We start from the raw sequence: 54,574 nt of genomic DNA on the forward strand, positions 1-54,574 counted from the left end.
CACGCCGTAGACCGACACCGCGCCCATGGCCAGCATGAACAGCACCGCCACCGGCAGGTCGACCAGCTGCAGCGGCGTCTGCACGCCGAACAGGTTGACCACCGGCCCGAACGGCACGATGGAGAAGGCCAGGAACGCCGGCACGACCATGATGACCGGCGCCAGCAGGTAGAGCACCTTGTCCACGGTCCGCGGGAAGATGTCCTCCTTCAGGCCCATCTTCAGACCGTCGGCCACGGACTGCAGCAGACCGAACTTGCCGGCCCGGTTGGGGCCGTAGCGGTGCTGCATCCGCGAGATCAGCTTGCGCTCGAACCAGACGCCGAACAGGATGCCCAGCATCAGGAAAGCGAACAGCATCACGGCCTTGATGATCGTGATCCACAGAGGGTCCTTGCCGAAGTCGGCGAGGGTGGGATCGGCCGCGAGAACGTGGATCATGAGGCGCTCCCGATGGTGACGATGTCGCCGGCCACCGCGCGCAGGTCACGCGTGACCGAGCAGCCGCCGGAGTTCGCCGGCACCCAGACCACGCGGTCGGGCAGGTCGGCGATGCGCACCGGCAGGGTCACGGAGCCGTTGGCGGAGTCGCCGACGACGAGCTTGTCGCCGTCGGCGATACCGAGCTCGGCGGCCGTGGGGCCCGAGACCAGTGCTTCGGCGGTGCGGGCGGTGCCCGCGAGGTACGGCTCGCCGTCCTGCAGCCTGCCCTCGTCGAGCAGCAGGTGCCAGGTGGCCAGCAGGGCCTGGCCCTGCTCCGGCACCTCCTGCGGACGGGTCAGGGCGTTGGGCGGGCTGACCCGGCTGCCGCGCCAGGAGCCGAGCCCGGACAGCTCGCGCCGGACGGCCTTGGCGTCGGGCAGGCCCAGGTGCACGTCCATCCGGTCGGCGAGGTTGCCGATGACGGCCATGTCGGACTGCAGGCCCGGCACCTTGAGCGGCGCGTCGAACGAGCGGCCCCTGCCCTCCCAGTTGACGAACGTGCCGCCCTTCTCCTGGACGGCGGCGACGGGCAGGACCACGTCCGCGCGGTCGGTGACGGCGCTGGCGCGGATCTCCAGGCTGACGATGAACGGCGTGCGCTCAAGAGCGTCGAGCGCGGCCGCCGGGTCGGCCAGGTCGTAAGGGTCGACGCCGGCGACGACCAGCGCGTCGAGCTCGCCGTCGCGGGCGGCGGCGAGGATGCCGGAGGTGTCGCGGCCGGGCGTGGCGGGCAGCGAGGCCACGTTCCAGGCCCGGGCGACCTCGGCCCTGGCGGTCTCGTCGTCCACCGGGCGGCCGATCGGCAGCAGGTTGGGCAGCGCACCGGCCTCGACCGCGCCGCGCTCGCCCGCCCTGCGCGGGATCCAGGCGATGCGGGCGTCGGAGGCGGCGGCGAGCCGGACCAGCGCGGACAGCGCGCCCGGCACGGTGGCCAGGCGCTCACCGGCCAGCACGATCGTGCCCTCGGCCAGGGTGCCGACCAGGTCGCCGATCGCGTCGGCCTCGGCGCCCGGCGCGGTGCGGATGAGCGTGCCGCCCATCTTCGCCAGGCCGGGAGAGGCGAACGGCGCGATCGAGGAGACCTTGAGCCCCTTCTTCATCCACGCCTTGCGCAGGCGCAGGAAGACGATCGGCGACTCCTCCTCGGGCTCGAACCCGACGAGCAGCACGTGGGGCGCGTTCTCGAGGTCGGCGTAGCTGATCTCGATGCCCCTGCCGGCCACCGCGTGGGCGAGGAACTGCGCCTCCTCGGCCGAGTGCGGCCTGGCGCGGAAGTCCACGTCGTTGGAGGCGAGCGCGACCCGGGCGAACTTCGCGTACGCGTAGGCGTCCTCGACCGTGACCCGGCCGCCGACCAGCACGCCGGCCTTGCCGCGGGCGGCGGCCAGGCCCCGGGCGGCGACTTCGAGCGCCTCAGGCCACGAGGTGGGCACCAGCACGCCCTCCTCGTTGCGGACCAGCGGCTGCTTGAGCCGGTCGGGCTGCTGCGCGTAGGTGAACGCCCAGCGGCCCTTGTCGCAGTTCCACTCCTCGTTGACCTGCGGGTCGTTGCCCGCCAGGCGGCGGGTCACCCGGCCGCGCCGGTGGTCGGTGCGCAGGCTGCAGCCGGAGGCGCAGTGCTCGCACGCGCTCGGCGTGGACACCAGGTCGAACGGGCGGGCCCTGAACCGGTAGGCGGCGCCGGTGAGCGCGCCGACCGGGCAGATCTGCACGGTGTTGCCCGAGAAGTAGGAGTTGAACGGCTGGCCGTCGGCCACCCGCACCTGCTCCTTGGCCCCGCGCTCGAAGAACTCGATGAGCGGGTCACCGGCGATCTGGTCGGAGAAGCGGATGCAGCGCGCGCACTGCACGCAGCGCTCGCGGTCGAGCAGCACCTGCGTGGACAGCGCCAGCGGCTTGGGGAAGGTCCGCTTCTGCTCCTGGAAGCGCGACTCGCCCTGCCCGTTGGACATGGCCTGGTTCTGCAGGGGGCACTCGCCGCCCTTGTCGCAGACCGGGCAGTCGAGCGGGTGGTTCATCAGCAGCAGCTCCATCGCCGCGCGCTGCGCCTTCTCGGCGACCGGCGAGGTGAGCTGGGTCTGCACCACCATGCCTTCGGCGACCTCGATCGCGCACGACGGCTGCGGCTTGGGGAAGCCGCGGCCGTTGCCCGCGTCGGGGATGTCGACCAGGCACTGACGGCAGTTGGCCGCCGGGTCGAGCAGCGGATGGTCGCAGAACCTGGGGATCTGGATGCCCAGCAGCTCGGCGGCCCTGATGATCAACGTGCCCTTGGGAACACTGACCTGGAACCCGTCGATCGTCAGGGTCACCAGGTTCGTCTGGGTCTCTACGACTGTCACTGCTCACCCCAGAGAGTGGACTTCTTCGGGTCGAACGGGCAGCCGCCGATCTCGAAGTGCTTGAGGTACTCATCGCGGAAGTACTTCACCGAGGAGTGGATCGGGCTGGTCGCGCCATCGCCGAGCGCGCAGAACGAGCGGCCCAGGATGTTGTCGGCGATGTCGGTGATCGTGGCCAGGTCGTCCTCGGTGCCCTGGCCCGCCTCCAGGCGCTTGAGCACCTGCTTGAGCCAGTACGTGCCCTCGCGGCACGGCGTGCACTTACCGCACGACTCGTGGGCGTAGAACTCGGTCCAGCGCAGCACCGTACGGACCACGCAGGTGGTGTCGTCGAAGATCTGCAGGGCCCGGGTGCCGAGCATGGAGCCCTTGGCGCCGACCCCCTCGAAGTCGAGCGGCACGTCGAGGTGCTCGTCGGTGAAGATCGGCGTGGACGAGCCGCCCGGGGTCCAGAACTTGATCTGGTGCCCCTCGCGGACGCCGCCCGCCATGTCGAGCAGCTCGCGCAGCGTGATGCCGAGCGGCGCCTCGTACTGGCCCGGCCTGGTGACGTGGCCGCTCAGCGAGAAGATGCCGAAGCCCTTGGACTTCTCGGTGCCCATGCCGGCGAACCAGTCGGCGCCGTTCGCGATGATCGAGGGAACACTCGCGATCGACTCGACGTTGTTCACCACAGTCGGCGAGGCGTAGAGGCCCGCCACGGCGGGGAACGGGGGCTTGAGCCGGGGTTGACCTCTGTAGCCTTCGAGCGAGTCCAGCAGCGCCGTCTCCTCGCCGCAGATGTAGGCGCCCGCGCCGCTGTGCACGACCAGCTCCAGGTCATAGCCGGAGCCGAAGATGTCGGTGCCGAGGAAGCCCTTCTCGTACGCCTCCCGCACGGCCGCGTGCAGCCGCCTGATCACGTGCAGCACCTCACCGCGCACGTAGATGAAGGCGTGGTTGGCGCGGATCGCGTAGGAGGTGATGATGATGCCCTCGACCAGCGCGTGCGGGTTGGCCATCATCAGCGGGATGTCCTTGCAGGTGCCCGGCTCCGACTCGTCGGCGTTGACGACGAGATAGTGCGGCTTGCCGTCGCCCTGCGGGATGAAGCCCCACTTCATGCCGGTCGGGAAGCCGGCGCCGCCACGACCGCGCAGACCGGAGTCCTTGACGGCCTGGATGACGGCGTCGGGGTCCATGCCGAGCGCCTTCTTCGCCGCCTCGTACGCACCGTAGACGTCGAGGGTGAAGGAGTTGGGCTGGTCCCAATTGGCGGTCAGGACCGGTGTCAAAGTCGTCGTCATGCTTCGGGGGCCTTCCATCCCTTGGCCTTGGCCACCTTGAGGCCCTCGAGCGAGGGTCCCGCGGCCGACGGGCCGTCGCCCGCGAGGTCGTCGGGCAGCCCGGCGAGCACCCGCGAGGCCTCCTTGAAGGTGCACAGCCGCTTGGGGCCGCGCGTGGGCCGCACGTCCTTGCCGTCGCGCAGGTCGTCGACGAGCTGCTTGGCCGACTCGGGCGTCTGGTTGTCGAAGAACTCCCAGTTGACCATCATGACCGGCGCGAAGTCGCAGGCCGCGTTGCACTCGAGGCGCTCCAGCGAGATCTTCCCGTCGGGAGTCGCCTCGTCGTGACCGACGCCGACGTGCTCCGACAGCTGCTCCCAGATCTCGTCGCCGCCCATCACCGCGCACAGCGCGTTGATGCACACGCCGACGTGATAGTCGCCGGCCGGCTTGCGCTTGTACATCGTGTAGAAGGTCGCGACGCCGGTGACCTCGGCCTTGCTGATGCCGAGCATCTCGGCACAGAACTCCTGCCCGTCGTCGGAGACGTAGCCGTCTTCGGACTGCACGAGGTGGAGCAGCGGCAGCAGGGCGGAGCGGGTCTTGGGGTAGCGCCCGATGATCTCCTTGGCGTCCCGCTCCAGACGCTCACGGACTTCCGGTGAATAAGTCACCGGTCCACACCTCCCATGACGGGGTCGATAGAAGCGACCGCGGCGATCACGTCCGCGACCTGGCCGCCCTCCGCCATGGCGGGGAAGCTCTGCAGGTTGCAGAAGGACGGCTCGCGGAAGTGCACACGGTAGGGCCTGGTGCCGCCGTCGCTGACCACGTGCGCGCCGAGCTCGCCCTTGGGCGACTCGATGCTGGCGTACGCCTGCCCGGCCGGCACCCTGAAGCCCTCGGTCACCAGCTTGAAGTGGTGGATGAGGGCCTCCATCGAGGTGCCCATGATGTGGGCGATGTGGTCGGGCGAGTTGCCGAACCCGTCGGGGCCGAGCGCCAGCTGCGCGGGCCAGCCGATCTTCTTGTCCTCGATCATCACCGGGTCGCCCTTGAGCGGCCCCGCGATGCGATCCAGAGCCTGCTCGACGATCTTGAGCGACTCCTCCATCTCCTTCATGCGGACGAGGTAGCGCGAGTAGACGTCGCAGCCGCGCTCGGTGGCGACGTCGAACTCGTAGGTCTCGTAGCCGCAGTAGGGCTGCGACTTGCGCAGGTCCCACGGCAGGCCCGCGGCCCGCAGGATCGGGCCGGTGACGCCGAGCGCCATGCAGCCGGTCAGGTCGAGGTAGGCGACGTCCTGGGTGCGGCGCACGTAGACCGGGTTCTCGTCGAGGAGCTTGCGGATGTCCTTGATCCGCTTGGGCATCTCCTTGAGGAACTCGCCGACCTTGTCGACCGCGCCGGCCGGCAGGTCGACGCTCACGCCGCCCGGCCTGATGTAGGCGTGGTTCATGCGCAGGCCGGTGATGTACTCGAACAGGTCCATGATCATTTCACGATCGCGGTACCCGAAGAGGAACGGCGTCGTCGCGCCCAGCTCCATGCCGAACGTGCCCATCGCCACCAGGTGCGAGGCGATGCGGTTGAGCTCCATCATCATCACGCGGATCGCCTGCGCCCTGTCAGGGATGCGGTCCTCGATGCCGAGCAGCTTCTCCACCCCGAGGCAGTAGGCGGTCTCGTTGAAGATCGGCGAGAGATAGTCCATGCGGGTCACGAACGTGGTCCCCTGGGTCCACGTCCGATATTCCATGTTCTTCTCGATGCCGGTGTGCAGGTAGCCGATGACGCCACGGGCCTCGGTCACCGTCTCGCCGTCGAGCGTCAGCACCAGCCGGAGCACGCCGTGCGTGGACGGGTGCTGCGGGCCCATGTTGACGACCAGGCGCTCTTCTTCCGACTCGCGTACGCCGGAGACGACCTGGTCCCAGTCGGCCCCGTTGACCGAATAGACCTTGCCCTCGGTCGCCTCGTCATAAGCGGTGCTCATGAGTAGCTCCTCCTCTGGTCGGGCGACGGGATGGTGGCGCCGCGGTATTCGACCGGGATGCCGCCGAGCGGGTAGTCCTTGCGCTGGGGGTGACCGTCCCAGTCGTCGGGCATCATGATCCTGGTGAGCCCGGGGTGACCGTCGAAGACGATCCCGAAGAAGTCGTACGTCTCGCGCTCATGCCAGTCGTGACCAGGGTAAACGCTGACCGTCGATGGGATGTGCGGGTCGCTGTCGGGGCAGCTGGCCTCCACCCGCACCCGCCGGTTGTGGGTGATCGAGCACAGGTGGATGACCGAGTGCAGCTCCTCGCCCTCAAGGTGCGGGTAGTGCACGCCCGAGACGCCGAGCGAGAGCTCGAAGCGCAGGGCGGGGTCGTCGCGCAGCTTCTGGCAGACCTCGACCAGCCGCTCCCGCTTGACGTGCAGGGTCAGCTCGCCGCGGTCGACGACCACGCGCTCGATGGCGTCGTCGAGTGCCAGCGTGTCGACGACCTCGTCGAAGTAGCTCCCGTACGGGCGCGGCGTCGAGATCTGCGGCGGCCGGCGGACGACGAGGCCGCCGTAGCCGGAGGTGTCACCCGAGTCCTGGGCGCCGAACATGCCCCGGCGGGCGATCGGCGTCTCCTGCGCCTCCGGCGTCTCGGGGACCTGTGCGTCCGGGACCTCGGGGAGGTTGTCGGGCGAGGTCACTTCGAGGCTCCCTGGTCGATCAGCGGCAGCGTGCGCAGCGCCTGCAGCTCGAGCTCCTCGATCTGCTTGGCGCGGTGAGCGCCGAACTTCATGTTCTGGATCTTGTCGTGCAGCTTGACGATGGCGTCGATGAGCATCTCGGGCCGCGGCGGGCAGCCGGGCAGGTAGATGTCGACCGGCACGACGTGGTCGACGCCCTGCACGATGGCGTAGTTGTTGAACATGCCGCCGCTGGAGGCGCACACGCCCATGGAGATGACCCACTTCGGCTCGGCCATCTGGTCGTAGATCTGGCGCAGCACGGGCGCCATCTTCTGCGACACGCGGCCGGCCACGATCATGAGGTCGGCCTGGCGGGGAGACGCCGAAGCGCGCTCCATACCGAAGCGCGCCAGGTCGTAGTGGGGGCCACCGGTGGCCATCAGCTCGATGGCGCAACAGGCGAGACCGAACGTGGCCGGCCATACGGAGTTCTTACGCGCCCATCCGGCGGCCGCTTCGACCGTGCTGAGGATGAACCCGCTGGGGAGTTTCTCTTCAAGTCCCATTTTCAGTCCCAGTCCAGACCCTTGCGGCGCCACACGTACGCGTAGGCGACGAGCACGGTGACGATGAACAGCAGCATCTCGACGAGCGCGAACAGGCCGAGTCCCGAGGTGGCCACGCGGCCGAGGTCGTCCGTCTGCGGAGCGAACGAGACGGCCCACGGGTATAGGAAGATGATCTCGATGTCGAAGACGATGAAGAGCATCGCCGTGACCATGTACTTGAGCGGGAACCGCCCGCCGCCGACCGGCTGGGGCGTCGGCTCGATGCCGCATTCGTAGGCGTCGAGCTTGGCGCGGTTCCAGCGCTTGGGACCGGTGAAGGGAGCGATGGCGACCGAGAAGATCGCGAAGCCCCCCGCGATTACGGCGAGCACCAGGATGGGCACGTAAAGGTCCATCGCTACGCCTCCTCTGGAGTCGCCGCGCGCGCGGGCGCGCAGCGGGATCTGGTGATTCTGAGATTCATGCTGGTGGCGCGACCTTCGAGAGTGCGTTGATGATCATGTCCGACGCATCGCCTCGCCGGTCGGTGAGATTACCAAGGAGTTTGAGCGCGAAGCGCATCAGCCTCGGGTGAGGCAGCCCGTGCCTGGTGCCGAAGCTCATCACACCGGGCTTGCCGATGGCTTCGACGAACCATCTGCCGAGCGTGAAGTAACCTCCGTAGGCGTCCTTCAGCACCCGAGGATAGGTCCGCAGGGTCCGCTCCCGCTGGGCGGGGGTGGTCTCCCTGAGGGCCTTCGCGATGATCTCGGCGGCGATCTCGCCGGTCTCCATGGCGTAGGCGATGCCCTCGCCGTTGAACGGGTTGATCGACCCGCCCGAGTCTCCCACGAGCATCAGGCCGCGGGTGTAGTGGGGCTGGCGGTTGAACGCCATCGGGAGCGCGGCGCCGCGGATCGGGCCCGTCATGTTCTCCTCGGTGAAGCCCCACTCCTGCGGCATCGACCGGCACCAGCGGCGCAGCAGGTCGCGGTAGTCGATGTTCTTGAACTGGGCGCTGGTGTTGAGCAGCCCGAGCCCGACGTTGGAGGTGCCGTCGCCGACGCCGAACACCCAGCCGTAGCCGGGCAGCAGCGTGTCGCCGTCCCAGAGCTCCAGCCAGGTCTCGAGGTAGTCGTCGTCGTGGCGCGGGCTCTCGAAGTAGGTGCGCACGGCCACGCCCATCGGGCGGTCCTCGCGCTTGTGCAGGCCCATGCCGAGGGCCAGGCGGGTGCTGTTGCCGTCGGCGGCGACGACCACCGGGCTGCGGAACTCGCGGCCGTCCTTGGTGGTGACGCCGACGATGTGGCCGCTGCGGTCGTCGAGGACCGGGCCTGTGACGGTGACGCCCTCCATCAGGCGTACGCCGTTCTTGACCGCGTTGGCGGCGACGATCTGGTCGAAGTCCTGCCGGGTGCGGACGAGCCCGAAGTCGGGGAAGCGCTCAAGCTGCGGCCAGTCGAGCTCGAAGCGCAGGCCGCCGCCGACGACGCGCAGGCCCTTGTTCCTGATCCAGCCGGGCGCGTCGATGTCGACGCCCATGTTCTGGAGCTGCTTGACGGCGCGCGGGGTCAGGCCGTCGCCGCAGACCTTCTCGCGGGGGAACCTGGTCTTCTCCAGGAGCAGCACGTCGAGACCGGTCTGCGCGAGGTACCAGGCGGTGGCGGAGCCGGCGGGGCCGGCGCCGACGACGATGACATCGGCATCGCTCATGATCGCGCCCGCTTCACCGCTCGATGATTGCGCGCACTCGCGGCGAGCTCCTGCGCTCGGTGGGTGGCTGTTGGCACGGTCACTGGACTGTCCTGTCCCTACACACGCTCGAAGGCCTCGGGGTGGCGCGCCTTCGTTCCTTTGTGAACCCCTTCACAAGCTTACCGGCCCGCAGTCTACTGCTTTTCGTGTACATAGTGGCAGTCGGGGGGCTGTTCTGTGATCGAAGGGGACGGCGTGTCGCCTGGGGCAGCGCAGTCATGATCGTCACGCTAGCAGTCAAGCCCCCGGCGGCCCCGGGGCGGCCCGTGAGCGATGCCGTCCTGAGACTCTCGCCCAGCGCCCGCCACTCCTGGAGGGCCGAAATCTCATTCCTTAATCGCGCCGGAAATGCCGCTGGGCCGCACCGGGAACATCCACGGGTGCGGCCCAGGCGAGCAAAACGGCCGGGACGGAAATGAGGTTTTCGCCGGACGCGAGCCGACGGCGAAAATGATTGCCGCGACGGGCGAGTCAGGCGGGCTTGAATCCCCGGTGCATCGCCACGATGCCCATGGAGAGGTTGCGCCAGGCCACCCGCTCCCAGCCGGCGTCCTGGATCATGCCGGCCAGCGTGCGCTGGTCGGGCCAGTCGCGGATCGACTCGGCGAGGTATTCGTAGGAGTCGTCGTTGGAGCCGAAGACCTTGGCCACCTTGGGCAGCAGCCGCATCAGATATTCGCGGTAGACCAGGTCGAAGCCGCTCACCGTGACGTGGGAGAACTCGAGGATCACCAGCCGGCCGCCCGGCCTGGTCACCCGCAGCATCTCGCGCAGCGCCCGCCCGGTGTCGTGCACGTTGCGCAGCGCCACCGAGATCGTCACCGCGTCGAAGGCGTCGTCGGCGAACGGCAGCCGCAGCGCGTCACCCGCGATGAAGGGCACCCCAGGACCCGACAGCGCGTTGCCGCCGTGCCGCCGCACGCCGGTGCTCAGCATGCCGAGCGAGAAGTCGGAGGCGATCGCCCGCGCGCCCAGCGTGGTGAACGCGTCGGTCGACGTGCCCGTGCCGGCGCCGAGGTCGAGCACCAGCTCACCGGGGCCGGCGTCGACCGCGGCGGCCACCGCCTTGCGCCAGGCCCTGACCTGCCCCAAGGAGATCACGTCATTCACCAGGTCGTAACGCCGGGCGGTGCGATCGAACATCGCGGCGACCTCGTCCGGCCTCTTGTCCAACTGAGCGCGCGTCATGCCCACACCCTATGGCCATCAGGATATTCAACGGAAAGTAGCAACTCGATTACCGTAAGTCTGCTAGATATTGGCGAATGTTTGCCCGTGTCGCCCTTGCGGCGATCATCACCTCGTCCCCCGTCGCGCAGACGCGCGTCGTGTCGGCCGACCCGATCGACACCACTCCCCATGTGCTCGACGGCATCGTCAACGCGATCACGGTCGTGGGGCGCACCGTCGTGGTCGGCGGCTCGTTCAGCGAAGTGAGCGACGCCGGCCGCAGCACGGTGCTCCCGCGCGACAACCTGTTCGCGTACGACCTGCGCACCGGCCGCATTCTGCGGGACTTCGCGCCCAGCGTGGCGGGCCCCGTGTACGGCCTCGCGCCCGGCGACGGCGGCACCGTCTACGTCGGCGGCGAGTTCCACGGCGTCGACCACCAGCGCGCCCGCGGCCTGGCGAAGCTGCGGGTCGCCGACGGCGCCCTGGTGCCCGGCTTCGAGCCGCGCATCGGCGGCGGCATGGTGAGCACGCTGGCCAGGCAGGGCTCCCAGCTCTACGTGGGCGGTGACTTCGTCAGCCCGCGCACCGCCCTGGCCAGGCTCGACGCCGCCACGGGCGCGGCCGACCCGGGCTTCGCGATCAAGCCGGACAACCCGCTGACGGCGCGGGTGAAGGTGCAGGCGCTGGCCGTCACCCGCGACAGGTTGCTGGTGGACGGCACGTTCACCACGCTCGACGGCCATGCGCGGCCTCAGGTCGGGCTGGTCGACATCAGCCGCCCCGCCGCGCGGGTCGCCGCCTGGCGCACCGACACGTACGCGCGCCGCTGCGCCACCGCCTTTCCCTCGTATGTACGGGGTCTCGACTTCTCCCCCGACGGCCGCTATTTCGTGATCGTCACCACAGGCGGGCCAAAGGGCGGGATATGTGACACAGCAGCGCGCTTCGAGACGTACGCGAAGGGCTCGGCCGTCAAGCCCACCTGGGTCAACGCCACGGGCGGCGATTCGCTGTACTCGGTCGCGGTGACCGGCGCCGCCGTCTATGTGGGCGGGCACCAGCGCTGGCTGGACAATCCGCGGGGCCGCGACTCGGCCGGCCCTGGAGCGGTGTCACGGCCGGGGATCGGGGCCATTCATCCGCGTACCGGAAAGGCCCTGAGTTGGAATCCCACGCGGGAGCGCGGCATCGGTGTGAAGGCGTTTTACGCCCACAGCGCCGGACTACTTGTCGGTAGCGACACAACGAGACTCGGACGGGAGTACCATGCCCGGATTGGCATGTTCCCCCTGCCCTAGTCGTCCTGCGGCTTCGGGCGGTCGATCCTTGCGCTGAGGCGTTCGCTCATGGCATCGCGCTGCTTCGACAGCAGCACGTAGCTCGCTATGCCGCTGATCACGAATGAGGCGATGATCAGCGCGAGCGGGTTTGTCAGGCCGAGCAGCCAGAGCACAAGCGAGGTCACGGCAAACAGGCCGATCCGCGACGCGGTGTAAACGAGAACGGGATGCACGGCTTCGAGGTTACTCGGACCTGTGCGGCGCTCGCTCTTCGCACGGGACGCGAGCACTGCTACTGTTCCCAGTTAGGGAGTTTCGTAAAGAAACACCCACGAGAGCCCCAAAGAGGCTCTATCATATAACAATCGGGCAGTCAGCTGATAACAACCCGTGATCTTTGTAGAAAACCACGGATAAATCAGGCTTCGCTCGACACACTGGTTACCTGTCCGCCCGCTGGCAGGAAGCGGGATGCGAGGGGGAGAGATTGGTGGAGAGTAGCAGCGAGCGTCTGCTGACCCCAGGAGAGGTTGCCGCCCTCTTCCGGGTAGACCCAAAGACGGTTACACGCTGGGCAGCGGCAGGCCGCATCAGCAGTATCCGCACCCCCGGAGGGCACCGGCGCTTCCGCGAGTCGGAAGTCCACGCCCTTCTTCGAGGCGAGGACGTTCTCACGGCCGACAGGCCAGCAGGTGAGTCCCCGCGCGTCTGACGTTCCGTCAAGTCGGTGATCCTGCATGATGGACCGCTACACAAGTGGTCCATGCCAGGATCACCGCTGGCGGAACCCACTGTTCGCGTGCTTTCCTGCCGACACTTCCGTTCGGGGAAGCACTGGGGCGGCGCCAACCGCCGACCGTGGCTGGCGCCTTTCCGTACCCCCGCGGGCGCCCCTTCGCCGCGGTGTGCTCAGGCGTCCTCCTGCCGCGCCTTGAAGGCCAGGAACTCGCGCTCCAGGTCGTCGTTCTCCTCCTCCCAGCGCCGGCGGCGCAGCTCCGCCTCCTCCTCGGTCAGCGACTCCGGCAGCCACTGCTCGTAGTCGGGATCACCGGGCTGGACCTCCACGTACGCGTTGCCGATCAGACGCCCGTCAGGACTGGTCAGGCTCTGCGGTACGCGCAACGTCCCGTCCGCGAGCCGGATGACGTACATCGCCGATCACCTAGATTCCGTAGCGCCGGTTGAAGAACAGCATGATGTCGAGCGCCATCCGCGTGTCGCCACCGAGCATGTCCACGAGGGCGGGACGCTGGCGGGAGGCGATGGCGGCGAAGGCGTCGGCGAAGAACTCCTTACGGCCGAGCCCGCCTCCCTGCCGGTGGAAGGTCGAGGTCAGCAGCGGCGACGCGGCCTCGTAGAGCCGGACGAACTCCGCCGAGTCGGAGACCCATTCGCCGTACGCGGAGTCCACGTCGTCGATCGCGTGGCCCACCTCGTGCATCATCACGTCGGGAGTGGGCGAGGGCCGGTCACCGACGACGATCTTCTTGTCGCCGTACGCGCCCGCGCAGATGTCCCAGGTCGCGCGCCCCGACGGCAGCGGGGCGCCGCGTAAGTAGCCCATGTCGTCGAGGTCGGGGACGCCGCCCGGCCCGACGTAGATGCCCTCCAGGCCCTCGGCGAGCAGCTCCTTGAGCCGGTCGGGCAGTCTGGCCAGGCTCTCGACCGCGCGGATCACCTCGGCCGGCGGCGGGCCGTACCTGGAGTCCCACTGGCGGTGCAGGATCTTCTCCAGCGCGCCGCAGTGCCGCAGGCCGTCGCCCAGTGAGGGCTGGTCGGGGCGGTTGGGGCGGGCTCTGAGCGGCTGGTCGGGCAGCTCGAAGTCGTACCAGGTGTAGCGGGGGCGATCGACGACGACGGCCGCGGGCAGTTGCTCGCCGTGTTCGCGTACCGCGAAGGCGTCCCAGGCGGCCGTGCTGTGCGGGGCGTCGGCGCCCGGCCAGGACGGCCGCTCGGTTCTCGGCCCGCCGTCACGGGCCTCGCGGCCGCGCTCGGCGCCCTTCAGCTCCTTGCGCCGCGCGCGCCTGTCCTGGGCCCGCTCGCGGGCGTTACGCCAGATCGACCGGTCGGCGTCGGGAGGCGCCTCGCTGCGCCGGGAGAACAGATAGGACCCGCGCCGCCACCATCGTCCACGCCGATGCCGGCCTCGGTCGCCGGGACTCTTGTCGTGAGAAAAGGCCATCGCACCTCTCATCAACGCCCCTCGGAGCCCCGTGGACACCGCCGCATCGGCTTCCACGGTACGACGCGGATCTTCCGCTAGTCACCCGAAATGGGACATCAGGCAGCACGATCACGTCTCAACATGGCTTACAGTTCGGGGCATGGCAGGTGTTGTTATCGGCCTGGCGCTGCTGGCCTTCTGGCTCTTCTCACTGTTCGACGTCGTCACCACGCCGGAAGACGAGGTTAGGAACGTACCAAAAGCACTTTGGATCCTCGTCGTGGTGCTCATCCCGCTGCTCGGCGGGCTGGTGTGGATGGCGCGCGGCCGTCCGCGCGCGCCGCGCGCGGCCCGTCCCGTCACCCCCGGCCCGGGCGCGCCGAAGGGGCCCGACGACGACCCCGAGTTCCTGCGCGACCTCGAACGACGGATGCGCGGCGACGACGTGGCCTGATCGGCGAGCCCCCTTCCGAAGGCTTGGGGTCACTCCACGTCGGCGTAGCTGTGCAGCCCGTCGATGAAGATGTTGACCCCGATCAGGTTGAACAGCAGGCAGCCGAACGCCACGAGCTGCACGATCATCGCTGCCCTGCCCCGCCAGCCGGCCGTTGCCTTGGCGTGCAGGTAGGCGGCGTAGGCCACCCACGTGATGAACGACCAGACCTCCTTGGGGTCCCAGCCCCAATAGCGGCCCCACGCCCGGTCCGCCCACAGGGCGCCCGCGATGACGGCGAACGTCCACACCGGGAAGGCGAAGATGATCGCCCGGTGCGCCGCCTTCTCCAGCACCTCGCGCGAGGGCAGGCGCGACAGCCCGTCGCCGCGCAGCAGGTAGAGCACGCCCGAGACCCCGGCCAGCGTGAACAGGCCGCTCGCGATGATGGCGGCCGTGACGTGGATCGCGATCCAGTACGAGTCGAGCGCCGGCACCACGGGACCGGCCGCGGTGTAGAACACCTTGACCGCGAGCCCGAGCCCGAGCGCGGCGGTGACCATGACGAACGCGCCCAGGAAGCGCACGTTGTGGCGGACCTGGGTGGCGAGGAACGCGGTCACGGCGGCGAAGCAGATGGCCACCACGAACTCGTACATGTTGCCCCACGGCCACCGGTCGACGGCCAGGCCGCGGGTGACGATGGCGGCGAAGTTGGCGGCCCACCCGATCCAGGCGAGCACGAGCGCCACCGTCCCGGCACGGGCGGCGACCGGCGAGGCCGGTACGGGTGCCGCGGCGCCCGCCGTCGCGCCCGCAGCGGACGTCTCAGCGCCGGGAACGGCCGCCTCGGCGTCGCTCTCGACGGTCTCGGAGACCGCACCGCCCGCGATGGTCTCGGACGCCATCGAACCGGCGCCGCTCCCCATGGCCTCGGAGATCGAGCCGGCGGCGCCCGCCCCCACGGCGACCGGCTGCCTGGCCTCGGCCTGCCGCCGCTCGGCGGCCTTCCCGCCCCGCGCCCGCCCGAAGGCCAGCTCGATGGCGAAGCCGAGCATGGCGACGACGTAGAGCAGCACGGCTGCGACGACGAAAAGGTCGCTCAGCTCGGCGAGTTGCTCAGCGGACATCTTTCTCTCCTGCTGATAGAACCTTCACGATGTCGGCGAACTCCTCGGCGAAGCCCGCCGCGGAGCCCTCTGTGCGGGTCAGCCCGCCCACCTCGACCCGCCCCTGCGCGACGCGGACGAACACCCGGCGGCGGCGGATCATGAGCGAGAGCGCGATGGCGACCACCGCCGTGGCGGCGGCCAGCAGCGCGGGGAAGCGCCCTGGGTCGTACGCCATCTGCAGCGTGATCCACTGCTTGACGCCGGTGAACTCGATCTTGCCGAGCCCGCCGGGCAGATCGACCGACTGGCCCACGGCCAGCGGCTTGGGCGCGTCGGTGCCCATGAGCACCGGCTTGAGCTTGCGCATCACCTCGGGCTCTGCCAGCTCGTAGACCGACTGCGGCTTACCGGAGCGCAGGCCGAGGTCGCCGGAGAAGGCGCCGAGTATCTGCACCTCGGGGTTGAGCTCGCCGGGGAAGGCCGAGGCGTGGGTGCCGTCGGTCAGCGGCACGCTGGTCGGCAGGAAGCGCAGCAGGAACCCCAGCTGGGACGGCTGCGCGTCGGGCGCCTTGACCACGCAGCCCGAGGTCATGGACGCCTTGTCCTCGATCAGGCAGGGCACGGGCCCTTCGAACGCCACCTGGCCCTTGCCGTCGGTGACCCTGAAGACGGGGGCGTAGCCGTTGCCGATGAGGTAGGTCTGCGTGCCGTCGATCTCCAGCGGCTCGTTGACCTTGAGCTCGTAGTCGCGGGCCGGCGCCGCCGGCGACTCGTTGACCTTGAGGTGCGCGGAGTAGTCGAGCGCCTGGCCGCGCTTGTCACCGGTGACCTGGTAGGCCACGTTGAAGTCGGTGAGCTGGAAGCTGAACGGCTCGAGCGACTCGGCGGAGACCCTGCTGCCGGGGATGAACCGGTCGTAGGCGGCCACGGTGTTGGCGAACCCGTCGCCCTCGACGACCAGCACGTTGCCGCGGTAGCCGTACAGCGATCCCGCGCCGATGGCGAGCAGGATGCCGACCAGCGCGATGTGGAAGAACAGGTTGCCCGTCTCGCGCAGGTAGCCCTTCTCCGCCGACACCCAGCCGTCGCCGGTGACCACGCGGAAGCGCTGCTTGCGCAGCCGGGCCGCGGCCCGCTCGACGCCCAGGTCGCTCTCGAAGGCGGCGTGATGCGGCAGGCGGGACAGGTTCTTCGGCGCGGCGGGCGGCTTGCGGCGCAGCTCGCGCAGGTAGACCGTGGTGCGCGGGATGATGCAGCCGATCAGCGAGGTGAACAGCAGCAGGTAGATGGCCGCGAACCAGGTGGAGGTGAAGACCTCGAAGAGCTGGAACCTGTCGTACCACTCGGCGAGCGTGGGGCTCTGCTCGTACAGTCTGGCGACCTTGTCGGGCTCGACGCCGCGCTGCGGCACCAGCGAGCCGGGCACCGAGCCGAGCGCGAGCAGGAAGAGCAGGATCAGCGCCGTCCGCATCGAGGTGAGCGTGCGCCACGCCCAGCGCAGCCAGGCCACCAGCCCGAACGACGCCTGCTCGGGCGCCTGCTCCTTCTCCAGCTCCTTGACGCTCATCAGATCACCGGCTCGAATGCGCCGATCAGTCCTTGCATGGCCGCGATCATCTCTCCCCAGAGCCCGGTCACGAGCAGCACGCCGACGGCCACCATCATGCCGCCGCCGACCCGGGTGATCAGGCGCGAGTGCTTGCGGACGGCGCGGAACGTGCGCAGCGCGCGGCTGTAGGCCAGCGCGGCGCCGATGAAGGGCAGGCCGAGGCCGAGCGCGTAGGCGACGGCCAGCAGCGCGCCACGCCCCGCGCTGCCCTCGTTGAGCCCGAGCGTGAGCACGACGGCCAGCGTGGGCCCGATGCACGGGGTCCAGCCCAGCCCGAACACCACGCCGAGCAGCGGCGCGCCGGCGAGCCCCGCGGCCGGCATGCGGTGGATGCGCACGTCGCGCATGAGGCCGGGCAGCAGGCCGAGGAAGGCCAGCCCGAGCACGATGGTGAGCACGCCGAGCACCCGCGTGATGATCTCGGCGTTGCCCAGCACGACCGAGCCGATGCCGCCGAACAGCGCCCCGCCGAGCACGAACACCAGCCCGAACCCGGCCACGAACAGCGCGGTGCCGAGCACCAGCCGCCCCCGCTTGGGGTCGGCGCTCATGCCCGTCACGTAGGACAGGTAGCCGGGCACCAGCGGCAGCACGCACGGCGACAGGAACGACACCACCCCCGCCAGCACCGCGATCGGCACGGCCAGCAGCAGCGAGCCCGAGGCGACGACGTCACTCATCGCGCACCTTGGTCACCGTGTTCATCAGGTCGGTGTACTTGACAGCGCCGAGCGCCCTGGCCGCGATGCGGCCCTGCTTGTCGATGACCAGCGTGGACGGGATGGCGGCGGGCGGCACGGTGCCCTGGAAGGCCAGCGCGACCTTGCCCGGCTGGTCGAAGATGTGCGGGTAGCCGGTCTGCTCGGTGCGCTCGAACGCCTTGGCGTCGGCCTGGCGGTCCTTGAAGTCGACGCCGAGGAACTGCACGCCGGAGTCCTTGGTCTTGGCCCAGACCTCCTTGAGCACGGGCGCCTCGGCCCGGCAGGGGCCGCACCACGAGGCCCAGAAGTTGAGCACGACGACCTTGCCCTTGTGCGCGGCCAGGGACGCGGTGGCACCGTCGAGGGTCGGGCCTTCGACGGCCGGCGCGGGTTTGCGCTCACCCGCCTCGAACACCTGCATCTTCCCGTCCCCCGCGACGAAACGGGTGTCGCCGGCCTGCGGCTGGCCGCCCTGGTTGCCGGCGCAGCCCGCGACCAGCGCGACCAGGAGAAGGAGGGAGATGGAGTTGGCGCGCACGGAGGAAGATCTCCTTGTACTACAACCGGTAGAGCTTGCAACTCTACCGGGGTGCCCGTGCGGCCCGGACATCAGGCCCCGGGGATCGACGGCCCCGTCTGCAGCGACCCGGCGGGCTCGCTGTAGCCGATGCTGACGAGCCGATCGCCGTCGAAGGTGAGGGTGGTGAGGCTGGCCAGCGCGCACTGGCGGCGGCGCGGGTCGTGCCAGAGCCTGCGGCCCTCGGCGGCCGAGCGGATGGCCCAGATCGGCAGCTGGTGGCTGACCAGCACCGCCTCATGGCCCCGCGCCGCCGCCCTGGCGTCGTCGATGATCGACTTCATCCGCTTGACGATGACCGGGTAGGGCTCGCCCCAGGACGGCCGCAGCGGGTTCCAGAAATAGCGGTAGTTGCGCGGGTTGCGCAGCACGCCGAGGCCCTGCCCGATCATGCGGCCCTCCAGCAGGTTGCCCGCCTCGATCAGGCGCTCGTCCTGGACGATCTCCAGGCCCAGCTTGTCGGCCAGCGGGGTCGCCGTCTCGATGGCGCGCTCCAGCGGCGAGCTGTAGAGGGCGACGATGTCGCGGCCGCCGACGGCCTTGGCGACCGTCTCGGCCATGAGCCGGCCCGTCTCCGACAGGTGGTAGCCGGGCAGCCTGCCGTAGAGCACGCCTTGGGGGTTGTGCACCTCACCGTGGCGCAGCAGGTGGACGACGGTGGTTTCAGCCATGGTGGGCCCAGCCTATCCGCTCGTCCGCGAAGCCCAGGCGAGGGCCCGCTGCGACACGGCCCCCGCTGGATCACTGCACGGCCCAGGCGTTCTCCTGGGTCTTGCTCGTCTCCGTCAGCGCGTCCACCATGGCCCTGATCGCGGGACGGCGGGCGGCGTCGGCGCGCCAGATCGCGTAGATGCGCCGCGACTGGCGCGGGAGCAGCGGCACCAGCCGTACGCTGTCCGGCACGCAGTCGCGCCCGAGCCTGGGCACGATCGCGCAGCCGAGCCCCGCGGCCACGAGCGCGAGCTGGGTCGGGTATTCGTCGGCCCAGCACGCGATCACCGGCTCCAGCGAGGCGCTGCGCAGCGTGAACACCAGCCAGTCGTGGCAGACCGTGCCGGGCGACCCGCTGATCCACTGCTCGCCGTGCAGCGCGGCCAGTTCGATCTCGCGCTCGCCGGCCAGCGGATGGCCGGCGGGCACGGCCACGTCGGCCACGTCGTCGAGCAGCGTGGCCTTGGACAGGCCGTCGGGCAGCGCCATCGGGCGGGTCAGCCAGTCCTGGACGACGCCGAGGTCCAGCTCGCCCCGCGCCACCTCGCGGGCCACCCGTTCCGGCTCGCGCTCGCTGAGCTGCACCCACAGGTCGGGGTGGCGGCCCTTGAGCGAGACCAGCGCGTGGGGCATGAGGCCGCGGGCGGCGGTGGGGAAGGCGCCGACGTTGAGCCGGCCGACGACCTCGCCGCGCAGCGCCTCGAAGTCGGCCTCCGCGGTCTCGACCAGGGCGAGGATGCGCTCCGCGTGCTCGGCGAGCAGCCCCGCCGCGTCCGTGAGCCGCACGCCGCGGCCGTAGCGCTCCACGAGCCTGGCGCCGGTCTCGCGCTCCAGCTTGGCGATCTGCTGGCTGACCGCCGACGGGGTGACCATGAGGGCTTCGGCCGCCGCCCCCACCGAACCGTAGACGTGGACGGCGTGAAGGGCTTTGAGCCGGTTCAGGTCCAACATGTAAGCCACTCTAAACCGTTTAGCGTAGAAAGTCTCGCTTGTGGTTCATTGTGTAGCGGATGAAAATAGTTGCATGAGAATCCTGAAGCAGAAGAAGCAGCAGACCGGCTCCGTCTCGTACCTCAAGGTGCTCGCCGAGCAGGCCCGCGACCAGCGCATCCGCTACCAGAAGCCGAGCCGCTGAGCCCGCGCGTGACGAGGGGCGGCCACCCGGACCGCCCCACTCGCTCCTGCTCCCCCGATCACAGCACCGCGGCGGCCGCCTTCGCGGCCGCTGGGAGCGCCTCCGTGACGCGGCCCAGCGCCTCGTCGTCGTGGGACGCCGACAGGAACCACGCCTCGTACGCCGAAGGCGGCAGGTAGACCCCCTGGTCGAGCATGCTGTGGAAGAACGCCGTGTACGCGGCGGTGTTCTGCCCCCGCGCCTCGTCGAAGTTCGTCACCTCGGCGTCGGTGAAGAAGATCGAGAACAGGTTGCCCGCCCGCTGCAGCCGGTGCGGCACCCCCGCCACGCGCAGCGCCTCCGAGGCGGCGTCGCCCACCAGAGTGGCCGCGGCGTCCAGCCGGCGGTACGCCTCGTCGTCCAGACTCCGCAGCGTGGCCAGGCCCGCGGCGCAGGCCAGCGGGTTACCCGACAGCGTGCCCGCCTGGTAGACGGGCCCCTCGGGCGCCAGGTGAGCCATGACGCCGGCCCGGCCGCCGAACGCCGCCGCCGGCAGGCCGCCGCCCATGACCTTGCCGAACGTCATCAGGTCGGCGTCGACCTGCTCGATGCCGTACCAGCCGGCGCGTGAGACGCGGAAGCCGGTCAGCACCTCGTCCACGATGAGCAGCGCGCCGTTGGCCGTGCACAGCTCGCGCAGGCGCGCGTTGAAGCCGTCGCGCGGCGGGACGACCCCCATGTTCGCCGGGCACGCCTCGGTGATCACACACGCGATCTCGGCCGCCGCGAACGCCGCCTCGACGGCCTCGACGTCGTTGTACGGCAGCACGATCGTGTCGGCCGCCGACGCCCCCGTCACGCCCGGCGTGTCGGGCAGCCCGAACGTCGCCACCCCCGACCCCGCCGACGCCAGCAGCGCGTCCACATGGCCGTGGTAACAGCCGGCGAACTTGATCACCTTGGACCGGCCGGTGAAGCCCCTGGCCAGGCGTACGGCGCTCATCGTCGCCTCGGTGCCCGAGCTGACCAGGCGGACCTTCTGGACCGGCGCGATGCGCGCCACGATCTCCTCGGCCAGCTCGACCTCGCCCGGCGTGGCCGTGCCGTAGGAGAAGCCGCCCGCCACCGCGCCGGAGACGGCCTCGACCACGGCCGGGTGGCGGTGGCCCAGGATCATCGGCCCCCAGGAGCAGATGAGGTCGACGTAGCGGTTGCCGTCGGCGTCGGTGATGTAGGGGCCCTGCCCCGAGACCATGAAGCGCGGGGTGCCACCCACCGCTCCGAACGCGCGCACCGGGGAGTTGACGCCTCCCGGGACGACGTCGCGGGCGCGGGCGAACAGGTCTTCGGAGTTACGTGTACGGCTCACCCGACCCAGGTTAGCCGCAGGTGCGGCCGGTTCTCCGAGCGGGCACGCGGCTCAGTCGGCGAGCCACTCCAGGATGCGCAGCGGGTCGGGCAGCGGCCTGCCGTCGGGCGGGCGCAGCCAGGAGACGGACTGACCGCCCGGCATCGCCGAGGGCGGCGCGAGGACGTAGCTGTCGCGGCAGTGCCAGCGCAGCCCCGGCGTGTCCTCGATGGTGGCCGGGTCGCAGTCGAGGTGGCAGGACCACCACTCGTCCTCGTCCTCGGGGTTGCCGCGAGTGGCGACATAAAACAAGACCCGGTCGCCGTTGGCGGCGACCGGGCCCGGGTGTGCCCCGGCGGCGTCGATGCGGGTGAGCGCGGACAGGCCGGCGGCGAGCGGTACGTCGAAGACGTCGAACACGCGGCCCGTGGGCAGGATCACATTGGCCTCGGGCTCGGCCTGCCACCAGCGCGTGAGCTGGGCCGCGTCGGTCGTGGCCTGCATGTGCCAGGCGGGCGAGAGCGGATGGGCGCCGGGGTCGGGACAGCCGAGCCGGTCACAGGAGCACGCACGCGGCCCCTGACGCAGCGGGAAGGCGCCGGGCACCACGGGCCAGCCCAGGGCGGCGTATTCGAGCACGGTCTCGATGCGCGTCGGCCGGGACCGCTTTTTGGTACGCCGAGCCAGTGGTACCCCCACCATGGTGTCTCCCGTCGAGTCACAGCGCCTGAGGAGGTCCCGGATCCGGGTGGTGGGCGGGCCGCTGTCGGCGGCCTCCCCCGCAGGGCAGCAAGGGACTTGCGCCTGCATCACACGCGGGACACACCAGCACTTTCATGCAACTCTAACCCACAGGCCCCAGCAGTTGACGGGAAACCCCTTGGTTAGAGCGTGCGCGCCACTTCCGTCGCCCAGTACGTGAGGATCATGTCGGCCCCCGCGCGCTTGATCGCGACCAGCGACTCGTTGATCGTCCGCTCGCGGTCGATCCAGCCGTTGGCCGCGGCGGCCTCGATCATCGCGTATTCGCCGCTGACCTGGTAGGCGGCCACCGGCACGTCCACCTCGGCGCGGACGCGGCCGATGACGTCGAGGTAGGCCCCCGCGGGCTTGACCATGACGGCGTCGGCCCCCTCGGCCAGGTCGAGCCTGACCTCGCGCAGCGCCTCCTCCAGCGGCCCCGCCGGGTCCTGCTGGTGGGTGCTGCGGTCGCCGAACTGCGGCGCGCACTCGGCGGCGTCGCGGAACGGGCCGTAGAAGGCGGAGGCGTATTTGACGGAGTAGGACAGGATCGGCACGCCGGCGTGGCCCGCCAGGTCGAGCGCGCTCCTGATGGCGCCCACCTGGCCGTCCATCATGCCGCTCGGCGCCACCATCTGGGAGCCGGCCTCGACCTGGGCGAGCGCGACGGAGGCGTACCGCTCAAGGGTGGCGTCGTTGTCGACCTCGCCCGACGGCGTGAGGATGCCGCAGTGGCCGTGGTCGGTGAACTCGTCGAGACAGGTGTCGGCCATCACCACGAGCGCGTCGCCGACCTCCGACACCACGTCACGCAGCGCCACCTGAAGCACGCCGTGGGGGTCGTCGGCGGCCGAGCCGCGCGCGTCCTTCACCGCCGGGATGCCGAACAGGATGACGCCGCCCACACCGGCCTCGGCGGCCTCGCGGGCGGCCTTGCGCAGCGAGTCGCGGGTGTGCTGGTAGACGCCCGGCATCGAGGCCACCGGCTGCGGCTCCGAGATGCCCTCCTTGGCGAACATCGGCAGGATCAGCTCCGCCGGGTCGAGCCTGGTGCCCGACACCATCCGGCGCATCGCCGCGCTGTTGCGGAGCCTGCGCGGGCGGGCGACGGGGAACTGCGCGCTCATCTGGCTCTCCTCCTCGCGCCACGGCGGTTCTGTGAGGGACGGCGCGGCGTGTCGCCGGCCGCCAGCGCCGCCTGGCGCTGCTTGGCCCCGAACTCGGCCACCGCGGCGGCCAAGGCGGAGGCGGATGGCTTGTCGGCCATGACGTCGACCCGGAGCCCGAACTCCTCGGCCGTCTTGGCCGTCTGCGGCCCGATGACCGCGATCACGGTGACGTTGTGGGGCTTGCCGGCGATGCCGACGAGGTTGCGCACGGTCGAGGACGAGGTGAAGAGCACGGCGTCGAAGCCGCCGCCCTTGATGGCCTCGCGGATCGGCGCGGGCGGCGGCGCGGCGCGCACCGTGCGGTAGGCGGTGACGTCGTCGCACTCCCAGCCCAGCTCGGTGAGCCCGGCCACCAGCGTGTCGGTGGAGATGTCGGCCCTGGGCAGCAGCACCCGGTTGATCGGGTCGAGCATGGAGTCGTACGGCGGCCACTCGGCCACCAGCCCCTCCGACGACTGCTCGCCGGACGGCAGCAGGTCGGGCTTGACCCCGAACTCGATCAGCGCCCGCGAGGTCGCCTCACCCACCGCCGCGACCTTGAGGCCGGCGAAGGCGCGGGCGTCGAGTCCGTACTCCTCGAACTTCTCGCGGACCGCCTTGACGGCGTTGGCGCTGGTGAAGGCCACCCATTCGTAACGGCCCGTGACCAGGCCCTTGATCGCGCGGTCCATCTGCTGCGGGGTGCGCGGCGGCTCGACCGAGATGGTCGGCACCTCCTCGGGCACCGCGCCGTAGGACACGAGCTGCTCGGACAGGCTGCGCGACTGCTCCTTCGTCCGCGGGACGAGCACCCGCCAGCCGAACAGCGGCTTGGTCTCGAACCACGACAGCTTGTCGCGCTGCGCGACGGCCTCGCCGACCACGATCAGCGCGGGCTCGGTGATCCCGGCGTGCTTGAGGTCGGCCTGCAGCCGGCCCAGCGTGGACACCACGGTGTACTGCTCGGTGGTGGTACCGCCGCTGCTGACCGCGACGGGCGTGGTGTCGAGCTTGCCGCCGGAGATCAGCGCCTTGCCGATGGGCACCGCGTCGGCGACGCCGTTGTAGATGACCAGCGTGCCCTTGCAGCCGGCGTGCACGGACCAGTCCTGCTCCTGGGCGGCGTCGACGACCCTGAACTCGGGCACGGCGCTCGCCGGCGGGATGCCGGCGTAGGTGAGCACGGCGGTCGCGGGCGGCACGCCCGGCACGATCTCGAAGTCCACCTCCGCGGCGACGCAGGCCGCGACCTCCTCGCTGATCGAGGAGAACAGCATGGGGTCGCCCGCGCACAGGCGCACCACGAGCTGGCCGCGCGCGGCGCGCTGCACGAAGTCGCCCTCGGCGACCTCGACGCCCTCGCGGCAGTGGTGCAGCAGCGGGGTCTGGGTCTCGGCGTCGAGCACCACCGCGTCGGCCTTGCCGAGCAGCTCGGCGGCGCGGAGCGTGAGCAGGTTGGGATCGCCGGGACCCGCTCCCACGAACGCGACGAAACCGGAGGTTGGACTATCGGAGCTCAATGGGAATGCTCCCCCATCAATCTGTCGGCCCCTTCGGCGATCATCTCGGCCGCGAGGAGGCGGCCCAGGTTCGCTGCCTCCGAAGGAGAGCCGGCGGCGGACTTGCGGACCGCTTCGCGGCCGTCTATCGAGACGACAACAGCGGTCAGGTTCAGAGTGTGCCCGTCATCGAACGCGAAAGCACCCACCGGAGCCGAGCATCCGGCTTCGAGTGCGTTGAGCACGGCGCGTTCGGCGGTCACGGCCGAGCGGGTGGCGGGGTCGTCGAGCACGGACAGGGCCTCGACGATGTCGGTCCTGTCGGTGCGGCACTCCACGGCCAGCGCGCCCTGGCCCGGGGCCGGCAGCAGCTCGTCGGTCTCGAAGATCTGCGCGATCTCAGCGTCCCTGCCGATCCTGCCGAGCCCGGCGGCGGCGAGCACGACCGCGTCGAGCTCGCCCGAGGTGACCTTGCCGATGCGCGTGTCGGCGTTGCCGCGGATCGGCACGTATTCGAGGTCGGGACGCAGGGCGCTGAGCATGGCGACGCGGCGCGGCGAGCCGGTGCCGACCCTGGCGCCGGGCGCGAGGTCGGCGAACTTGTGCAGGCCGACGAGCGCGTCGCGGTGGTCGTGGCGGGCCGGCAGCGCGGCCAGCGTGAAGCGCGGGTCCTGGGTGGTCGGCAGGTCCTTCAGCGAGTGGACGGCGAAGTCGATCTCCCCGTCGAGCAGCTCGTCGCGCAGCGCGCTGACGAACACGCCGGTGCCGCCGAGCTGCGCCAGATGAGCCTTGGTGACGTCGCCGTACGTGGTGATGCCGACCAGCTCGACGGGCCCTCCGGTGCGCGCGGTGTAGGCGTCGGCCACCATCTGGGACTGCGTGGTCGCGAGAAGGCTGCGCCGGGTGCCGAGCCGCAGAGCGGGCCTCGTCACAGTTCCACCTCCCTCACGGCCTCGGGCATCTTCGGATCCAGGTTGAACAACTCGCGCAGCGCTTCCGCATAATGATCGCCTCCTGGGCAGGTGGCGAGCTGCTTGACACGCACAGTCGGCTCGTGGAGCAGTTTGTCCACCACCCGCTGGACGGTCATGGCGACCTCGTCGCGCGCCCGCTCGTCGAGGTCGGGCACCCGCATCAGCAGGCGGCCCAGCTCCGACTCGACGACGCCGGCCGCCTTGCTGCGCAGCGCCACCACGGTCGGCGTGACCCTGGCGGCCCGCTCGGCGTCGAGGTAGGCGCGCAGTTCCTCGGCCACCAGACGGCGCACGGTGGGCACCGCGTCGCCCTCGCGGGAGCCGATGCCGGACTCCTGGATGGTCTCCAGGTCGACCAGCGTGACACCCGGCACCCCGCGCACGGCCGGGTCGATGTCGTGCGGCAGCGCCAGGTCCAGCAGGAACACCGGTTTGCCCAGCATATCCGGCGTGATGATGTGCCGGCCCGCGCCGGTGCAGGTGATCACGATGTCGGCCGCGGCCACCTCGTCCGGCACGGCGGCGAACCCGACCGCCCGGCCGCCGACGGTGGCGGCGAGCCTGGCGCCCCGCTCGTACGTGCGGTTGGCCACGACGATGTCGGTCACCCCGGCGCGAGACAGCGTCGCGGCGGCCAGCGAGCTCATGGAGCCGGCGCCGATCACCAGCGCCCGCCGCCCCGGCAGCTCGCCCGCCAGCGCGAGCCCGGCGGTGACGAGGGAGGCGCCGTGCTTGTCGATGCCGGTGTCGTGGTGGGCGCGCTTGCCCACCCGCAGCGCCTGCTGCACCAGGTCGTTGAGCGTGGCGCCGACCGTGCCCTGGCGCTGGGCCAGCTTGAGCGCCTGGCGGACCTGCCCGAGTATCTGCTGCTCGCCGACGACCATGGAGTCGAGGCCGCACACCACGGAGAACAGGTGCTCGACCGCCCGCTCCTCATAGTGGACGTAGAGGTGCGGGATGAGCTCGTCCACCGGGACGCCCGAGTGCACGCCGAGCAGCTCGCTGATCGACGTGACGGCCGCGTGGAAGCGGTCGACCGTGACGTAGACCTCGACCCTGTTGCAGGTCGAGACCACCATGGCCTCCGCCACGCACGGGTCGTGCTGAACGTCGTGCAGGAGCTTGACGAGGGCGTCGCCGGTGACGGAGACGCGCTCGAGCAGGCCCACCGGTGCGGTCCGGTGGCTGAGCCCGACAGCCAGAACACTCATTGACCGTCCACCGCCATGAGTGGCCCCCCAGCCTTGCGTTGCTCGTGGAACGCGAGAATCTGCAGTTCGATTGATAGGTCGACTTTACGGACATCGACGCTTTCCGGCACCGAGAGTACGACCGGCGCGAAATTGAGGATGCTGGTCACGCCCACGGCGACCACGCGATCGCACACTTGCTGCGCCGCTGCCGCCGGTATCGCCAGTACCACGATCGAGACTCCACGCCGTTTGATCACGGCTTCCAGTTCGTCGATGTGTTCAACATTCAACCCCGCGATGGTGTCGCCCACGATTTCGGGGTCGGCGTCGATGAGCGCCGCGACCCGGAAGCCCCGGGAGACGAAACCGCCGTAGTTGGCGAGCGCGCGGCCGAGGTTGCCGACTCCGACGATCGCGACGGCCCAGTCTTGGGTCAGACCGAGCTCACGGGAGATCTGATAGACGAGGTATTCGACCTCATAGCCTACGCCGCGGGTGCCGTAGGAGCCGAGGTGCGAGAGGTCCTTGCGGAGCTTGGCGGAGTTGACCCCTGCCGCGCCCGCCAGGTCTTCCGAGCTGACGGTGGCGATGCCCCGCTCGGCCATCCCGTGCAGCGCCCTGAGGTAAAGCGGGAGCCTGGCGACCGTCGCCTCGGGAATGCCGCGGTCACGGGGCTGGGACGGGCTCTTCACGTGCCGGTGCTCCAGGGAACGGGCGGCTTGGGGACCGCGTGATCGGAATGGGACCGTCTTTCAGGTTAATCCCTTTGTGAACCGATGCACAAAGTCAGCAGGGGTACGGTTGCGTCATGCACCGCATCACCTTGCTCGGCAAACCCGGCTGTCACCTCTGTGACGACGCGCGCGAGATCATCGCCAGGGTCGCGGGCGAGCTCGGCGTCCCGTGGGAGGAGGTCAGCATCGACTCCTCCGACGAGCTCAAGGAGAAATACTGGGAGATGATCCCGGTCACGCTGATCGACGGCGTGCAGCACGACTTCTGGCGGGTCGACGAGGCGAGGCTGCGCGCGGCGCTCAGTACGTGACGGCTCAGTACGTGACGGCTCAGTACGTGACGGCTCAGAACATGACGGCTCAGAACATGACGGTGGGCAGCGGCACCACCTTGGCGGCGTTGACGTCGAGCTCGATCACGTTGGTGGCCAGCACCATCGCCTGACGGTCGTTGACGAACCGCTCGACGTGCGGCTGGCGCAGGTGGTCGCGGTAGGCCACCTCGTCGCGGTAGAGCTCGTAGACGATGCGCTGCAGCGGGGCCGACTTCACGGAGTGGCAGGCGTAGACGAGCGTGTCGGGCTCGCCCCTGCGCACGGCCTCGACCGTGGCCTCGGCCAGCCGGTCGAAGGCCTCGCCCGCGCCGTCCATGAGCGTGAAGACGGTGAGCATGCCGTAGATCGTCGGCGAGAGCTTGCCCGAGCCGCCCTGCTGCTGGGCGGGCGAGAACAGGTCGGCCCCGGGGAAGACCGCGCCGGTGGCGGGCGCCGGTGGCGCCAGGTTGTAGTCGGGGCGCTGGGGCGGTGCGCCGTTCATGATGTAGCCGGTGGAGGGGCCGTCGTCGGGCGGCGGCGGCGCCATGCGGGAGGCGTAGTCGACCTCGCGGTCGCCCGCACGATATTCGGCCACCAGGTCGCCGAGCCCCGACGACCTGCGCGGCGGCTGCGGCGGCAGGTCGGCGGCCGGCACCGGCTCCGGCATGCCGTGCTGCCCCGGCACCTCGTCGCGGAACATCGGGCGCTCGTCAGGACCGTCCTCGCCGGCCAGCGCGCGATCGGCGCGGCGCGCGGCGAACTCCTCACGGCGCTGGGCCCGCTCGTCGCGGCGCGGCGCGCGGTCGTCGCGGTCGTCGTGGTCGTCGAAGTCGTCCTCGTCGTCCTCGTACGGCGCCAGCGGCCGCAGCACGGTGTACCACACCGCCGCCCCCGCGACGGCGAGCAGCGCGGTGGTGAACAGGGCCGGCACGGAGAACCGCATCGCGCCCACCAGCGCCAGCCCCGACGGCACGATGACCACGGTGGCGTGGAGGTTGTCGGTGTCGTACTCGTCGCCGTTGCGCCATCGCAGCCCGGCCACGACCAGCATCGCCAGCATGATCAGCACGGCGACGGCGTGCACGCCGGTGAGCAGGTAGCCGGGGACGATGTTCCAGTGGGTCGCGGCGGTGGGCAGCGACTTGCCCATGTCGTCGGTCTTCAGCGGGTCCCAGACCATGATGACCGTGGCCACGACGGTCAGGGCGATGCCGAGCAGCCACGCGAGGAACCTCGGCGGCACCTTCTCGGCCAGCAGCTGCACGAGCCCGACGGCCAGCCACAGGGGCGCCAGCATCGATCCCGTCACCTGGTAGATCCGGAACGTGACGGAGCCGAAGCCCATGAAGGACCCGAGTGCGATCACGGCGAGTGACAGGCAGAGCCCGGCGACTGCAACGGTCCAGGCGACCAACCACCCCTCAGGCTCGTCGCGCAGGCGTTGGATCAGGGCGGCCGCGGCGATCGCGGACAGGATCGCACCGGCGAGAGCTATGACAGCAACGAGGATCTCCATGGTGACTCCAATGCTGCCGGACGATGCCTCCCAGCCGGTAGCCGAAGAGGGAACGGGTCGGTCCACCACGGTATAGGCCGATTACGCCTAGTCATGCATGACTTCCGTGGATTGTGGATTTTCCGGTTGATTTCTAGAGTGTTCGAGCACGCCGCACCCCTTACCCCTAGGGATACCGGATGCCTGACTCGTCGCCGTTCGCCGGGCTGCTGGCGCCAGCTGTGGCCGGCCCTGCCCGGACGGGCGAGCTCGCCGTGCGCGAAGACGTGCCCGACGACCTCCGTACGCTGGTGATGCACGCCAAGAACGGATGCACGCAATCCTTTGGCACGCTCTACGACCGTTACGTCGACCTGGTCTACCGCTACATCTACTTCCGGGTGGGCTCGCACCCGTTGGCGGAGGACCTCACCAGCGAGACCTTCCTGCGCGCGCTGCGCAGGATCGGCGACTTCACCTGGCAGGGGCGCGACTTCGGAGCCTGGCTCGTGACCATCGCGAGAAACCTGGTGACCGACCATTTCAAGTCAGGGCGCTACCGGCTGGAGATCCCCACGGGCGAGGTGATCGACGTTCCGCTCGACGGCTCCCACATTCCCGAGAACGCCGTGGTCACGGCCATCATCAACGATCGGGTGCTGCGTGCCGTACGAGATCTCAATCCCGAACAACAGGAATGCGTCGTCCTGCGCTTCCTGCACGGCCTCTCGCTCGCGGAAACCGCGCTGATCATGGGGAAGAAGAGTGGAGCGATCAAAGCGCTGCAGTTCCGTGCCGTCCGCGCGCTGGCCAGGGCTCTCAAGCACGACCTCGCGTAACCTCCGGCATCGGCCCCTCGTTGAACCAGGTGTCATGACCGTGCCGGTGGGAGAGCCGTCATGAGGGGCGCGCGCGAGCGGCGGGTACGCGTGCTCGTGCACCTCACCGAGCTGAGCGAGCTGCCGCTCGGCGGCCTGCCCGAGCCCGCGTTCAAGGAACGGCTGCGCGCCGAGCTGATGTCGGGCGCCCTGGCCACGGCCGAACCCGACGCGCCCGAGGAACGGCCCGCCACGAAGCCGCAGCCGCTCCTGGGCGGGCTCCTGCGCGGGCGCGGACGCCGCCGCCGCTCCAGAGGCCGCCCCCTGCTGTCCCAGCTCGCCACCGTGGGCCTGGTGGCCGCGCTCATGGTGTCCTCCTTCGCCACCTACCGCGCGGTGCCCGGTGACTCGCTCTACCCGCTCAAGCGCGCCGCGGAGACCACGCTCGTCCGCCTCACGTCCGACGACGCGGAACGCGCCGCGCGTGAGCTCGACTCGGCCAAGGCCCGCGCCAAGGAGGTCGCCACCCTCCTCGGCTCGTCGGCCGACGGCCCGCTCGTGGACGAGACGCTCAAGGACATGGAGGAGTCCACCCGCGCGGGCATCAGCCGGCTCGAACGCGCGGAGCCGCGCTCGCCGAAGATCAAGAAATTCGCGCGGGACCAGAAGGAGGCCGTCAAGCCGATGCTTCAGCAGCTCGACGAGGATCAACTGGCCCAGGCGGAGGGGTACCTCAGCTACATCGAAGGTCTGGCCGCCCCCGAGTAGGTAGCTAAGCTGAAGCCCATGTGGCGGCTCATGCGACGACGACAGGAAGTGCAGCCGGAGGTCGCAGGCGAGGCGGCCGCACAGGCGGCGGTGACCGTCGCGCCTGCCCAGCCCGATCTCGAGTCCGCGGCCTTCTTCGACGTCGACAACACCATGATGCGCGGCGCGTCGATCTACCACTTCGCCCGCGGGCTGGCCACGCGCGGTCTGTTCACCACCTCCGACCTGGTCAAGTTCGCCGTCGGGCAGGCCGTCTTCCGGCTGCGCGGCAACGAGAACCCCGAGCACATCGCGGTGGCCAGGGAGACGGCGCTGGCGTTCGTCGCGGGCGCCAAGGTCGACGACGTCGTACGCCTCGGCGAGGAGATCTACGACGAGGTCATGGCCGACCGCATCTGGGGCGGCACCCGCGCGCTCGCCCAGAGCCACCTCGACGCCGGGCAGCGCGTCTGGCTGGTCACCGCCACCCCCATCGAGCTGGCCAGGGTCATCGCCCAGCGGCTCGGCCTGACCGGCGCGCTCGGCACGGTCGCCGAGACCAGCAACGGCGTCTACACCGGCCGGCTGGTCGGCGACCTGCTCCACGGCCCGGCCAAGGCCGAGGCGGTGCGCGCCCTGGCCCGCAGGGAGGGGCTCGACCTCAGCCGCTGCACCGCCTACAGCGACTCGGCCAACGACCTGCCGATGTTGTCGCTGGTCGGCAACGCCGTCGCCATCAACCCCGACAGCGAGCTGCGCGAATACGCGCGCAAGCACGACTGGCCGGTCAAGGACTTCCGCACCGGGCGCAAGGCCACGATGACGGCGCTGCCGATCGCGGCCGGCGTGGGCGCGGTCGCGGGCGGCGTCGCAGCGGGCATCGCCCTGCGCCGCCTCTACCGCGGCCGCCCCTGAATCACTGCGGCCGGCTCACTTCAGCGTCCCGAACAGCTTGTCCGCCTCCGGCTGCTTCCACCGGAGCCGGTTCGGGTCCTGCGGATAGGGCTCCCAGGGCACCGACACCGTGGTCATCGTGGTCCTGGCGAGTTGGGTGGCCAGCTCGTACATCTCCTCGACGCCGAGGTCCGTCCGCACCGCCCCGCGCACCGCCGACACGAAGGCTCTGAGCTTGGCGGGATCGGAGCCGAGCTGCCGCTGGGCCTTGTCCAGCATCGCCCGCGCGAGCCCCTGCTGCCGCTTGATCCGCGCGACGTCCGAGCCGTCGCCGTAGTGACGCAGCCGGGCGTAGCCGAGCGCCTTCTCGCCGTCGAGCAGTTGCTCGCCCGCGGGCAGCCTGAGCTTCGCGGCTCGGTCGTCCACGGGCCCCGGCACCTTGATCCGCACGCCGCCGAGCGCGTCCACCATGGTCTTGAAGCCGGAGAAGTCCACCTCGACCGTGTGGTCCAGGCGCAGGCCCGTCAGCTTCTCCAGCGTCGACCTGAGGCACGTGGCGCCACCGTCGTCGTACGCGGAATTGATCATGGCGGTCCGGCCCGGCGTCGGCCCGCACGGGACCCGCACCATCGAGTCCCGCGGAACGCTGACCACGGTGGCCCTGCCCCTGTCGGCCGGCAGGTGGACGATGATGATGGTGTCGGACCGCTGGCCTGAGCCCTGCAACTGCGGCCCGTACTTCACGTTGCCAGGACCGTCCCGGGTGTCGGAGCCGATCAGCAGCACGTTCATGGCGCCACTCATGTCCACCCGGCCGCCGACGGACGGCGCGGCCACGGGGAAGCCGGTGACGAACGCCGTCGTCACCGCCACAACGGCGGCCGTGCCCGCGGCGACCAGCGCGGCCGTCGGCCACCTGCGCCGGGGACGGCCGCGCAGGAAGCCCGTGCGGTGGCGGACGAGGGTGGCGGGTGGCTGGTGCTCCAGCTCGGCCCCGAGGTCGCGGAGCAGCTTCAGGTCGTCCATCGTCACTCCTCCTCCAAGGGGTTGGTGTCGCCGAGCGCCGCGCGTACCTTCCGCCTGCCCCTGTTGAGGCGGGAGCGCACGGTCCCGACAGGGATGCCGAGCGCTCGCGCGGCCTCCTCGTACCTGAGGTCGCCCCAGGCGATCAGCAGCAGCACGTCGCGGTCCCTGGCGGGCAGCGCGGCCAGGGCGCCGGCCAGCTCCGCGCGGACGGCACGGGCGGACACCCCGGCCGCCACCCGGTCGGCGGGCGACTCCACCTCGTGGTCGACGGGGGCACGCAGGAGTGCGCGGTAGCGGGCCGCCTCCCTGCGGTGGTGCCGGGAGATGAGCTTGGTGAGGATGCCGAAGAGCCACGGCCTGGCGTCCGGGTAGGCCAGGTCGTAGCTCTTCCTGCGAGAGAAGGCGACCAGGAACGTCTCGCCGACGAGGTCCTCGGCGGGTTCGGGGCCGAGGCGTCTGGAGGCGTACCTGAAGAGCATGGCGGAGTAGCGGTCGAAGAGCTCGGCGAACACCTCGGGTTCTGTCAGCGAGGCGCTCACGAGCTCGGCGTCCGCACCCCTGACGGCGGGTTGCGTGATCATCTCCGCCCTTCTGCGGGGAATGGGTCACGGATGTCTTGCCACAACCCGCCGTCAGGGTTCAGAGAGATCGTCGCGCCGGCGGCGTCAGAGGAGCGGGGGGAAGGCGTGTCCCCTGCGCAGCCGCAGCTCGTTGAGCAGCTGCTGGATGACCTCGCGCACGTGGTCGGTGATGTTGAAGACCAGCATGGGGTCGTCGGCGGCCGACGGGTCGTACTCGTCGGTGCGGATCGGCTCCCCGAACTCGATCATCCACTTCGACGGCAGCGGCACCAGGCCGAGCGGCCCGAGCAGCGGGAAGAACGGGGTGATCGGCAGATAGGGCAGCCCCAGCAGCCGGGCCAGCGACTTCAGGTCGCCGATCTTGGGGTAGATCTCCTCGGCCCCGACGATCGCGGTGGGCACGATCGGCACGCCCGCGCGGATCGCGGAGGCCACGAAGCCGCCGCGGCCGAAGCGCTGCAGCTTGTAGCGCTCGGAGAACGGCTTGCCGACGCCCTTGAAGCCCTCGGGGAACACCCCGACCAGCTCGCCCTTGCGCAGCAGCCGGTCGGCGTCCTCGCGGCAGGCCAGCGTGTGGCCGGTCTTGCGGGCCAGGTGGCTGAGCAGCGGAAGCTGGTAGACCAGGTCGGCGCCGAGCAGCCGCAGCGGCCTGGCGGCCTCGTCGTGCAGCGCCACCTGCAGCATCAGCGCGTCGACCGGCAGCGTGCCCGAGTGGTTGGCCACGATGAGCGCGCCACTGTCGTCGGGGATGTTCTTCAGCTCGAGCGTCTCGACCCTGAACCAGTGGCGGTAGAGCGGCCTGAGCAGCTCAAGCACGACCTTGTCGGTCAGCTCGGGGTCGTAGCCGAACTCGTCGACCTCGTAGTCGCCGGTGACCCGCCGCCTGATGAAGGCGAGCGCCTTGGCCACGGGGTCGGGCTCGTCGTACGACGGCGCCGCGGTGATGGGAATCACCCGGCCTTCCTCATCTGGCGCTGGGCGCGGAACGCTCATGCGCGGAGACTTCCCAGCGGACGCAGCCCGCGCGAGCGCAGGAAGTCGTCGAACGCCGCACCGGTGCTGAACTTGGGCTTCCAGCCCAGCTCGGCCTCCAGGTGCGCGGTGTCGACCGCGCGGCCGTGGCTCATCAGCCGCAGCTGCTCGGGCGAGTATTCGACCAGGCCGAGCCGGCGCGCGGCACCACCGAGCACGGTGAAGGCGGGCGAGATCATCGGCAGCGAGGGCCGCCCCGCCCGGCGCGCGCACTGCGACAGCAGCAACACGCCTGACCCGGCCACGTTGTACGTGCCAGGGTGATCCTCGGTCGCCATCCGGCGCAGCACCTCGACCGCGTCGTCCTCGTGGACGAACTGCAGCCGCGGGTCGAAGCCGAGCACGGTCGGCAGCACCGGCTGGGTGAAGTAACGCGTCAGCGGCGAGTCGACGCCTGGGCCCATGAAGTTGGCGAAGCGCAGCAGCGACACGGTGACGTCGGGACGCCGCCGCGCGAAACCGCGTACGTAGCCCTCGACCTCGGCCGCGTCCTTGGCATAGCCGTGGACGGGGCCGTCATGCGGCTCCAGGTCCTCGGTGAACACCGCGGGATCGCGGGGAGACGAGCCGTAGACGGCGGTGGTGGATCGCACCACCACGCGCCGCACGGTCGCCGACCGCTGGCAGGCACCGAGCAACTGCATGGTGCCGATGACGTTGTGCTCTTTCATGGCAGCCCTGCCCCCATTGCGTGAGGGAGCGCTGACCAGGCTCATGTGCACAACGGTGTCGATGTCCGCGGCCGCGATCACCTGGGCGATGTCGGGGCTGCGCAGATCCACCCGGACGAACTCGGTTCGGCCGAGTGAGATGCCGCCGTCTCGCGTGAGCGAGGGGGGCGGCACGGTGTCCACTCCGATGACACGGCTGATGTCCGGGTCCGCCGCCAGAACGCTCGCCACCCGGGCGCCGATGTGGCGCGAGACCCCGGTGACAAGCACGGTGTGGGTCATCAGCGCCTCGCAGCTGCGTCGGTTACTTCTTGTTGCGCCGCTGGATGCGCGTCTTCTTGAGCAGCTTACGGTGCTTCTTCTTAGCCATCCGCTTGCGGCGCTTCTTGATCACAGAGCCCACGGGACCCCCAGGTACTGATAGCACGTTTGAATCGGAGTGCGAGCGCACACCGGCTCACAGACTACCGGCGATCCACGGTAGATCGCCCCTCGGGGGGTGAGCGCCCGGCCGTACCAGCGGGCGGCCGGGCCTCTCCCGCGACACACTCACGACACGTTCGGGCGTGTCGCTACGTCATCCTGCCTCGATGTAGGCCTCCCGGAGATAATCGTGTACCGCCTGCTCAGGCACCCTGAACGAGCGGCCGACTCGGATGGCCGGCAGCTCGCCGGAGTGGACGAGCCGGTACACCGTCATCTTGGACACCCTCATGACCGTCGCCACTTCTGCGACGGTCAGGAACTTCACCTCGCTGAGAGGTCTTTCGCCTGCACCCATCGGACGCCTCTTCCGCACGTGTTTCCGGGTTATCCCCACTGGTGCCATTGCTCACGCACGTGTACTGCCGTCAGCGTAAGTCGGGACTCCGAGTGCGCAAACCCCCTATTTTTCCAGCCGACGGAGCCACCTGTCAGCCGAACCAGCGAAATCGCTGGCCAACCGCCTGGCCAAGCACCTCGCCTGGACGCTGGAACTGTCCAAGCTGCCACACATAAGAGTCGCCGGAGCCCTGCCAAAAGTTGGCAAAGGGACAGCGAGCCCCTTGGAATGCAGGCGCGAAAAGACGGTATGGGGAGGGCCGTTATCGACTCAAAGGGCTCGTGAGACTTCTGTGACTAGCCGCTCCGTCAACGGAGAGTAATAGCGGGGTAGCACGTTGTCGTCAAGTGGCACGACCACGTCAAGCTTGCCCTCCGCCTCCCCGAGGAACAGCCCGGGGTCGTTGCAGTCGGCGAAGGCCACCGTCGGCACCCCCGCCTCGCCCGCCGCTCCGGCCCAGCCGTGGTCGGCGATCACCAGGTCAGGGAGGTCGCCGCCCAGCTCGTCCAGCATGTGGCGCATCGGGATCGCGTCGTGGGTGTGCACGAGCGCGCCCCTGTCATCGAGCATCGCGACGTCCTGGAGGTAACGGATCCTGCGCGGCCTGCCGAAGCCGGAGCCCGCGTACGACCAGCCCTCGGCAGGGGTCAGCAGCCGCGCGCCGCGCGCCACGCAGAAGGCCGCCAGCGGCAGGTGCACGGCGAGCAGGCCCGTGGGGTGCCCGGTGGCGAACAGGACGCGGGGCTCGGGCCGCGTCAGCACGGCGGCGATGCGCTCGGCCATCGCGTCGAGCGCGTCGATGGTCAGGTCGGGGTCGATGGTGTCCTGGCCGTAGCGGTGGTCGGGGTCGGCGACGACGCCCGCGGACTTGGCCATGAGGGCCAGGATGTCGCGGTAGGACCACGGCTGGTCGAAGGTCAGGCCCAGCGCGTAGTAGGGGTCGCCGTTGGCCAGCGAGCTGTAGTGGTCGAGGTTGTTCTCGCGAGAGGTCGCGACATCGCCGGCGATGCGGCTGTGAACAAGGTGATCTCGAAGTTCGTCGCGGCTCAGCACTGCTTCATTCCTCGTCAGGGCATCGGATCGAGGCCGTGCAGGGGGAACACCGCTTGCCGGGTCGCCATGACCGCACGGTCAATGGGGTCCGCTGGATCATAACCACCAGACAGGTCGCTGAATTCCGGATGGCGGCCGTCTGTCATGGTGAGGGGTGGTGTCTCCCCCGTACGCTGGCGGACGAACCTGCGCCACTCCTCGGGCGTCGGCGTGGCCGGATCGATCGGATGCCCGGCCAGCTCGGCCATCAGGTGCGTCCACACCCGCGGCACCACCTGCACCAGCTCGTAGCCGCCACCGCCGGTCGCGATCCAGCGCCCGCCCGCCGTCTCGTGGGCCAGGCGGTGCAGCGCCTCGTAGGCGGCCCGCTGGCCGTCGACGCTCAGCATCAGGTTGGCGAGGGGGTCGAGCGCGTGGCTGTCGCAGCCGTGCTGGGTCACCAGGATCTCCGGCCCGAACTCGTGCAGCAGCGGCGGCACCACCGCGTGGAAGGCGCGCAGCCAGCCCGCGTCGCCGGTGCCGGCGGGCAGCGCGACGTTGACCGCCGTGCCGTCGGCGCCGGTCTCGTGCGGGAAGCCGGTGCCGGGGAACAGCGTGCGCGGGCTCTCGTGCAGGCTGATCGTCAGCACCCTGGGGTCGTCGTAGAAGATCGTCTGTACGCCGTCACCGTGATGGACGTCGACGTCCACGTACGCGACGCGCCCCACTCCCTGCTCCAGCAGCCACGCGATGGCCAGCGCGGGATCGTTGTAGACGCAGAAGCCGCTCGCCAGGGCCGGCATCGCGTGGTGCAGCCCGCCCGCCACGTTGACGGCGTGCTCGGCCGTGCCCTCCCAGACCGAGCGGGCGGCGGCCAGCGAGGCGCCGGCGATGAGCGCGCTGGCCTCGTGGACGCCCGCGAAGGCCGGGTTGTCGGTGGTGCCGAGCCCGGCGCTCATGTCGGGCAGGCCGGACGCGGAGACGCGTTTGACGGCCTCGATGTAGCCGCGGTGGTGGACCCGCGCCAGCTCGTCGTCGTTCGCCGGCTCACAGCCGGCCAGCTCGACCTTGTCGAGCACGCCCATCTCGCGGGCCAGCGCCATGGTCAGCTCGACGCGCACGGGGGCCAGCGGATGGCTCGGGCCGAAGTCGTAGGTGGTCAGAGCGTCGTCCCAGATCACCCGTGCCGAACGGCTCATGCCAACCCCTCTGCCGCGTGCCCTCGCCTTGCGCCGACGTTACCGCAGCGCAGACCGCTGGTTGTAGCCCGGCCTCAAGTGGCCCGAAAGATCACGTCGATATCTAAATCTCGTGATTTAGGGTCTTAGCGTGCGCTTAGCACGGACGTTCATGAACATCGTGCGGTTCTTCCGGCGGCCCACGGTGTCCGACCGCACGCTGGTGATCGTGCTGTGCCTGCCCGGGCTGATCAGCGTCGTGACGGGCGTGCTGGGCATGACGGAGATGCTCCCGGGCAACGTCACGTACCTGGTGGGCACGTTGTTCCTGCTCATGCGCCGCAACCGGCCGCTCCTCACGACCGGCGCGGTGGTCGCCGTGGACGCCGTCTCGATGGCGACCGGCCTGGTGACCGGCTCGAACGTGCACAGTGCCGTCATGCTCTACAGCCTGGGCCGCTACACGGCGGGCCGCGCCACCGCGATCGCCTCCGCGGCGTCCTTCGCCCTGTACGCCGTCGCCATGGAGATCGGCAGGCCCGGCGTCAACAGCTGGCTGAGCGCCCTGTTCCTGGTCGGCGTGTTCGTGGGCGCCGGCCAGCTCGTCCGGCTCAGGACCGAGCTGCGGGAACGCACCACCCGCGAGGCCGCCGACGCCGCCGTACGCGCCGAGCGCAGGCGCATCGCCAGGGAGCTGCACGACGTGGTGGCGCACCACATCACCGTGATCAACGCGCTGGTCGGCGGCGCCAGGGCCACGCTGCCGCCCGAGCAGCAGGTCACGAGGGAGGCGCTGGAGAGCGCCGAGCAGACCGCCCGCCAGGCCATGTCCGAGATGCGGCGGCTGCTCGACGTGCTCAGGGCCGAGGGCGGGGAGGGCGCGGACGCGGCGACGGGGGTCGGCACCGACCGGTTGCCCGCCCTCATCAAGGAGGCGGGCTCGGCGGGCCTGCCGGCCGCCCTGACCGTGACGGGCGAGCCCGTCGGGCTGCCCGCCGCCGTGGACCACGCCGTCTACCGGATCGTCCAGGAGGCGCTGACGAACACCCGCAAGCACGCCGTCGGCGCCAGGGCCAGCGTGCTGCTGACCTATGATCCGGAGGCCGTGGAGGTCGAGGTGCTCGACGACGGCGTGGCCAAGAACGACGGCACGCCCCCGGGCTTCGGGCTGGGCGGCATGGCGGAGCGGGTGGCCCTGTGCGGCGGCCGGCTCTCGACGGGGCCAAGGCCAGAAGGAGGATTCCGCGTGCACGCCCGCATCCCGCTGGAGAGCGCATGACGGCCGCGATCAGGGTGCTGCTCGCCGACGACCACGCGCTCGTGCGCAGGGGCTTCAAGCTGATGCTGGACGCCCAGCCCGATCTGGGCGTGGTCGGCGAGGCGGCCGACGGCGAGCAGGCGGTGGAGCTGAGCCGGCGGCTGCGGCCCCACGTGGTGCTCATGGACCTGCACATGCCCGGCATGGACGGCGTGCGCGCCACCGAGCTGATCACCGCCGAGCTGCCGCAGGTGCGGGTGCTCGCGCTGAGCACGTTCGACCTGGACGAGAACGTGGTGGCGGCACTGCGCGCGGGCGCCGACGGCTTCCTGCCCAAGGACGTCTCCCCCGAGGAGCTGATCGAGGGCGTCCGCGTCGTGCACCGCGGCGAGTCGGCCGTCGCGCCCCGGCTGCTGACCCGGCTGATCGGCACGTACGTCCGCACCACGCCGCCGCGATCCACCCCCGCCGAGCTGGCCGGGCTGACCGTGCGCGAGCAGGAGATCCTCGTGCTGATCGCCCGCGGCCGCTCCAACACCGAGATCGCCGCCGAGCTGTCCGTCTCCCCCTCGACCGTCAAGAACCACGTGACGAGCCTGTTCGCCAAGATCGGCGTGAGGGACCGGGCGCAGGCGGTGATCGCCGCGTACGAGGCGGGCCTCGTCCGACCCGGAGAGTAGGACCAGGGTCCCAGAACGCCGCCGCGCGAACGGTCCGCGGGCAGGAGGTGGTCGGGGGCGCGCGACGGCACGCTTGAGTCATGACCGCGATTCGGGCAACCAACCTGAGCAAGCGTTACGGCGGCACCGTGGCCGTCGACGACCTGTCGTTCGACGTCGAGCCCGGCAGGGTGACCGGCTTCCTCGGCCCCAACGGGGCGGGCAAGTCGACCACCATGCGCATGATCCTCGGACTCGACCACCCCTCCGGCGGCTCCGTGCTCGTGGACGGCAAGCCGTACGCGGAGCTGAAGCACCCCCTCCGCAAGGTCGGCGCGCTGCTGGACGCCAAGGCCGTGCACGGCGGGCGCAGCGCGCGCAACCACCTGCTGGCCATCGCCCAGAGCAACGGCATCCCGGCGAGCCGCATCGACGAGGTGCTGGAGACCGTCGGGCTGAGCGGCGTGGCGAAGCGCCGCGTCGGCGGGTTCTCCCTCGGCATGGCGCAGCGCCTGGGCATCGCCGCGGCGCTGCTCGGCGACCCCGAGATCCTGTTGTTCGACGAGCCGGTCAACGGGCTCGACCCCGACGGCATCCTGTGGATCCGCACCTTCATGCGCGGGCTGGCCGCCGAGGGGCGGACCGTGTTCGTCTCCAGCCACCTCATGAGCGAGATGGCGCAGACCGCCGACCACCTCATCGTGATCGGGAAGGGGCGGCTCATCGCCGACACCAGCGTGCCGGAGTTCATCGGGCGCAGCTCCCAGGGCTACGTACGGGTCCGCTCGCCCCGCCTGGCCGAGGTCGCCGAGCTGGTCAAGGTGGGCGAGCTGCACCCCGACCACCTGCGGGTGACCGCGATGACCACCCTCGAGATCGGCACGCTCACCGCGCGGGCGGGGCTACCGCTGGAGGAGCTGACGTTCGTGCAGCCCTCGCTCGAAGCCGCGTACATGGAGCTCACCAAGGACAGCCTGGAGTACTCGTCATGACCGACATCCTGAGATCGGAATGGACCAAGATCCGTTCGGTGCGCTCCACGATGTGGACGCTCGGCGTCACCTTCCTGCTCATGGCCGGCTTCGGCACGCTGCTGGGCGTCGCCGCCACCGCCAGCGGCAGCGGGCCGATCCCGGCCGAGGAGGTGCTCTCCATGAGCCTCGCCGGCGCGCTCTTCGCCACGCTCGCCCTGGCCACGCTGGGCGTGCTGGTGATCTCCAGCGAGTACCGCACGGGAGGCATCAGGACGTCGCTGATGGCCGTGCCTCAGCGGTACAAGCTGCTGACGGGCAAGCTGGTCGTGTTCACCGCGACGGCGCTCGTAGTCAGCGCGGTCTCCTCGGCCGCCGCGCTCGCCATCGGCGTGGTCATCATGCAGCCGACCGGGTTCGAGATCGGCGACGCCGTACGCGCGGGCCTCGGCTGCACGCTCTACCTGACCGCGTGCGGGCTGTTCGGGCTGGGGCTCGGCACGCTCGTCCGGCACACGCCGGGTGCGCTCCTGTCGGCCGTCGCACTGATGCTGGTGCTGCCGCAGCTCACGAACATGCTGCCGGGCGCGTGGGGGCAGACCGTGTCCGACTACTTCACCACCAACGCCGGGTCCCTGGTGGTCTTCGGGCAGTCCAGCGAGTCGCTGGGGACGTGGAGCGGGTTCGGCGTCTACCTCGTGTGGATCGCCGTGACGGTGCTGGCGGGGGCCGTACTGATGCGGCGGCGCGACGCCTAGAACGTCTCACTCGGCGCGCAGGGCGACGACCGGATCCATCCGGCCCGCCCTGCGCGCCGGACGTGCAGCTTGGCGATCGTCCCCTGAGCCGGGGAGCGCAGGGTCGCGGTGGCCCGCGCGCCGACGGTGGCGGGCGCCTCGACGACCTCGGTGACCGGCGCACGGCGTACCTCGGCGAGCGCCACGGCCGCCGGTTCTTCCGTGGTGCAGCCGGTCAGTGCTGACAGGACGCGCAGCGGGGCGAGCCCGCGTCGGACCGTCACCCGACCTATCGTGATCCCGCCGTCCGCGTTCCACAGGCACGCCGAACCTGGGGCTCCGGGTGCTGGGCGCCGAATCCTCACGTAGCGCGACAGAGGCAGGTAAGCAGCCGTATTTCGGTGAAAACCAAAAGGTCAGAGGCGGTTCTCCGGACGACACCCGCGTCGCGATGCCGCTATGGTGGCCGCGATCAAACGGGAAAGGATCACTATGCTGCGCACTCTCCGGCGTTCCGTCCTCACCGGCGCGCTCGCGACGGGCCTCGCCATGGCGGCCGTCGGCATCGCCCCCGCCTCGGCCTCGGCCACCCCGCCGTACGCGCTGGTGAAGCTGACCTGGAACTGCTCGAAGGTGGGCGATGTGACGATCATCCTCAAGGGCCCCGGCGTCGCGTCCTCCGCCCGCAAGTCGACCGGCACGGGCTACTGGCGCGGCCGGCCCGGCACGTTCAAGCTGGAGCGCCTGTCCAACGGCCGGATCGCGCCGAAGACCAAGTCGTTCAGGATCGGCAACTTCTCCACCAAGCGCATCTCGGTCTGCTCCAGCAAGTGGTAGAACCACCGTTCCTGCGGTGAACCTGCCGCCCCGCGTCCGGCCGGGGCGGCAGGGCCGATCGTCCTAAGGCTCGACGACGCGGCTCAGCAGCCCCATGAGCTGCCGCAACTCGGCGTCCGTCAGCACCTTCAGCGGAGTCTTCTCCAGCGTCGTCTTGAGCAGCTCCTCGCGGATCTGACGCCCCCGGTCGGTCAGGACCAGGACGCGCGAGCGCCGATCGTACGGATCGACGGCGCGCTCGACCAGCCCTCGCTCGGTGAGCTGGTTGGTGATGAACGTCAGGTTGGGAGCGTTGCAGTGCAGCCGCTCCGCCATCACCTTCATCGACGGCGGCGGCTCGGCCGGATCGATGGCCCACAGCGCCTGGAACGTCGCCGATCGCCCGGAGGTCAGCCGGAGGCGAGTTCGCGGCCCCGGTCGCGGGCGGCCTCGATGGCGGCGAGGAAGGCCGCGCGCACGCTGTGGCGCTCCAGCTCCGCGATGGCCGCGATGGTCGTGCCGCCCGGCGAGGTGACCGCCTCGCGCAGGATGACCGGGTGCTCGCCCGAGTCGCGCAGCATCACCGCCGCCCCCACGATCGACTGGGTGACCATGTCGAGGGCCGCCGCGCGCGGCATGCCCAGCAGGATGCCCGCGTCGACCATGGCCTCGACCAGGTAGAAGAAGTAGGCGGGCCCGCTGCCGGACAGCGCCGTCGCGGCGTCCTGCTGCGACTCGGGGATGCGCAGCACCTTGCCGACCGGCCGCAGCAGCCCCTCGGCGAGCTTGAGATGCTCCTCGCCGGCGTGCGCCCCCGCCGAGATCACGCTCATCGCCTCGTCGAACTTGATCGGCGTGTTGGACATCACCCGCACCACCGGGACCTCCACCCCCAGCCGCTGCTCGACGAACGACGTGGTGATGCCCGCGGCGGCACTGATCACCAGCGTCTGCGCCGGCACGTAGGAGGCGATCTCGGCCAGCAGCGTGCCCATGTCCTGAGGCTTGACGGCGAGGATGAGCGTGTCGGCGGCCTTGGCGGCCTCGGAGTTGGACACGACGCGCACGCCGTACGTCTCGCGCAGCGCCTGGGCCCGCTCCTCCCTGCGCGTGGTCGCCAGGATGTCGCCCGGCTTGAACCCGGCGCGCAACAACCCGGACAGCAGGGCCTCGCCCATCTTGCCCGTGCCCAGAATCGCGATCATCTTCGGAGCCCCTCGTGCGGAACGGACGCTGGATCCAGGTCTCGCAGCCTATCGGCTACCGCCGCGACAGCAGCGAGCGCAGGAAGAACGCCAGGTTCCTCGGCCGCTCGGCGAGGCGGCGCATGAGATAGGGGTACCAGTCGGAGCCGTACGGCACGTAGACGCGCACCCGCGCGCCCAGTCCGGCCAGGCGGCGCTGCTCGTCGGGGCGCACGCCGTACAGCATCTGGTACTCGAAGCCGGTCGCGTCGCGGCCGGCCAGCTCGGCGAGCGTGGCGGCGATGCGGATCAGCCTGGGGTCGTGGGTGGCGACCATGGGGTAGCCGGTGCCGGACATGAGGACTTTCAGGCACCGTACGTAGGAGCGGTCGATGTCGGCCGGCCTGGTGTAGGCGCCGGGCGCGGTGTAGGCCCCCTTGCACAGCCGTACGCGGGCGCCGCCGAGCTTCTCGCACCGGTCGAGCGAGTCGGGCAGGTACGACTGCACCACCACGCCCACGCCGGGATGCTCGCGGCGCAGCGCGGCGTGCACGGCGTGCAGCCCGGCGATCGTGTCGTGCTCCTCGGCGTCGAGCGTCACCGTGAGGTCCCGCCGGGCGGCGGCGGCGCAGATGGCGCCGGCGTGTTCGAGCGCGAGCCGCTGCGACAGCCGCAGCCCGAGCGCGGTGAGCTTGACCGACACGTCGGCCCCCGCGGGCAGCAGGTCGAGCAGCGCGAGGTAATGGGCGACGGCCTGTCCCGCCGCGGCCTCGTCGGTGACCTCCTCGCCGAGGTGGTCGACGCTGACCAGCAGCCCCTCGCGGGTCAGCGCGCCGACCACGCGCGCGACGTCGTCCGCGACATAGCGATCGACCACGTCCGCGGTCAGCGGCGAGGTGGTGACGAGCCGTTCGGCGCGCCGGCTCTTGGCAAGGGCGAGCATGGCCTGACGGAGCACGAGATCCACACTAATCACTCGAACCGCTCCGCTTGAACCGCCGGGGAGCGGAATCCGTCCTAGGGGTATGCGGACTATGACAGCGACTCTCCTGGCCGGATGTCTCGCGCTCGCGACGGCCTGCGCCGCCGCGCCTTCGCCGGAGCAGCAGCGGGTGGCCGCCACGACCCCCGGCAGGCCACCGATCGTGTCGGAGCCGGTGACCACGGCGCCCACGAAGAAGCCCCAGGTGGTCAAGCCGCGGGGCGACGCGATCAACGTACGCAAGGTCCGCTGGACCAAGGCGAAGCCGGTCGACAAGGGCCGGAAGGTCCAGCTCACGTGGTGGTCGGGGGTGGAGCCGTGCACGGTGCTCGACCGGGTCAAGGTGAAGGAGACCGCCAAGAAGGTCACCGTCACCCTGTACGAGGGCACCGCCGCCAAGGCGAGGAACACGGCCTGCATCATGATGGCCGTCGAGAAGACCACGACGGTCAAGCTCAAGAAGCCGCTGGGCGAGCGCAAGCTGGCCGACGGCGCCAAGAAGTAGATCCTCCTCGAACGGGGTCCGGCACGCGCCGGGCCCCGTTCTTTCGTCCCTGAGCTGTCCCCTGAGTCCCTGAGATGTCCCTGAGTCGCCCCTGAACCCGGAACCCGGCTAGGCCCGGTCTCGTTGGCCCCGGTGTGGTCTTCTCCGCTGTTCGTGCTCGTCAGGGGGAATGCATCAGCGCTCAGGGGGGTTGAGTCAGGTAGGCTCAAGTCGTTTGACAAAGGCGACACCCATCCATAGGTTGAGTCCAAACGACTCAACTTTGACTACAAGGACGTACTCATGGCACGTGCGGTAGGTATCGACCTTGGGACGACCAACTCCGTCGTCTCGATCCTCGAGGGCGGTGAGCCCACCGTCATCGCGAACGCGCAGGGCTCGCGGACCACCCCGTCCGTGGTCGCCTTCGCCAAGAACGGCGAGGTCCTCGTCGGAGAGGTCGCCAAGCGGCAGGCCGTCACCAACGTCGACAGGACGATCCGTTCCGTCAAGCGCGAGATGGGCACCAACTGGTCCCAGGAGATCGACGGCAAGAAGTTCTCGCCGCAGCAGATCAGCGCCTTCGTCCTGCAGAAGCTCAAGCAGGACGCGGAGGCCTACCTCGGCGAGAAGATCACCGACGCGGTGATCACCGTCCCCGCCTACTTCAACGACGCCCAGCGGCAGGCCACCAAGGAGGCCGGCACCATCGCGGGCCTCAACGTGCTCCGCATCATCAACGAGCCGACCGCCGCGGCCCTCGCCTATGGGCTCGACAAGGAGCAGGACCAGACGATCCTGGTCTTCGACCTCGGTGGCGGCACCTTCGACGTGTCGCTGCTCGACGTCGGCCAGGAGGACGGCCACGGCTTCGTCGAGGTCAAGGCCACCTCCGGTGACAACCACCTCGGTGGTGACGACTGGGACCAGCGCGTCGTCGACGAGCTCGTCAAGCGCTTCCAGAACGCCCACGGCGTCGACCTGGCCAAGGACAAGATGGCGCTCCAGCGCCTGCGCGAGGCGGCCGAGAAGGCCAAGATCGAGCTGTCCAGCCAGTCCGAGACCAACATCAACCTGCCCTACATCACGGCTTCCTCCGAGGGCCCGCTGCACCTCGACGAGAAGCTGACCCGCTCCGAGTTCCAGCGGCTGACGGCTGACCTGCTCGAGCGCACCAAGGGCCCGTTCAACCAGGTCATCAAGGACGCCGGCATCAAGGTCTCCGACATCGCCCACGTGGTGCTGGTCGGCGGCTCGACCCGCATGCCCGCCGTCTCCGACCTGGTCAAGGAGCTGACCGGCGGCAAGGAGCCCAACAAGGGCGTCAACCCCGACGAGGTCGTGGCCATCGGCGCCGCGCTCCAGGCGGGTGTGCTCAAGGGTGAGGTCAAGGACGTCCTGCTGCTCGACGTGACCCCGCTGTCGCTGGGCATCGAGACCAAGGGCGGCATCTTCACCAAGATCATCGAGCGCAACACGACGATCCCGACCAAGCGCTCCGAGGTCTTCACCACGGCCGAGGACAACCAGCCGTCGGTGCAGATCCAGGTCTACCAGGGCGAGCGTGAGATCGCTTCCTACAACAAGAAACTGGCCACGTTCGAGCTGACCGGCATCGCGCCGGCGCCGCGCGGCATCCCGCAGATCGAGGTCACCTTCGACATCGACGCCAACGGCATCGTCAACGTCTCCGCCAAGGACCTGGGCACGGGCAAGGAGCAGACGATGACGATCACCGGCGGCTCCGCGCTGCCGAAGGACGACATCGAGCGGATGATGCGCGAGGCCGAGTCGTACGCCGAGGAGGACAAGAAGCGCCGCGAGGAGGCCGAGGTCCGCAACAACGCGGACGGTCTGGCCTACCAGACGGAGAAGTTCCTCCGCGAGAACGACGACAAGGTCCCCGGCGACATCAAGACCGAGGTCAACGACGCCCTCGCCGAGCTGAAGAAGGCTCTGGAGGGCACCGACACCGACGTCATCCGCACCTCGGCGGAGAAGCTCGCCACCGTGAGCCAGAAGATGGGCTCGGCCATCTACGCCGCCGGCCAGGGCCAGCAGGCCGGCCCCGAGGGCGCCCCGCAGGACGCCTCGGCCGGTCAGGACGGCCAGAAGGCCGACGACGACGTGGTCGAAGCCGAGATCGTGGACGACGACCAGCCGAAGAAGGACCAGTGATGCCGCCGCGTGACAACGGGCACGAGGAGCCGGTGATCCACGACAACCGCAAGATCGACCCTGAGACGGGCCAGGTGAGGGACCAGCAGCCCGCCGAGCAGCCGCAAGAGGTGCCCGGCGACGTGCTGGAGCCGCAGGACGGCGAGCTGGCGGCCCAGCTCGCCGAGCGGACGGCCGACCTGCAGCGTCTCCAGGCGGAGTACACCAACTACCGCCGCAGGGTCGAGCGCGACCGCGTGGCGGTCCGCGAGCAGGCGGTCGCCGGGGCGCTCACGGAGCTCCTGCCCGTCCTCGACGACATCGGCAGGGCCCGCGAACACGGCGAGCTGACCGGCGGTTTCGCCAAGGTCGCCGAGTCGCTGGAGTCCGTGCTGACCAAGCTGGGCCTCAGTGCCTACGGTCAGAAGGGCGACCCGTTCGACCCGACCGTCCACGAGGCGCTGATGCACAGCTACTCGACGGAGGTGACCGAGCCGACCGCGATCGAGGTGCTGCAGCCTGGATACCGGATGGGTGACCGGGTGCTGCGCCCCGCGCGGGTGGCCGTCGCCGAGCCGGAGGACGCTCCCGCGGCGTCCGATGACGACGAAGAAAACTGACCACAAGGACGAAGGGCCGTAGATGAGCACCAAGGACTACCTGGAGAAGGACTACTACGCCGTCCTTGGTGTGCCCAAGACCGCCACCGCCGAAGAGATCAAAAAGGCGTATCGGAAGCTGGCCAGGCAGTACCACCCCGACACCAACCAGGGCGACTCCACCAAGGAGACCAAGTTCAAAGAGGTCTCCGAGGCTTACGACGTCCTGTCCGACGCCAAGCGCCGCAAGGAGTACGACGAGGCGCGCACGCTGTTCGGGTCCGGGGTGGGCGGCCAGCGGCCGCCGGGCGGTGGCGGTTTCCCGTTCGACTTCGGTGACCTGTTCGGCGGCACCAGCCAGCAGGGTCCCGGCGGGAGCGCGGGCGAACGGCTCGGCGACCTGTTCGGCGGGCTGTTCAACCGGGGTGGCGCCGGAGGCCGCACCACCGGCGGCACCACCAGGGCGCGGCGTGGCCAGGACATCGAGTCCGAGGTGACGCTGACGTTCACCGAAGCCGTCGAGGGCACCACCGTCTCGCTGCGGCTGACCAGCTCCGCCGCCTGCACCGCGTGCAGCGGCACCGGCGCCAAGGCGGGCACGACCCCCAGGGTCTGCCCCACCTGCGAAGGCACCGGCGCGGCCAGCCGCAACCTGGGCAACTTCGCCTTCTCCGAGCCGTGCCGCGACTGCAAGGGCCGCGGGCTGCTGGTCGACGACCCCTGCCCCGTGTGCGAGGGCAGCGGCCGGGCCAAGAGCACCCGCACCATCCAGGCGCGCATCCCCGCCGGCGTGGCCGACGGCCAGCGGGTCAAGCTCAAGGCGAAGGGCGCGCCGGGCGAGAACGGCGGTCCGGCGGGCGATCTCTACATCCAGACCCACGTCAAGCCGCACGCCGTCTTCGGCCGGTCGGGCGACAACCTGACGATCACCGTGCCGGTGACGTTCACGGAAGCCGCCCTGGGCGCCGAGATCAAGGTGCCGACCCTCAGGGGCATGCCGGTCACACTGCGCATCCCCGCGGGCACCCCCAACGGGCGCACGTTCCGCATCCGTGGCAGGGGTGTCACGAGGAAAGACGGCACCAAGGGCGACCTGCTCGCCACTGTCGAGGTGCTCGTGCCGAAGACGCTCGACGACAAATCGCGCGAGCTCCTCACCGAGTTCAACACCGCGACCGCGGGTGAGGACCCGCGCGCCGAGCTGATTCAGCGAGCCAGAAGCGAGTGAGCGGATGGACGCCAACTATTTCGACCTGTCTGATGACACCCCTGTCTACGTGATCTCGGTGGCCGCGCAGCTGTCGGGGCTGCACCCGCAGACCCTGCGGCAATATGACCGGCTCGGCCTGGTCAGCCCCGGCCGCACGGCGGGGCGCGGCCGCCTCTACTCCACAAGAGACATCATCCAGCTCCGCGAGGTGCAGCGGCTCTCCCAGGAGGAGGGCATCAACCTCGCGGGCATCAAGCGGATACTCGAGCTCGAGAACGAAGCTCTCCGGCTGCGCGAGGAAGTGCACCGCCTGCGCGCCGAGATGCGGATGGTCAAGGCGCTGATCCGCTACCAGCTGCCACCGGGGGCGTAAGAACCATGGACTACAAGCTCACCCAGAAGAGCCAGGAAGCGCTCTCGGGTGCCATGCGGCGTGCCGCCGCTGAGGGCAACCCCGAGATCGCTCCCGCTCACCTGCTCAGCACGCTGCTCTCGCAGACCGGGGGCACGGCCGTGCCGCTGCTGGAGGCCGTGGGGGCCGACTGGCGGGCGCTGCGGACGCGCACCGAGGAGCAGCTCGCCGCGCTGCCGAAGGCGCAGGGCGCGACGGTGGGGGCGCCGTCGAGCTCGCGCCAGCTGCTGACCGTCATGAACACCGCCGCCCAGCACGCCAACCGGCTCGAAGACCTCTACGTCTCGACCGAGCACCTGCTGGTCGGCCTGGCGGCCGACGGTGGCCAGACCGCCGACCTGCTGAAGTCGCAGGGCGCGACCCCGCAGGCGCTGCTCGACGCCTTCGAGAAGGTACGCGGCCACGCCCGCGTCACCAGCGAGACGCCCGAGGACACCTACCAGGCCCTGGAGAAGTACGGCGTCGACCTGACCGAGCGCGCCCGCGGCGGCAAGCTCGACCCGGTCATCGGCCGCGACACCGAGATCCGCCGCGTCGTCCAGGTGCTCAGCCGCCGCACCAAGAACAACCCGGTGCTCATCGGCGAGCCCGGCGTCGGCAAGACCGCCGTCGTCGAGGGCCTGGCCCAGCGCATCGTGGCCGGCGACGTGCCCGAGTCGCTGCGCAACAAGCGGCTCATCTCGCTCGACCTGGGCGCGATGGTGGCCGGCGCGAAATACCGCGGCGAGTTCGAGGAGCGGCTCAAGGCCGTGCTCTCCGAGATCAAGGAGAGCGACGGGCAGATCGTGACGTTCATCGACGAACTGCACACCGTCGTCGGCGCGGGCGCCGGCGAGGGCGCCATGGACGCCGGCAACATGCTCAAGCCCATGCTGGCCCGCGGCGAGCTGCGCATGATCGGCGCGACCACGCTCGACGAATACCGCGAGCGCATCGAGAAGGACCCGGCGCTGGAGCGCCGCTTCCAGCAGGTCTACGTCGGCGAGCCCACGGTCGAGGACACCATCGCGATCCTGCGCGGGCTCAAGGGCCGCTACGAGGCACACCACCAGGTCCAGATCGCCGACAGCGCGCTGGTCGCCGCCGCCGCGCTGTCCGACCGCTACATCACCAACCGCTTCCTGCCCGACAAGGCCATCGACCTCGTCGACGAGGCCGCCTCGCGGCTGCGCATGGAGATCGACTCGCGTCCCGTGGAGATCGACCAGCTCCAGCGCAGCGTCGACCGGCTGAAGATGGAGGAGCTGGCGCTGTCGAAGGAGACTGACGAGGCCTCCGTCCAGCGGCTCGAACGCCTGCGTCAAGAGCTGGCCGACCGCCAGGAGGAGCTCAACGCCCTCGTCGGCCGCTGGGAGCACGAGAAGGCCGGGCTCAACAAGGTCGGTGAGCTGAAGAAGCAGCTCGACGAGGCGCGCGGCGCGGCCGAGCGGGCCCAGCGCGACGGCGACTTCGAGGCGGCGTCGCGGCTGATGTACGCCGAGGTGCCCCGGCTGGAGCAGGCCCTCAAGGCCGCCTCCGAGGCGGCGCCGCCGGAGAACGCCATGGTCAAGGAGGAGGTCGGCGCCGACGACATCGCCGAGGTGATCTCGTCGTGGACCGGCATCCCCGCCGGGCGGCTCCTCGAGGCCGAGACGACCAAGCTGCTGCGCATGGAGGAGGAGCTGGGCAGGCGGCTCATCGGGCAGCGGCCGGCCGTCCAGGCGGTCTCCGACGCCGTACGCCGCAGCAGGGCCGGCATCGCCGACCCCGACAGGCCCACCGGCTCGTTCCTGTTCCTCGGCCCCACGGGCGTGGGCAAGACCGAGCTGGCCAAGGCGCTCGCGGAGTTCCTGTTCGACGACGAGCGGGCGATGACCCGCATCGACATGAGCGAATACTCCGAGAAGCACAGCGTGGCCAGGCTCGTCGGCGCGCCTCCCGGCTACGTCGGCTACGAGGAGGGCGGCCAGCTCACCGAGGCCGTCAGGCGGCGCCCGTACACCGTGGTGCTGCTCGACGAGGTCGAGAAGGCGCATCCCGAGGTGTTCGACATCCTGCTGCAGGTGCTCGACGACGGGCGGCTGACCGACGGTCAGGGCCGTACGGTCGACTTCCGCAACACCATCCTCATCCTGACCTCCAACATCGGCTCGCAGTTCCTGGTCGATCCCAGCCTGGAGAACGGCGCCAAGCGCGAGGCCGTCATGGGGGCGGTGCGCAGCTCGTTCAAGCCGGAGTTCCTCAACCGGCTCGACGACGTGATCCTGTTCGACGCGCTCGGCTCCGAGGAGCTGGCCCAGATCGTCGACCTGCAGGTCGAGCGGCTGGCGCGGCGCCTGGCCGACCGCCGGCTGCGGCTGGAGGTCACGCCCGCCGCCCGCGAGTGGCTGGCCCTGACCGGCTACGACCCGCTCTACGGCGCCCGCCCGCTGCGCCGCCTGGTGCAGTCGGCCATCGGCGACAAGCTCGCCAAGGCCGTCCTGTCGGGCGAGGTCGTGGACGGCGACGAGGTCAAGGTCGAGCTGGGCGACGACGAGCTCCTCATCCAGCGCGCCGCCTGACCGGGGCCGGCGCACCCCTGCGGGCCGCACCCGGATGATCCCGGGGGCTCGCTGGGGTGCCCGTTCCGGGCCGGCTCGGACCCGCTCCCGTAGGCCGAGCGGGCCCGGCGGCGCCGCGCACGACGGCCTTCCCGAGGTTCTGAGCCCGGAGATCTCGCGAGATCTCCGGGCTTCGGCGTGTCATGCCAGGGTCATCGGGCCCGGCGTTCGGTAAGGTTCGCCCCACTCTTCGGACAAGCCGCCTCCCCCGCTCATGATCGCTGACTACGTTGTGCGTTCGTCAGTGCACCGACATCGATGAGGGGGACGTGCGGTGTCATTCCAGAAGATCCGGAGCACGATCGCGGTGGCCGCGGTGGCCGTGGGCGTCAGCTGGCTGTGCGCGGGTCCGGCGACGGCCCGGACGTGCGCCCGCACAGAAGGGGCGCTCCTGACGCCCGCCCTGGCCCAATGCGGCGGCCACACGGGCATCCAGCTCGACGACCCCGGCATCGGCGCCACCCGGGTTGTCGCGTCGGAGACCGCCAAGCTGGCCATGGCGGCCGGCGACACGGCCAGGCGGCTCGGCCTGACCGGCCTGGCGACCGGCAAGCAGGCGCTCGGCATGAGCGACCTCGGCGGGGTGGCGGCGACATGGGGCATGCCGCCCCTGGTGGGCTCGCCCACGCTGCTTCCCCTGGTGCCGGAGCCGCTCACGATGAAGGACGTCACCACCATGCGCGGCGTGCCGGCGCTGCCCGAGCTGCCCAAGGTGCCGCTGGCGGGCAAGCCGCCCGCGAGCAAGAAGGCGCGCAACGCGCCCCCGAAGGGCACCATCGCCGGCACCGGGCTCGACTCGCCGATGAAGCTCCAGGAGCCGGTACGCCAGGTCGGCTCGCAGGTCATCAGCGAGGTGCTGCCGAAGGCGTTCGAGGCTCTGCAGGGCACGAAGTTCGCGCCCGGCGGCGGCTCCATCGTCAGCGGCTTCAGCAGTCTGTCCGGCCTCACCCAGGGCCTCCCTCTCCCCCTGGGCTGACCGGCACCCTGAGCGCCCTCAGCCGCGGCCGGGGGCCGCTGGGGGCGTCGGGCCACTTGTCCGGGCGTGGGTCGTGCCTGCCGCGCCCGGCCTCCAGGCCGGAGGGACCGGGGCGACCCGGCCCTCCGGCCGCCCCCTCACCCACCCACACAGGAAGAATGCGGGCATGGGTCAGGGAGCCCTGCCGGTGCGGCGGGCTCCGCTGGACGCGCGGTCGTCAGGAGACGAGCTCGTCGAGCTCGTCTTCCGGCAGCCCGAGATCGACCCTGATGCGGTAGCGCGTGCGCAGCACCGCCACCTGCTCCGGATCGTTCTCATCGCAGCCGAGGGCGGCCTGGGTGGCCCATTCGAGCCCCCCTTGCAGGTCGCCGTAGGCCACGAGCGTCTCGGCGATCGTGTGAGCGGTCGCCGTGGACACGTTGCCTTCCGCGCGTATCGTCTCGATGACCTCCCTGGCCTCGTCCGGCCGGTCGAGCTCGAAGAGCGTGTCGGCGATGCCGGCACGCGCGTCGAAGCCCGCGTCTCCGCCGTCCTCGACCGCGCGCTGGAAACACTCCATCGCACGGGCGGGCTGTCCGGCCGCTCGCCACTCCTCGGCGGCGAGGACCAGGATGGATGCCCTGGAGACGTCGCCGGACGAATAGTCGAGCGCGACGTCGTACAGCCGACTGGCCAGCGAATCGTGGTCGTCGGCCAGCAGGGCCTGCTCGAGCAGACGATCAAGGTGCTCACGGGTCACATGCGCCACACCGCGAGACTACCGAGCCACCCGGCTGTTTGCCCGGTCAATCCGCATCGCCGGTCACGTGCGATTTCGGTAACGTCTCGTCCAATCCCGTGCACGCAATGCGTATCTGCCCAGGTCACAGGGCATATACGAGGCACTCAGCCGCCACGCGAGCGGAGGGACTGTGATGGGCATGTCCAAGCAGATGACCTTCACGCTGGCCTGTGCCGTGGTGTTGTCGGCCCTCGGGCCAGGTGTGGCCGGCTATCTGTCGGCCCGTCTGGAGTCCATCGAGGCGGCCGAACGCAACCTGCGGGCCCTGGAGACCCGGCTGCAGATCCGTGAGGCCAGAGAGGCCCGCCCTGCCGCCCTGCCGGGCGCGTGCGAGAGCACGCCGGCCCCGCCCCGCCTCCAGGACGTGCCCGCGACGGCGCTGGCCGAGCAGGAGGAGGCCGAGCGACGGCTGCCCGACCTGCCCGCCCGCCCGGGGATGGTCCGCTATTGACCGGCCGCTAGTGACCGGCCGCTATTGACCGGCCGCTATTGACCGGCCGCTATTGACCGGCCGCCACCGGGGGCGACCAGGATCTCAGCTGCCGGGACAGGAACCCTCTGATGAGGTGTTTGGCGGCGTCGAT

The 54,574-nt window shown here is 70.3% G+C and carries 60 protein-coding genes and 1 pseudogene (1 of these 61 cut by a window edge); 20 read left to right on the forward strand and 41 right to left on the reverse strand.

Annotated elements, in window-relative coordinates:
- The 10 genes from AB0K18_RS46990 to AB0K18_RS47035 form a co-directional block, all read right to left on the reverse strand.
- On the reverse strand, positions 1-441 hold a 441-nt coding region (locus AB0K18_RS46990; RefSeq protein ID WP_364928666.1), incomplete at its 3' end, for an NADH-quinone oxidoreductase subunit H.
- Positions 438-2,825: an NADH-quinone oxidoreductase subunit G gene (locus AB0K18_RS46995; protein WP_364928669.1), complete on the reverse strand. Its 2,388-nt coding sequence runs from the start codon at positions 2,823-2,825 to the stop codon at positions 438-440. The genes AB0K18_RS46995 and AB0K18_RS46990, both read right to left, overlap by 4 nt.
- On the reverse strand, positions 2,822-4,111 hold the full coding sequence (nuoF, locus tag AB0K18_RS47000; RefSeq protein ID WP_364928672.1) for an NADH-quinone oxidoreductase subunit NuoF: 1,290 nt from the start codon (positions 4,109-4,111) through the stop codon (positions 2,822-2,824). The genes AB0K18_RS46995 and nuoF overlap by 4 nt, the downstream gene beginning before the upstream one ends.
- Positions 4,108-4,764 (reverse strand): NADH-quinone oxidoreductase subunit NuoE, encoded by a 657-nt coding sequence (gene nuoE / locus AB0K18_RS47005; protein WP_345394355.1) that lies wholly within the window; start codon positions 4,762-4,764, stop codon positions 4,108-4,110. The genes nuoF and nuoE overlap by 4 nt, the downstream gene beginning before the upstream one ends.
- Entirely contained in the window at positions 4,761-6,086 is a 1,326-nt protein-coding gene (locus AB0K18_RS47010; RefSeq protein WP_345394352.1) for an NADH-quinone oxidoreductase subunit D, read from the reverse strand. The genes nuoE and AB0K18_RS47010 overlap by 4 nt, the downstream gene beginning before the upstream one ends.
- Positions 6,083-6,688, reverse strand: a complete 606-nt coding sequence (locus tag AB0K18_RS47015; RefSeq protein WP_364928827.1) for an NADH-quinone oxidoreductase subunit C — start codon at positions 6,686-6,688, stop codon at positions 6,083-6,085. Before AB0K18_RS47015 ends, AB0K18_RS47010 begins: the two co-directional genes overlap by 4 nt.
- 86 nt (positions 6,689-6,774) lie before the next feature.
- Positions 6,775-7,326, reverse strand: a complete 552-nt coding sequence (locus AB0K18_RS47020) for an NADH-quinone oxidoreductase subunit B (RefSeq protein ID WP_080043645.1) — start codon at positions 7,324-7,326, stop codon at positions 6,775-6,777.
- 2 nt (positions 7,327-7,328) lie between these two features.
- Positions 7,329-7,724 (reverse strand): NADH-quinone oxidoreductase subunit A, encoded by a 396-nt coding sequence (locus tag AB0K18_RS47025; RefSeq protein WP_355415532.1) that lies wholly within the window; start codon positions 7,722-7,724, stop codon positions 7,329-7,331.
- 64 nt (positions 7,725-7,788) lie between these two features.
- Positions 7,789-9,021 (reverse strand): geranylgeranyl reductase family protein, encoded by a 1,233-nt coding sequence (locus tag AB0K18_RS47030; protein WP_364928676.1) that lies wholly within the window; start codon positions 9,019-9,021, stop codon positions 7,789-7,791.
- Between the two features lie 513 nt (positions 9,022-9,534).
- A complete protein-coding gene (locus tag AB0K18_RS47035; protein ID WP_364928679.1) occupies positions 9,535-10,251 on the reverse strand; it encodes a demethylmenaquinone methyltransferase in 717 nt (238 codons plus the stop codon).
- A 77-nt stretch (positions 10,252-10,328) separates the two neighbouring features.
- On the opposite strand from AB0K18_RS47035, the gene AB0K18_RS47040 reads away from it, so the two are divergent.
- Entirely contained in the window at positions 10,329-11,534 is a 1,206-nt protein-coding gene (locus AB0K18_RS47040; RefSeq protein ID WP_364928682.1) for a hypothetical protein, read from the forward strand.
- Here the strand turns inward: AB0K18_RS47040 and AB0K18_RS47045 are convergent.
- On the reverse strand, positions 11,531-11,749 hold the full coding sequence (locus AB0K18_RS47045) for a DUF4229 domain-containing protein (protein WP_364928685.1): 219 nt from the start codon (positions 11,747-11,749) through the stop codon (positions 11,531-11,533). The genes AB0K18_RS47040 and AB0K18_RS47045 overlap by 4 nt on opposite strands.
- Positions 11,750-12,006: 257 nt before the next feature.
- Between AB0K18_RS47045 and AB0K18_RS47050 the strand changes: the two genes are divergently transcribed.
- Entirely contained in the window at positions 12,007-12,228 is a 222-nt protein-coding gene (locus AB0K18_RS47050; protein WP_026214226.1) for a BldC family transcriptional regulator, read from the forward strand.
- Between the two features lie 197 nt (positions 12,229-12,425).
- On the opposite strand, the gene AB0K18_RS47055 is transcribed toward AB0K18_RS47050, so the two are convergent.
- Positions 12,426-12,668 (reverse strand): hypothetical protein, encoded by a 243-nt coding sequence (locus AB0K18_RS47055; RefSeq protein WP_345394340.1) that lies wholly within the window; start codon positions 12,666-12,668, stop codon positions 12,426-12,428.
- 10 nt (positions 12,669-12,678) lie between these two features.
- Positions 12,679-13,698 (reverse strand): hypothetical protein, encoded by a 1,020-nt coding sequence (locus tag AB0K18_RS47060; protein ID WP_364928688.1) that lies wholly within the window; start codon positions 13,696-13,698, stop codon positions 12,679-12,681.
- 142 nt (positions 13,699-13,840) lie between these two features.
- On the opposite strand from AB0K18_RS47060, the gene AB0K18_RS47065 reads away from it, so the two are divergent.
- Positions 13,841-14,134, forward strand: a complete 294-nt coding sequence (locus AB0K18_RS47065; RefSeq protein WP_345394334.1) for a PLD nuclease N-terminal domain-containing protein — start codon at positions 13,841-13,843, stop codon at positions 14,132-14,134.
- Positions 14,135-14,163: 29 nt separating this feature from the next.
- Here the strand turns inward: AB0K18_RS47065 and ccsB are convergent, their stop codons facing one another.
- The 13 genes from ccsB to AB0K18_RS47130 form a co-directional block, all read right to left on the reverse strand.
- Positions 14,164-15,243 carry a c-type cytochrome biogenesis protein CcsB gene (gene ccsB / locus AB0K18_RS47070; RefSeq protein WP_364928691.1) on the reverse strand — a complete coding sequence of 360 codons (1,080 nt, stop codon included), beginning with the start codon at positions 15,241-15,243 and terminating at the stop codon, positions 14,164-14,166.
- Positions 15,233-16,792, reverse strand: coding sequence for a cytochrome c biogenesis protein ResB (locus AB0K18_RS47075; protein WP_364928694.1), 1,560 nt, complete (start codon positions 16,790-16,792; stop codon positions 15,233-15,235). Before AB0K18_RS47075 ends, ccsB begins: the two co-directional genes overlap by 11 nt.
- Positions 16,792-17,514, reverse strand: a complete 723-nt coding sequence (locus tag AB0K18_RS47080; protein ID WP_364928697.1) for a cytochrome c biogenesis protein CcdA — start codon at positions 17,512-17,514, stop codon at positions 16,792-16,794. The genes AB0K18_RS47075 and AB0K18_RS47080 overlap by 1 nt, the downstream gene beginning before the upstream one ends.
- Positions 17,507-18,073: a TlpA disulfide reductase family protein gene (locus AB0K18_RS47085; RefSeq protein ID WP_345394325.1), complete on the reverse strand. Its 567-nt coding sequence runs from the start codon at positions 18,071-18,073 to the stop codon at positions 17,507-17,509. The genes AB0K18_RS47080 and AB0K18_RS47085 overlap by 8 nt, the downstream gene beginning before the upstream one ends.
- A gap of 71 nt (positions 18,074-18,144) precedes the next feature.
- Entirely contained in the window at positions 18,145-18,783 is a 639-nt protein-coding gene (locus tag AB0K18_RS47090) for a histidine phosphatase family protein (protein WP_364928701.1), read from the reverse strand.
- Between the two features lie 70 nt (positions 18,784-18,853).
- Entirely contained in the window at positions 18,854-19,774 is a 921-nt protein-coding gene (locus AB0K18_RS47095) for a LysR family transcriptional regulator (RefSeq protein WP_364928704.1), read from the reverse strand.
- A gap of 242 nt (positions 19,775-20,016) precedes the next feature.
- Entirely contained in the window at positions 20,017-21,306 is a 1,290-nt protein-coding gene (gene hemL, locus AB0K18_RS47100) for a glutamate-1-semialdehyde 2,1-aminomutase (RefSeq protein ID WP_364928707.1), read from the reverse strand.
- Between the two features lie 51 nt (positions 21,307-21,357).
- Entirely contained in the window at positions 21,358-21,987 is a 630-nt protein-coding gene (locus tag AB0K18_RS47105; protein ID WP_364928710.1) for a bifunctional DNA primase/polymerase, read from the reverse strand.
- Positions 21,988-22,169: 182 nt separating this feature from the next.
- Positions 22,170-23,153: a porphobilinogen synthase gene (gene hemB, locus AB0K18_RS47110; RefSeq protein ID WP_364928713.1), complete on the reverse strand. Its 984-nt coding sequence runs from the start codon at positions 23,151-23,153 to the stop codon at positions 22,170-22,172.
- The gene (locus AB0K18_RS47115; RefSeq protein ID WP_364928716.1) at positions 23,150-24,655 is read right to left on the reverse strand and encodes a bifunctional uroporphyrinogen-III C-methyltransferase/uroporphyrinogen-III synthase; all 1,506 of its coding nucleotides are present in this window, start codon (positions 24,653-24,655) and stop codon (positions 23,150-23,152) included. The genes hemB and AB0K18_RS47115 overlap by 4 nt, the downstream gene beginning before the upstream one ends.
- Positions 24,656-24,690: 35 nt before the next feature.
- The gene (hemC, locus tag AB0K18_RS47120) at positions 24,691-25,605 is read right to left on the reverse strand and encodes a hydroxymethylbilane synthase (protein ID WP_364928719.1); all 915 of its coding nucleotides are present in this window, start codon (positions 25,603-25,605) and stop codon (positions 24,691-24,693) included.
- On the reverse strand, positions 25,602-26,858 hold the full coding sequence (locus tag AB0K18_RS47125; protein WP_364928721.1) for a glutamyl-tRNA reductase: 1,257 nt from the start codon (positions 26,856-26,858) through the stop codon (positions 25,602-25,604). The genes hemC and AB0K18_RS47125 overlap by 4 nt, the downstream gene beginning before the upstream one ends.
- Positions 26,855-27,532, reverse strand: a complete 678-nt coding sequence (locus AB0K18_RS47130) for a redox-sensing transcriptional repressor Rex (RefSeq protein WP_355415497.1) — start codon at positions 27,530-27,532, stop codon at positions 26,855-26,857. Before AB0K18_RS47130 ends, AB0K18_RS47125 begins: the two co-directional genes overlap by 4 nt.
- A gap of 116 nt (positions 27,533-27,648) precedes the next feature.
- On the opposite strand from AB0K18_RS47130, the gene AB0K18_RS47135 reads away from it, so the two are divergent.
- A complete protein-coding gene (locus AB0K18_RS47135) occupies positions 27,649-27,885 on the forward strand; it encodes a glutaredoxin family protein (protein WP_345394304.1) in 237 nt (78 codons plus the stop codon).
- Positions 27,886-27,934: 49 nt separating this feature from the next.
- Here the strand turns inward: AB0K18_RS47135 and AB0K18_RS47140 are convergent, their stop codons facing one another.
- On the reverse strand, positions 27,935-29,404 hold the full coding sequence (locus tag AB0K18_RS47140; protein WP_364928725.1) for an antibiotic biosynthesis monooxygenase: 1,470 nt from the start codon (positions 29,402-29,404) through the stop codon (positions 27,935-27,937).
- Positions 29,405-29,583: 179 nt separating this feature from the next.
- On the opposite strand from AB0K18_RS47140, the gene AB0K18_RS47145 reads away from it, so the two are divergent.
- From AB0K18_RS47145 to AB0K18_RS47155, 3 genes are read left to right on the forward strand one after another with little or no spacing between them, the layout of a single operon-like run.
- On the forward strand, positions 29,584-30,222 hold the full coding sequence (locus AB0K18_RS47145) for a sigma-70 family RNA polymerase sigma factor (RefSeq protein ID WP_355415491.1): 639 nt from the start codon (positions 29,584-29,586) through the stop codon (positions 30,220-30,222).
- Between the two features lie 60 nt (positions 30,223-30,282).
- The gene (locus AB0K18_RS47150) at positions 30,283-30,969 is read left to right on the forward strand and encodes a DUF5667 domain-containing protein (protein WP_364928728.1); all 687 of its coding nucleotides are present in this window, start codon (positions 30,283-30,285) and stop codon (positions 30,967-30,969) included.
- A 30-nt stretch (positions 30,970-30,999) separates the two neighbouring features.
- Positions 31,000-31,863, forward strand: coding sequence for an HAD-IB family hydrolase (locus AB0K18_RS47155; protein WP_364928730.1), 864 nt, complete (start codon positions 31,000-31,002; stop codon positions 31,861-31,863).
- A gap of 15 nt (positions 31,864-31,878) precedes the next feature.
- On the opposite strand, the gene AB0K18_RS47160 is transcribed toward AB0K18_RS47155, so the two are convergent.
- The 8 genes from AB0K18_RS47160 to AB0K18_RS47195 all read right to left on the reverse strand — a co-directional run bounded on the left by AB0K18_RS47160 (position 31,879) and on the right by AB0K18_RS47195 (position 38,206).
- Positions 31,879-32,868 carry an LCP family protein gene (locus tag AB0K18_RS47160; RefSeq protein ID WP_364928732.1) on the reverse strand — a complete coding sequence of 330 codons (990 nt, stop codon included), beginning with the start codon at positions 32,866-32,868 and terminating at the stop codon, positions 31,879-31,881.
- A 2-nt stretch (positions 32,869-32,870) separates the two neighbouring features.
- The gene (locus AB0K18_RS47165; RefSeq protein ID WP_364928735.1) at positions 32,871-33,449 is read right to left on the reverse strand and encodes an RNA polymerase sigma factor; all 579 of its coding nucleotides are present in this window, start codon (positions 33,447-33,449) and stop codon (positions 32,871-32,873) included.
- Between the two features lie 84 nt (positions 33,450-33,533).
- On the reverse strand, positions 33,534-34,403 hold the full coding sequence (locus tag AB0K18_RS47170) for a lysophospholipid acyltransferase family protein (RefSeq protein ID WP_355415482.1): 870 nt from the start codon (positions 34,401-34,403) through the stop codon (positions 33,534-33,536).
- A gap of 35 nt (positions 34,404-34,438) precedes the next feature.
- Positions 34,439-35,434 (reverse strand): NAD-dependent epimerase/dehydratase family protein, encoded by a 996-nt coding sequence (locus AB0K18_RS47175; protein WP_364928739.1) that lies wholly within the window; start codon positions 35,432-35,434, stop codon positions 34,439-34,441.
- Positions 35,435-35,456: 22 nt separating this feature from the next.
- Positions 35,457-35,555 (reverse strand): AURKAIP1/COX24 domain-containing protein, encoded by a 99-nt coding sequence (locus AB0K18_RS47180; protein WP_018654693.1) that lies wholly within the window; start codon positions 35,553-35,555, stop codon positions 35,457-35,459.
- Between the two features lie 174 nt (positions 35,556-35,729).
- Positions 35,730-35,933, reverse strand: coding sequence for a helix-turn-helix domain-containing protein (locus AB0K18_RS47185; protein ID WP_026214222.1), 204 nt, complete (start codon positions 35,931-35,933; stop codon positions 35,730-35,732).
- 312 nt (positions 35,934-36,245) lie between these two features.
- Positions 36,246-37,028, reverse strand: coding sequence for a phosphatase (locus AB0K18_RS47190; RefSeq protein ID WP_364928742.1), 783 nt, complete (start codon positions 37,026-37,028; stop codon positions 36,246-36,248).
- Between the two features lie 14 nt (positions 37,029-37,042).
- On the reverse strand, positions 37,043-38,206 hold the full coding sequence (locus AB0K18_RS47195; RefSeq protein ID WP_364928745.1) for an acetoin utilization protein AcuC: 1,164 nt from the start codon (positions 38,204-38,206) through the stop codon (positions 37,043-37,045).
- Positions 38,207-38,336: 130 nt separating this feature from the next.
- Between AB0K18_RS47195 and AB0K18_RS47200 the strand changes: the two genes are divergently transcribed.
- From AB0K18_RS47200 to AB0K18_RS47215, 4 genes are all read left to right on the forward strand, one after another.
- The gene (locus AB0K18_RS47200) at positions 38,337-39,464 is read left to right on the forward strand and encodes a histidine kinase (RefSeq protein WP_364928748.1); all 1,128 of its coding nucleotides are present in this window, start codon (positions 38,337-38,339) and stop codon (positions 39,462-39,464) included.
- Entirely contained in the window at positions 39,461-40,123 is a 663-nt protein-coding gene (locus AB0K18_RS47205; RefSeq protein WP_355415472.1) for a response regulator transcription factor, read from the forward strand. Before AB0K18_RS47200 ends, AB0K18_RS47205 begins: the two co-directional genes overlap by 4 nt.
- Before the next feature lie 80 nt (positions 40,124-40,203).
- A complete protein-coding gene (locus AB0K18_RS47210; protein ID WP_355415470.1) occupies positions 40,204-41,094 on the forward strand; it encodes an ABC transporter ATP-binding protein in 891 nt (296 codons plus the stop codon).
- Positions 41,091-41,831 (forward strand): ABC transporter permease subunit, encoded by a 741-nt coding sequence (locus AB0K18_RS47215; RefSeq protein ID WP_364928753.1) that lies wholly within the window; start codon positions 41,091-41,093, stop codon positions 41,829-41,831. The genes AB0K18_RS47210 and AB0K18_RS47215 overlap by 4 nt, the downstream gene beginning before the upstream one ends.
- Here the strand turns inward: AB0K18_RS47215 and AB0K18_RS47220 are convergent.
- Positions 41,828-42,094, reverse strand: a complete 267-nt coding sequence (locus AB0K18_RS47220; RefSeq protein ID WP_364928756.1) for a hypothetical protein — start codon at positions 42,092-42,094, stop codon at positions 41,828-41,830. The genes AB0K18_RS47215 and AB0K18_RS47220 overlap by 4 nt on opposite strands.
- Before the next feature lie 208 nt (positions 42,095-42,302).
- Here AB0K18_RS47220 and AB0K18_RS47225 point away from each other — a divergent pair, with 208 nt between their 5' ends.
- Positions 42,303-42,647 carry a hypothetical protein gene (locus AB0K18_RS47225; protein WP_364928758.1) on the forward strand — a complete coding sequence of 115 codons (345 nt, stop codon included), beginning with the start codon at positions 42,303-42,305 and terminating at the stop codon, positions 42,645-42,647.
- Positions 42,648-42,710: 63 nt separating this feature from the next.
- Here AB0K18_RS47225 and AB0K18_RS47230 read toward each other — a convergent pair whose 3' ends face one another.
- From AB0K18_RS47230 to AB0K18_RS47240, 3 genes are read right to left on the reverse strand one after another with little or no spacing between them, the layout of a single operon-like run.
- Entirely contained in the window at positions 42,711-43,040 is a 330-nt protein-coding gene (locus AB0K18_RS47230; protein ID WP_364928830.1) for a MarR family transcriptional regulator, read from the reverse strand.
- Positions 43,037-43,831 (reverse strand): pyrroline-5-carboxylate reductase, encoded by a 795-nt coding sequence (gene proC / locus AB0K18_RS47235; RefSeq protein ID WP_364928761.1) that lies wholly within the window; start codon positions 43,829-43,831, stop codon positions 43,037-43,039. The genes AB0K18_RS47230 and proC overlap by 4 nt, the downstream gene beginning before the upstream one ends.
- Before the next feature lie 55 nt (positions 43,832-43,886).
- Positions 43,887-44,768 carry a proline dehydrogenase family protein gene (locus AB0K18_RS47240; protein WP_364928833.1) on the reverse strand — a complete coding sequence of 294 codons (882 nt, stop codon included), beginning with the start codon at positions 44,766-44,768 and terminating at the stop codon, positions 43,887-43,889.
- Between the two features lie 76 nt (positions 44,769-44,844).
- Here AB0K18_RS47240 and AB0K18_RS47245 point away from each other — a divergent pair, with 76 nt between their 5' ends.
- The 7 genes and pseudogenes from AB0K18_RS47245 (at position 44,845) to AB0K18_RS47275 (ending at position 53,209) form a co-directional block, all read left to right on the forward strand.
- Positions 44,845-45,297 (forward strand): hypothetical protein, encoded by a 453-nt coding sequence (locus AB0K18_RS47245; protein ID WP_364928764.1) that lies wholly within the window; start codon positions 44,845-44,847, stop codon positions 45,295-45,297.
- A gap of 282 nt (positions 45,298-45,579) precedes the next feature.
- Positions 45,580-47,454 (forward strand): molecular chaperone DnaK, encoded by a 1,875-nt coding sequence (gene dnaK / locus AB0K18_RS47250; RefSeq protein WP_364928766.1) that lies wholly within the window; start codon positions 45,580-45,582, stop codon positions 47,452-47,454.
- Entirely contained in the window at positions 47,454-48,053 is a 600-nt protein-coding gene (grpE, locus tag AB0K18_RS47255) for a nucleotide exchange factor GrpE (protein WP_364928769.1), read from the forward strand. The genes dnaK and grpE overlap by 1 nt, the downstream gene beginning before the upstream one ends.
- 22 nt (positions 48,054-48,075) lie before the next feature.
- Entirely contained in the window at positions 48,076-49,260 is a 1,185-nt protein-coding gene (dnaJ, locus tag AB0K18_RS47260) for a molecular chaperone DnaJ (protein WP_364928772.1), read from the forward strand.
- A 4-nt stretch (positions 49,261-49,264) separates the two neighbouring features.
- Positions 49,265-49,546: pseudogene (locus tag AB0K18_RS47265) on the forward strand (helix-turn-helix transcriptional regulator); the annotation flags it as partial.
- 74 nt (positions 49,547-49,620) lie between these two features.
- Positions 49,621-52,194, forward strand: coding sequence for an ATP-dependent chaperone ClpB (clpB, locus tag AB0K18_RS47270; protein ID WP_364928775.1), 2,574 nt, complete (start codon positions 49,621-49,623; stop codon positions 52,192-52,194).
- Positions 52,195-52,507: 313 nt separating this feature from the next.
- The gene (locus tag AB0K18_RS47275; protein ID WP_364928777.1) at positions 52,508-53,209 is read left to right on the forward strand and encodes a hypothetical protein; all 702 of its coding nucleotides are present in this window, start codon (positions 52,508-52,510) and stop codon (positions 53,207-53,209) included.
- A 217-nt stretch (positions 53,210-53,426) separates the two neighbouring features.
- Here the strand turns inward: AB0K18_RS47275 and AB0K18_RS47280 are convergent, their stop codons facing one another.
- A complete protein-coding gene (locus tag AB0K18_RS47280) occupies positions 53,427-53,957 on the reverse strand; it encodes a tetratricopeptide repeat protein (RefSeq protein ID WP_355415452.1) in 531 nt (176 codons plus the stop codon).
- A 172-nt stretch (positions 53,958-54,129) separates the two neighbouring features.
- Between AB0K18_RS47280 and AB0K18_RS47285 the strand changes: the two genes are divergently transcribed.
- Positions 54,130-54,441, forward strand: a complete 312-nt coding sequence (locus tag AB0K18_RS47285; protein ID WP_364928780.1) for a hypothetical protein — start codon at positions 54,130-54,132, stop codon at positions 54,439-54,441.
- 49 nt (positions 54,442-54,490) lie between these two features.
- Here the strand turns inward: AB0K18_RS47285 and AB0K18_RS47290 are convergent, their stop codons facing one another.
- On the reverse strand, positions 54,491-54,574 hold the 3' end of the coding sequence (locus tag AB0K18_RS47290; protein ID WP_355415448.1) for a TetR/AcrR family transcriptional regulator. Its footprint extends 495 nt past the window's final position; the window shows 84 of its 579 coding nt (coding positions 496-579); its start codon lies beyond the right edge, outside the window; its stop codon occupies positions 54,491-54,493.

This window comes from Nonomuraea sp. NPDC049421 (assembly GCF_040677005.1).
Lineage (GTDB): Bacteria > Actinomycetota > Actinomycetes > Streptosporangiales > Streptosporangiaceae > Nonomuraea > Nonomuraea salmonea.

Bases quoted from the DNA above. Each gene is read 5' to 3' on its own strand.
- nuoF (WP_364928672.1), bottom strand. From the start codon at position 4,111: ATGACGACGACTTTGACACCGGTCCTGACCGCCAATTGGGACCAGCCC.
- AB0K18_RS47010 (WP_345394352.1), bottom strand. From the start codon at position 6,086: ATGAGCACCGCTTATGACGAGGCGACCGAGGGCAAGGTCTATTCGGTC.
- AB0K18_RS47015 (WP_364928827.1), bottom strand. From the start codon at position 6,688: ATGTTCGGCGCCCAGGACTCGGGTGACACCTCCGGCTACGGCGGCCTC.
- AB0K18_RS47020 (WP_080043645.1), bottom strand. From the start codon at position 7,326: ATGGGACTTGAAGAGAAACTCCCCAGCGGGTTCATCCTCAGCACGGTC.
- AB0K18_RS47025 (WP_355415532.1), bottom strand. From the start codon at position 7,724: ATGGACCTTTACGTGCCCATCCTGGTGCTCGCCGTAATCGCGGGGGGC.
- AB0K18_RS47030 (WP_364928676.1), bottom strand. From the start codon at position 9,021: ATGAGCGATGCCGATGTCATCGTCGTCGGCGCCGGCCCCGCCGGCTCC.
- AB0K18_RS47035 (WP_364928679.1), bottom strand. From the start codon at position 10,251: ATGACGCGCGCTCAGTTGGACAAGAGGCCGGACGAGGTCGCCGCGATG.
- AB0K18_RS47040 (WP_364928682.1), top strand. From the start codon at position 10,329: ATGTTTGCCCGTGTCGCCCTTGCGGCGATCATCACCTCGTCCCCCGTC.
- AB0K18_RS47055 (WP_345394340.1), bottom strand. From the start codon at position 12,668: ATGTACGTCATCCGGCTCGCGGACGGGACGTTGCGCGTACCGCAGAGC.
- AB0K18_RS47060 (WP_364928688.1), bottom strand. From the start codon at position 13,698: ATGGCCTTTTCTCACGACAAGAGTCCCGGCGACCGAGGCCGGCATCGG.
- AB0K18_RS47065 (WP_345394334.1), top strand. From the start codon at position 13,841: ATGGCAGGTGTTGTTATCGGCCTGGCGCTGCTGGCCTTCTGGCTCTTC.
- ccsB (WP_364928691.1), bottom strand. From the start codon at position 15,243: ATGTCCGCTGAGCAACTCGCCGAGCTGAGCGACCTTTTCGTCGTCGCA.
- AB0K18_RS47075 (WP_364928694.1), bottom strand. From the start codon at position 16,792: ATGAGCGTCAAGGAGCTGGAGAAGGAGCAGGCGCCCGAGCAGGCGTCG.
- AB0K18_RS47080 (WP_364928697.1), bottom strand. From the start codon at position 17,514: ATGAGTGACGTCGTCGCCTCGGGCTCGCTGCTGCTGGCCGTGCCGATC.
- AB0K18_RS47090 (WP_364928701.1), bottom strand. From the start codon at position 18,783: ATGGCTGAAACCACCGTCGTCCACCTGCTGCGCCACGGTGAGGTGCAC.
- AB0K18_RS47095 (WP_364928704.1), bottom strand. From the start codon at position 19,774: ATGTTGGACCTGAACCGGCTCAAAGCCCTTCACGCCGTCCACGTCTAC.
- AB0K18_RS47105 (WP_364928710.1), bottom strand. From the start codon at position 21,987: ATGGTGGGGGTACCACTGGCTCGGCGTACCAAAAAGCGGTCCCGGCCG.
- hemB (WP_364928713.1), bottom strand. From the start codon at position 23,153: ATGAGCGCGCAGTTCCCCGTCGCCCGCCCGCGCAGGCTCCGCAACAGC.
- AB0K18_RS47125 (WP_364928721.1), bottom strand. From the start codon at position 26,858: ATGAGTGTTCTGGCTGTCGGGCTCAGCCACCGGACCGCACCGGTGGGC.
- AB0K18_RS47135 (WP_345394304.1), top strand. From the start codon at position 27,649: ATGCACCGCATCACCTTGCTCGGCAAACCCGGCTGTCACCTCTGTGAC.
- AB0K18_RS47140 (WP_364928725.1), bottom strand. From the start codon at position 29,404: ATGGAGATCCTCGTTGCTGTCATAGCTCTCGCCGGTGCGATCCTGTCC.
- AB0K18_RS47145 (WP_355415491.1), top strand. From the start codon at position 29,584: ATGCCTGACTCGTCGCCGTTCGCCGGGCTGCTGGCGCCAGCTGTGGCC.
- AB0K18_RS47150 (WP_364928728.1), top strand. From the start codon at position 30,283: ATGAGGGGCGCGCGCGAGCGGCGGGTACGCGTGCTCGTGCACCTCACC.
- AB0K18_RS47155 (WP_364928730.1), top strand. From the start codon at position 31,000: ATGCGACGACGACAGGAAGTGCAGCCGGAGGTCGCAGGCGAGGCGGCC.
- AB0K18_RS47160 (WP_364928732.1), bottom strand. From the start codon at position 32,868: ATGGACGACCTGAAGCTGCTCCGCGACCTCGGGGCCGAGCTGGAGCAC.
- AB0K18_RS47165 (WP_364928735.1), bottom strand. From the start codon at position 33,449: ATGATCACGCAACCCGCCGTCAGGGGTGCGGACGCCGAGCTCGTGAGC.
- AB0K18_RS47175 (WP_364928739.1), bottom strand. From the start codon at position 35,434: ATGACCCACACCGTGCTTGTCACCGGGGTCTCGCGCCACATCGGCGCC.
- AB0K18_RS47185 (WP_026214222.1), bottom strand. From the start codon at position 35,933: ATGGGTGCAGGCGAAAGACCTCTCAGCGAGGTGAAGTTCCTGACCGTC.
- AB0K18_RS47195 (WP_364928745.1), bottom strand. From the start codon at position 38,206: ATGAGCCGTTCGGCACGGGTGATCTGGGACGACGCTCTGACCACCTAC.
- AB0K18_RS47205 (WP_355415472.1), top strand. From the start codon at position 39,461: ATGACGGCCGCGATCAGGGTGCTGCTCGCCGACGACCACGCGCTCGTG.
- AB0K18_RS47210 (WP_355415470.1), top strand. From the start codon at position 40,204: ATGACCGCGATTCGGGCAACCAACCTGAGCAAGCGTTACGGCGGCACC.
- AB0K18_RS47215 (WP_364928753.1), top strand. From the start codon at position 41,091: ATGACCGACATCCTGAGATCGGAATGGACCAAGATCCGTTCGGTGCGC.
- AB0K18_RS47225 (WP_364928758.1), top strand. From the start codon at position 42,303: ATGCTGCGCACTCTCCGGCGTTCCGTCCTCACCGGCGCGCTCGCGACG.
- proC (WP_364928761.1), bottom strand. From the start codon at position 43,831: ATGATCGCGATTCTGGGCACGGGCAAGATGGGCGAGGCCCTGCTGTCC.
- AB0K18_RS47245 (WP_364928764.1), top strand. From the start codon at position 44,845: ATGACAGCGACTCTCCTGGCCGGATGTCTCGCGCTCGCGACGGCCTGC.
- dnaK (WP_364928766.1), top strand. From the start codon at position 45,580: ATGGCACGTGCGGTAGGTATCGACCTTGGGACGACCAACTCCGTCGTC.
- grpE (WP_364928769.1), top strand. From the start codon at position 47,454: ATGCCGCCGCGTGACAACGGGCACGAGGAGCCGGTGATCCACGACAAC.
- dnaJ (WP_364928772.1), top strand. From the start codon at position 48,076: ATGAGCACCAAGGACTACCTGGAGAAGGACTACTACGCCGTCCTTGGT.
- clpB (WP_364928775.1), top strand. From the start codon at position 49,621: ATGGACTACAAGCTCACCCAGAAGAGCCAGGAAGCGCTCTCGGGTGCC.
- AB0K18_RS47285 (WP_364928780.1), top strand. From the start codon at position 54,130: ATGTCCAAGCAGATGACCTTCACGCTGGCCTGTGCCGTGGTGTTGTCG.